The sequence below is a fragment of the Klebsiella sp. BIGb0407 genome, from assembly GCF_024807845.1.
Taxonomy (GTDB): Bacteria; Pseudomonadota; Gammaproteobacteria; order Enterobacterales; family Enterobacteriaceae; genus JGM124.
Map to the genome: position 1 here is coordinate 1 of NZ_JANUEQ010000015.1, position 41,155 is coordinate 41,155.

39 protein-coding genes are annotated in these 41,155 nt (G+C 49.1%); 10 read left to right on the plus strand and 29 right to left on the minus strand.

What is annotated here, in order from left to right; translation table 11 throughout:
* Nucleotides 1-119: 119 nt before the first annotated feature.
* Genes hemG through pepQ form a run of 4 tightly spaced genes read right to left on the minus strand, consistent with a single transcriptional unit; the run spans nucleotide 120 to nucleotide 4,111 of the window.
* Nucleotides 120-662 (minus strand): menaquinone-dependent protoporphyrinogen IX dehydrogenase, encoded by a 543-nt coding sequence (gene hemG, locus M2387_RS24980; protein WP_259053458.1) that lies wholly within the window; start codon nucleotides 660-662, stop codon nucleotides 120-122.
* Nucleotides 663-673: 11 nt separating this feature from the next.
* Complete coding sequence (gene trkH / locus M2387_RS24985; RefSeq protein ID WP_259053460.1) at nucleotides 674-2,125, minus strand: Trk system potassium transporter TrkH; 1,452 nt, start codon at nucleotides 2,123-2,125, stop codon at nucleotides 674-676.
* A 46-nt stretch (nucleotides 2,126-2,171) separates the two neighbouring features.
* Nucleotides 2,172-2,780, minus strand: coding sequence for an IMPACT family protein (locus tag M2387_RS24990; RefSeq protein ID WP_259053463.1), 609 nt, complete (start codon nucleotides 2,778-2,780; stop codon nucleotides 2,172-2,174).
* Nucleotides 2,780-4,111: a Xaa-Pro dipeptidase gene (pepQ, locus tag M2387_RS24995; RefSeq protein WP_259053465.1), complete on the minus strand. Its 1,332-nt coding sequence runs from the start codon at nucleotides 4,109-4,111 to the stop codon at nucleotides 2,780-2,782. The genes M2387_RS24990 and pepQ overlap by 1 nt, the downstream gene beginning before the upstream one ends.
* A gap of 212 nt (nucleotides 4,112-4,323) precedes the next feature.
* On the opposite strand from pepQ, the gene fadB reads away from it, so the two are divergent.
* Together fadB and fadA are read left to right on the plus strand one after the other, a co-directional pair.
* A complete protein-coding gene (gene fadB / locus M2387_RS25000) occupies nucleotides 4,324-6,519 on the plus strand; it encodes a fatty acid oxidation complex subunit alpha FadB (protein WP_259053467.1) in 2,196 nt (731 codons plus the stop codon).
* A 2-nt stretch (nucleotides 6,520-6,521) separates the two neighbouring features.
* Nucleotides 6,522-7,685, plus strand: coding sequence for an acetyl-CoA C-acyltransferase FadA (fadA, locus tag M2387_RS25005; protein ID WP_259053469.1), 1,164 nt, complete (start codon nucleotides 6,522-6,524; stop codon nucleotides 7,683-7,685).
* A 63-nt stretch (nucleotides 7,686-7,748) separates the two neighbouring features.
* On the opposite strand, the gene fre is transcribed toward fadA, so the two are convergent.
* A complete protein-coding gene (fre, locus tag M2387_RS25010; RefSeq protein ID WP_259053471.1) occupies nucleotides 7,749-8,450 on the minus strand; it encodes an NAD(P)H-flavin reductase in 702 nt (233 codons plus the stop codon).
* A 47-nt stretch (nucleotides 8,451-8,497) separates the two neighbouring features.
* Entirely contained in the window at nucleotides 8,498-9,991 is a 1,494-nt protein-coding gene (ubiD, locus tag M2387_RS25015) for a 4-hydroxy-3-polyprenylbenzoate decarboxylase (RefSeq protein ID WP_259053535.1), read from the minus strand.
* A gap of 162 nt (nucleotides 9,992-10,153) precedes the next feature.
* On the opposite strand from ubiD, the gene rfaH reads away from it, so the two are divergent.
* Entirely contained in the window at nucleotides 10,154-10,642 is a 489-nt protein-coding gene (gene rfaH / locus M2387_RS25020; protein WP_259053474.1) for a transcription/translation regulatory transformer protein RfaH, read from the plus strand.
* A 56-nt stretch (nucleotides 10,643-10,698) separates the two neighbouring features.
* On the opposite strand, the gene hemB is transcribed toward rfaH, so the two are convergent.
* The 9 genes from hemB to rmuC form a co-directional block, all read right to left on the minus strand.
* Nucleotides 10,699-11,721 (minus strand): porphobilinogen synthase, encoded by a 1,023-nt coding sequence (gene hemB, locus M2387_RS25025; RefSeq protein ID WP_259053476.1) that lies wholly within the window; start codon nucleotides 11,719-11,721, stop codon nucleotides 10,699-10,701.
* 15 nt (nucleotides 11,722-11,736) lie between these two features.
* Nucleotides 11,737-12,519 carry a 3'-5' ssDNA/RNA exonuclease TatD gene (tatD, locus tag M2387_RS25030; protein ID WP_259053478.1) on the minus strand — a complete coding sequence of 261 codons (783 nt, stop codon included), beginning with the start codon at nucleotides 12,517-12,519 and terminating at the stop codon, nucleotides 11,737-11,739.
* Nucleotides 12,520-12,671: 152 nt separating this feature from the next.
* On the minus strand, nucleotides 12,672-13,445 hold the full coding sequence (gene tatC, locus M2387_RS25035; RefSeq protein ID WP_259053480.1) for a Sec-independent protein translocase subunit TatC: 774 nt from the start codon (nucleotides 13,443-13,445) through the stop codon (nucleotides 12,672-12,674).
* A gap of 2 nt (nucleotides 13,446-13,447) precedes the next feature.
* Nucleotides 13,448-13,990, minus strand: coding sequence for a Sec-independent protein translocase protein TatB (gene tatB, locus M2387_RS25040; protein WP_259053482.1), 543 nt, complete (start codon nucleotides 13,988-13,990; stop codon nucleotides 13,448-13,450).
* A 3-nt stretch (nucleotides 13,991-13,993) separates the two neighbouring features.
* Nucleotides 13,994-14,260, minus strand: a complete 267-nt coding sequence (locus M2387_RS25045; protein ID WP_259053484.1) for a Sec-independent protein translocase subunit TatA — start codon at nucleotides 14,258-14,260, stop codon at nucleotides 13,994-13,996.
* A gap of 81 nt (nucleotides 14,261-14,341) precedes the next feature.
* Nucleotides 14,342-15,982, minus strand: coding sequence for a ubiquinone biosynthesis regulatory protein kinase UbiB (ubiB, locus tag M2387_RS25050; RefSeq protein ID WP_259053485.1), 1,641 nt, complete (start codon nucleotides 15,980-15,982; stop codon nucleotides 14,342-14,344).
* The gene (gene ubiJ, locus M2387_RS25055; protein WP_259053487.1) at nucleotides 15,979-16,584 is read right to left on the minus strand and encodes a ubiquinone biosynthesis protein UbiJ; all 606 of its coding nucleotides are present in this window, start codon (nucleotides 16,582-16,584) and stop codon (nucleotides 15,979-15,981) included. Before ubiJ ends, ubiB begins: the two co-directional genes overlap by 4 nt.
* Before the next feature lie 14 nt (nucleotides 16,585-16,598).
* Nucleotides 16,599-17,354, minus strand: coding sequence for a bifunctional demethylmenaquinone methyltransferase/2-methoxy-6-polyprenyl-1,4-benzoquinol methylase UbiE (gene ubiE, locus M2387_RS25060; RefSeq protein ID WP_259053489.1), 756 nt, complete (start codon nucleotides 17,352-17,354; stop codon nucleotides 16,599-16,601).
* A gap of 133 nt (nucleotides 17,355-17,487) precedes the next feature.
* The gene (gene rmuC, locus M2387_RS25065; protein ID WP_259053491.1) at nucleotides 17,488-18,879 is read right to left on the minus strand and encodes a DNA recombination protein RmuC; all 1,392 of its coding nucleotides are present in this window, start codon (nucleotides 18,877-18,879) and stop codon (nucleotides 17,488-17,490) included.
* A 111-nt stretch (nucleotides 18,880-18,990) separates the two neighbouring features.
* On the opposite strand from rmuC, the gene M2387_RS25070 reads away from it, so the two are divergent.
* The gene (locus tag M2387_RS25070; RefSeq protein WP_259053493.1) at nucleotides 18,991-19,539 is read left to right on the plus strand and encodes a helix-turn-helix domain-containing protein; all 549 of its coding nucleotides are present in this window, start codon (nucleotides 18,991-18,993) and stop codon (nucleotides 19,537-19,539) included.
* Between the two features lie 13 nt (nucleotides 19,540-19,552).
* Entirely contained in the window at nucleotides 19,553-20,077 is a 525-nt protein-coding gene (locus M2387_RS25075; protein WP_259053495.1) for a GNAT family N-acetyltransferase, read from the plus strand.
* Between the two features lie 47 nt (nucleotides 20,078-20,124).
* Here the strand turns inward: M2387_RS25075 and udp are convergent, their stop codons facing one another.
* Nucleotides 20,125-20,886 (minus strand): uridine phosphorylase, encoded by a 762-nt coding sequence (gene udp / locus M2387_RS25080; protein WP_259053497.1) that lies wholly within the window; start codon nucleotides 20,884-20,886, stop codon nucleotides 20,125-20,127.
* A 250-nt stretch (nucleotides 20,887-21,136) separates the two neighbouring features.
* Here udp and M2387_RS25085 point away from each other — a divergent pair, with 250 nt between their 5' ends.
* The gene (locus tag M2387_RS25085) at nucleotides 21,137-21,958 is read left to right on the plus strand and encodes a dienelactone hydrolase family protein (protein ID WP_259053499.1); all 822 of its coding nucleotides are present in this window, start codon (nucleotides 21,137-21,139) and stop codon (nucleotides 21,956-21,958) included.
* A gap of 55 nt (nucleotides 21,959-22,013) precedes the next feature.
* On the opposite strand, the gene metE is transcribed toward M2387_RS25085, so the two are convergent.
* The gene (metE, locus tag M2387_RS25090) at nucleotides 22,014-24,278 is read right to left on the minus strand and encodes a 5-methyltetrahydropteroyltriglutamate--homocysteine S-methyltransferase (RefSeq protein WP_259053502.1); all 2,265 of its coding nucleotides are present in this window, start codon (nucleotides 24,276-24,278) and stop codon (nucleotides 22,014-22,016) included.
* 228 nt (nucleotides 24,279-24,506) lie between these two features.
* Here metE and metR point away from each other — a divergent pair, with 228 nt between their 5' ends.
* The gene (gene metR / locus M2387_RS25095; protein ID WP_259053505.1) at nucleotides 24,507-25,460 is read left to right on the plus strand and encodes an HTH-type transcriptional regulator MetR; all 954 of its coding nucleotides are present in this window, start codon (nucleotides 24,507-24,509) and stop codon (nucleotides 25,458-25,460) included.
* Here the strand turns inward: metR and M2387_RS25100 are convergent.
* The 3 genes from M2387_RS25100 to pldB form a co-directional block, all read right to left on the minus strand.
* The gene (locus M2387_RS25100) at nucleotides 25,348-26,247 is read right to left on the minus strand and encodes a carboxylate/amino acid/amine transporter (protein ID WP_259053507.1); all 900 of its coding nucleotides are present in this window, start codon (nucleotides 26,245-26,247) and stop codon (nucleotides 25,348-25,350) included. The two genes, metR and M2387_RS25100, sit on opposite strands and share 113 nt — an antisense overlap.
* Nucleotides 26,248-26,351: 104 nt before the next feature.
* Entirely contained in the window at nucleotides 26,352-27,161 is an 810-nt protein-coding gene (gene yigL, locus M2387_RS25105) for a sugar/pyridoxal phosphate phosphatase YigL (RefSeq protein ID WP_259053509.1), read from the minus strand.
* A gap of 32 nt (nucleotides 27,162-27,193) precedes the next feature.
* On the minus strand, nucleotides 27,194-28,186 hold the full coding sequence (pldB, locus tag M2387_RS25110) for a lysophospholipase L2 (protein WP_259053511.1): 993 nt from the start codon (nucleotides 28,184-28,186) through the stop codon (nucleotides 27,194-27,196).
* A gap of 99 nt (nucleotides 28,187-28,285) precedes the next feature.
* On the opposite strand from pldB, the gene rhtB reads away from it, so the two are divergent.
* Nucleotides 28,286-28,906: a homoserine/homoserine lactone efflux protein gene (gene rhtB, locus M2387_RS25115; RefSeq protein WP_259053513.1), complete on the plus strand. Its 621-nt coding sequence runs from the start codon at nucleotides 28,286-28,288 to the stop codon at nucleotides 28,904-28,906.
* A 58-nt stretch (nucleotides 28,907-28,964) separates the two neighbouring features.
* On the opposite strand, the gene recQ is transcribed toward rhtB, so the two are convergent.
* Nucleotides 28,965-30,794 carry an ATP-dependent DNA helicase RecQ gene (recQ, locus tag M2387_RS25120; RefSeq protein ID WP_259053515.1) on the minus strand — a complete coding sequence of 610 codons (1,830 nt, stop codon included), beginning with the start codon at nucleotides 30,792-30,794 and terminating at the stop codon, nucleotides 28,965-28,967.
* A gap of 291 nt (nucleotides 30,795-31,085) precedes the next feature.
* On the opposite strand from recQ, the gene yigI reads away from it, so the two are divergent.
* On the plus strand, nucleotides 31,086-31,556 hold the full coding sequence (yigI, locus tag M2387_RS25125) for an acyl-CoA thioesterase YigI (RefSeq protein WP_259053517.1): 471 nt from the start codon (nucleotides 31,086-31,088) through the stop codon (nucleotides 31,554-31,556).
* 93 nt (nucleotides 31,557-31,649) lie between these two features.
* Nucleotides 31,650-32,561 carry an EamA family transporter RarD gene (rarD, locus tag M2387_RS25130; protein WP_259053519.1) on the plus strand — a complete coding sequence of 304 codons (912 nt, stop codon included), beginning with the start codon at nucleotides 31,650-31,652 and terminating at the stop codon, nucleotides 32,559-32,561.
* A gap of 361 nt (nucleotides 32,562-32,922) precedes the next feature.
* On the opposite strand, the gene M2387_RS25135 is transcribed toward rarD, so the two are convergent.
* The 8 genes from M2387_RS25135 to dapF form a co-directional block, all read right to left on the minus strand.
* The gene (locus tag M2387_RS25135) at nucleotides 32,923-33,861 is read right to left on the minus strand and encodes an Rpn family recombination-promoting nuclease/putative transposase (RefSeq protein WP_259053522.1); all 939 of its coding nucleotides are present in this window, start codon (nucleotides 33,859-33,861) and stop codon (nucleotides 32,923-32,925) included.
* Nucleotides 33,862-34,206: 345 nt separating this feature from the next.
* The gene (gene corA, locus M2387_RS25140) at nucleotides 34,207-35,157 is read right to left on the minus strand and encodes a magnesium/cobalt transporter CorA (RefSeq protein WP_259053524.1); all 951 of its coding nucleotides are present in this window, start codon (nucleotides 35,155-35,157) and stop codon (nucleotides 34,207-34,209) included.
* 149 nt (nucleotides 35,158-35,306) lie between these two features.
* A complete protein-coding gene (ysgD, locus tag M2387_RS25995) occupies nucleotides 35,307-35,363 on the minus strand; it encodes a YsgD/CorL family protein (protein ID WP_367275773.1) in 57 nt (18 codons plus the stop codon).
* Nucleotides 35,364-35,511: 148 nt separating this feature from the next.
* On the minus strand, nucleotides 35,512-37,674 hold the full coding sequence (gene uvrD, locus M2387_RS25145) for a DNA helicase II (RefSeq protein WP_259053527.1): 2,163 nt from the start codon (nucleotides 37,672-37,674) through the stop codon (nucleotides 35,512-35,514).
* A gap of 125 nt (nucleotides 37,675-37,799) precedes the next feature.
* Nucleotides 37,800-38,516, minus strand: a complete 717-nt coding sequence (gene yigB, locus M2387_RS25150; protein ID WP_259053528.1) for a 5-amino-6-(5-phospho-D-ribitylamino)uracil phosphatase YigB — start codon at nucleotides 38,514-38,516, stop codon at nucleotides 37,800-37,802.
* Entirely contained in the window at nucleotides 38,516-39,424 is a 909-nt protein-coding gene (gene xerC, locus M2387_RS25155) for a tyrosine recombinase XerC (protein ID WP_259053530.1), read from the minus strand. Before xerC ends, yigB begins: the two co-directional genes overlap by 1 nt.
* Nucleotides 39,421-40,119, minus strand: a complete 699-nt coding sequence (locus M2387_RS25160) for a DUF484 domain-containing protein (protein WP_259053532.1) — start codon at nucleotides 40,117-40,119, stop codon at nucleotides 39,421-39,423. Before M2387_RS25160 ends, xerC begins: the two co-directional genes overlap by 4 nt.
* Nucleotides 40,116-40,940 (minus strand): diaminopimelate epimerase, encoded by an 825-nt coding sequence (gene dapF, locus M2387_RS25165; protein WP_259053533.1) that lies wholly within the window; start codon nucleotides 40,938-40,940, stop codon nucleotides 40,116-40,118. Before dapF ends, M2387_RS25160 begins: the two co-directional genes overlap by 4 nt.
* Nucleotides 40,941-41,155: the final 215 nt, after the last annotated feature.

A 41,155-nucleotide genomic window follows, 5' to 3' on the forward strand; every position in this document is an offset into this window, starting at 1 on the left:
CGGTGGTTTGTAACCGTTGTTCCGTGTCAGTGGATGCGCATTATAGGGATTTCTTCGGGCCTGACAACCCCTAATTTCAATTAATTTGCTGACTGGGGTATTTTTCAGCGATCTGCTTATTAACCCTGCTGTTTGACGCTTAATTGTGCAATTTCAGCGGCAAAACGTGAAACTTGCTGCCAGTCGGTATAAACCACTTCCTTACTGGTATCCGTTTCACCGTCAGTCATCTTCATAATCAGGCGGATCATAAACTTGTCCAGCCAGCCATAACGCGGATAACACAAGGCGCCAGCGAAGACAGCACAGCAATCCGGGCTCCAGGGGGAGTTCAACAGGAACTTACGCGTATATGAATTGGTTTCCGGCGTATTCTTCTCCGCTTTACGTGCCACCAGGTTTACTGAAAAGAAAGCGCTCGGCAGATTATTCAGCTGCTGCAAATGTTGTTGTATAAACAGATTCACTGAACGATGAAAATGCCCGTAACGAATAGAAGCCCCGATCACCACCCTGTCATACTCAGCCCAGGCAATACTGACGTTATCATGGAGATTCAGGATATCGCTCTGCTGGCCTGATACTTGTAGCTCAGAAGCGAGACGCGTTGCTATTTCACGAGTCTGTCCATCACGAGTCGAATAAAGAATTAAGGTTTTCACATACACTCCATTTATTCCCGCCAGAAGGTCGGCGTGAACAGCACTAATAAAGTAAAGACTTCAAGGCGTCCAAATAACATGTTTACGATAAGTATCCACTTTGCCGTCGGATTCATACTGGCAAAGTTATCCGCCACTACGCCAAGACCCGGTCCCAGGTTATTCAGTGTCGCAACCACTGAGGCAAAAGCCGAGAAGTTATCTACGCCCGTGGCAATAATCGCCAGCATACTGATAATAAAGACCAGCGCATAAGCTGAAAAGAACCCCCACACCGCTTCAAGAATACGTTCCGGCAGCGCGCGGTTACCCAGCTTAATGCTATACACCGCATTCGGGTGAACCAGCCTCTTCAGTTCACGGTTTCCCTGTTTGAAAAGCAACAGGATACGAATAACCTTCAATCCACCACCGGTAGAACCCGCACAGCCGCCAATAAAGGCAGAGCACAGTAACAGCATCGGCAGGAATAATGGCCATCGTGAAAAGCTGTCAGTGGTAAAGCCCGCGGTAGTCGCCATCGATACCACTTGGAAAAATGCCTGATTAACGGTTTGTACCGCTGACTGATAAGTACTGTGGAACCACAACACTAATGTACAAACAGCAACTAAGGTCAGCTGGACACCGATAAACATACGGAACTCAGGGTCACGCCAGTACACCTTCAGACTACGACCACTTAATAAAGAGAAGTGCAGACCGTAGTTACAGCCAGAGATCAGCAGGAAGATAGCAATAATGGTGTTAATCGTCGGACTGTCAAAATACCCGACACTGGCATCATGTGTGGAGAAGCCGCCGATAGAAATAGTCGCAAAGCTATGCCCGATAGCATCAAATACCGACATTCCGGCAAACCATAATGCAACGGCACAAGCGATGGTTAGCAGGACATAGATAAACCAGAGCGTTTTCGCCGTTTCGGCAATGCGCGGACGCATTTTATTGTCTTTCAACGGACCCGGCATCTCTGCCCGGTACAGCTGCATCCCCCCGACGCCCAGGATAGGCAGGATAGCGACCGCCAGCACAATGATCCCCATCCCGCCAAACCACTGCAGCATCTGTCGATAGAACAAGATGGCATGAGGTAAAGAGTCAAGACCCACGAGGGTTGTCGCTCCCGTGGTGGTTAAACCAGAGAAAGACTCAAAAAAGGCGTCAGTAACCGTCAGGTTCGGTTTTTCCGCGAAGATAAAAGGTAAGGCACCGACACTCCCCAGTACCGTCCAGAACAGAACGACTATCAGAAACCCTTCACGTGGTTTGAGTTCGCTTTTATCTCGTCGGTTAGGCCACCACAGCAAAGTCCCGATAACAACTGCGACCATGAAGGTTTGGGTAAAAGCACGACCGGCACCATCGCGATAAATCAGCGCCACTAAGCCGGGTAAAATCATAGTGCCGGAAAAGAGGATAATGAGCAGGCCGACGATTCGGGTTATGGCACGAAAATGCATTTTCAGCCGCTTCCTTAAGTATCAATAAATATAAGAAGAGAAATGATTATCGCGGTAGTAAATGCAGTGAACCACGGCTCAGGTCGCCAAGCCTGGCATTAAATATGGCCAGTTGGGTCTGCGGTAACGCAATCTTCAGAATAATAAATGCCTGGAAATCACTGTCGACAATAAGGCCGCCAAACTGTTTAAGCAAGGCCTCGATACCCGCCAACTGCGAGTAGTCACACTGCAAAGTATATTCTGTTAATGCTACTTTGCGCACTTTAGATAACTGAGCCAGCGCCTGCTGTACTCCGCCACCATAAGCTTTCACCAGACCACCGGTTCCCAGTTTGATGCCACCGTAATAACGTACGACGACAGCAGTGATTTCGCCGACCTGACTTCCCAGTAACTGAGCCAGAATCGGTTTCCCTGCCGTACCCGCGGGTTCACCGTCATCAGAGAATCCCAGTAACTGTGAATTATCCGGGGCACCTGCGATCCATGCCCAGCAATAATGCCGGGCGTCAGGATAATCGATTCGCGCTTGCTCAAGAAAGGCTTTGCACGCTGCTACCCCATCAGTATGGGCAAGCAACGTGATAAAACGGCTTTTCTTGATTTCCTCACTCACCGTTACCGGCTCAGCAGGTATCAGCCAGCTTTCCATTACGCCAGTTTCAGGTCACGGGTCATATTTTCGATTCCGTTTTCATGGATAATCACGTTATCTTCAATACGGATACCACCAAAAGGTTTCATCGCCTCAATGCGATCCCAGTTGAAATGCTGGCGATATTGTCCTTCACGCCATGGTGCAAGCAGTGACTCAATAAAATAGAGACCCGGCTCAATAGTCAGCACCATATTGGGTTCAAGGATACGGGTACAGCGCAGATAAGGATGCTGACCAGGCGCCGCCAGGTGTGTCCCGCTATCATCCTGCATAAAACCGCCGACATCATGAACTTGCAGACCCAGCATATGGCCAATACCATGCGGCATAAACGGACTAGTAATCCCCGTTTCGACCATTGCTTCTTCACTGATATCCGTCACCAGTTGATGGCGTTTAAGCAGTTTAGCAATACGCTGATGGAACTGAAGGTGATACTCGGTATAACGCACACCGGCTTTCATGGTCGCTATCAGCGCCAGTTCCTCAGTGTTCATATCTTTAATCAGCTCGGCAAAATCACAGTCTTCCTGAGCAGCCCAGGTACGCGTCAAATCAGCAGCATATCCCTGATATTCCGCCCCCGCATCCAGTAAGAAGCTGCGTCTTTGTTCCGGCGGCTGATTATCCAGACGCGTGTAATGCAACACCGCGGCATGCTCATTCAACGCCACAATATTGCCGTAAGGAACATCGATATCGCGATGCCCTGTCGCCGTCAGATAGGCCAGATTAATATCGAATTCACTCATCCCGGACAGGAAGGCTTCATGTGCTGCACGATGTCCAATGACGGCCGTCTTTTGCGCTGCACGCATACAGGCCAGCTCATAGTCAGTTTTATAAGCACGGTAGTAATGTAAGAAGTCGATAGTCGCTTGCGGATTGATATTCGCCGCATTAATACCAAGCTGTATAGCACGCTCCGGAGTCGGGCCAATATAACCGAGGTTACCGCGAGCAGCGGGTAACAGACTACCAATGCCGTCAGCCTTGGGTAAGGCGATGACTTCAATTTCATCAGTCCAGAAAGTCGTTGGCAGGGGTTCAACACAATGCCAGTAATCAACCGGCAGATAGAACCAGAGCTTAGGTTTATTTACTCCGTCCACCAGCAGCCAGCAGTTCGGCACCTCGGTTACAGGTACCCACGCTTTAAATTGCGGGTTCACTTTAAACGGATAAGGATGATCATCGAGAAATACGTTGAATAACTCCCCTGAGTGGATCAGCAGAGCATCAAGATTAGAGCGCGCAAGTGCATCGCGAGTACGTTGTTGTAAGGTTTCGATATGACGATGATACAGCGTAGCCAGTGATTCCATAATTTATGTCCAAAATTATTTGAGTTGCCTGTAGGCACTGATTGAAGCTTGCGAGTCGCATCTTAGCACACCATGCCCGACGTCGAGTTATTTCCACCGCATGTGACCTGACTGGCAAATATTTAAATATAAATTTGCATTTTATTAACATAAATTCCACACTCCCTCTCATCTGGTATGACCAGATCCATTGCCGGAATCAGGAGACTGACATGCTCTATCAAGGTGAAACCTTACATCTCGACTGGCTGGAAGAGGGTATTGCAGAACTGGTGTTCGATGCCCCCGGTTCAGTTAACACATTAAATACCGCCACTCTCGCCAGCCTTAGCGAAGCACTAACCGTTATTGAAAATTTACCCGAACTTAAAGGGTTGCTACTGAGCTCCACTAAGTCTGCCTTTATCGTCGGTGCCGATATCACTGAATTCTTATCTTTATTTCTGGTTCCGGCCCCGCAACTCAGTGCATGGCTGCACTCAGCTAATCATATTTTTAACCGCCTGGAAGATTTGCCGGTTCCGACCCTGGCGGCAATAAAAGGTTATACGCTGGGCGGCGGCTGTGAGTGTGTGCTGGCGACAGATTTCCGTCTTGCCACACCGGATACCCGTATTGGTTTACCTGAAACGAAGCTCGGTATTATGCCCGGCTTTGGTGGCTCGGTTCGCCTTCCCCGCCTGCTTGGCGCCGATAGCGCACTGGAAATCATTACTGCCGGTAAAGATGTCAGCGCTGAAGAGGCCCTGAAACTGGGCTTAGTGGATGGCATCGTCAGCCACGAAAAATTGCGCGATGGTGCAGTATCGATGCTACGCCAGGCGATTAAAGGTGACCTCGACTGGCGAGCACACCGGGCCCCCAAATTAAACCCGCTTAAACTCAATAAAATTGAAGCGGCGATGAGTTTTAGCATCGCCAAAGCGATGGTTTCCAGGATAGCCGGAAAACATTATCCCGCACCTGTAGTCGCAGTAAAAACCATTGAGGCAGCAGCAGGCCTGGGTCGTGATGCCGCTCTGCAACTTGAAACGCAAAATTTTGTTCCGCTGGCTCAATCCAATGAAGCCCGGGCATTAGTCGGCATATTCCTTAACGAGCAATATGTTAAGAGTAAAGCAAGAAAGCTGACGCAGCATATTGATACACCAAAACAGGCCGCTATTCTCGGCGCCGGGATTATGGGTGGGGGTATCGCCTACCAGTCAGCCTGGAAAGGCGTCCCGGTCTTAATGAAAGATATTAATGAAAAATCCTTAGCTCTCGGTATTAGCGAAGCTAGCAAATTGCTGAACAAGCAGCTGGAACGTGGGAAAATTGACGGAAGCAAACTGGCTCAGGTCATTTCAACTATTCAGCCGGTGCTGGAATACCGGGGTTTCTCTCGCGTCGATATCGTCGTCGAAGCAGTGGTTGAAAACCCCAAGGTAAAAAAAGCGGTTCTGGCAGAAACAGAACAGCAGGTACGAGCAGACACTATCCTGGCATCAAATACCTCAACCATCCCTATTAGTGAGCTGGCTGATGCTCTGCAACGGCCTGAAAATTTCTGCGGGATGCACTTTTTCAACCCAGTCCACCGTATGCCACTGGTCGAAGTGATTCGGGGTAAAAAAACCAGCGATACCACCGTCGCCACCGTCGTGGCCTGGGCGAGTAAAATGGGCAAGACGCCGATTGTGGTTAACGACTGTCCGGGTTTTTTTGTTAATCGGGTACTGTTCCCTTATCTCGCCGGTTTTAGTCAGCTATTACGCGATGGCGCTGACTTCCAGCAGATTGATAGCGTGATGGAAAAACAGTTTGGCTGGCCGATGGGCCCGGCTTATCTGCTTGATGTGGTGGGGATTGATACCGCTCATCATGCTCAGGCCGTTATGGCCACTGGCTTCCCGGAACGTATGGCTAAAGATTATCGCGATGCGATAGATGTCCTCTTTGATGCCGGGCGATTTGGTCAGAAAACACAACTTGGCTTCTATCGTTATCAGCCTGACAGCAAAGGAAAACCGAAAAAATTACCGGATAGTCAGGTCGCTGATTTGCTTCAAGCGGTCACTCAGCCACAACAGCAGTTTGAGCAGCACGAGATTATTGCGCGCATGATGATCCCGATGGTCAACGAAGTAGTACGTTGCCTGGAAGAAGGGATTATTGCCAGCCCGGCAGAAGCGGATATAGCTCTGGTTTACGGTCTTGGCTTCCCTCCTTTCCACGGTGGAGTCTTCCGCTGGCTGGATACTCAAGGTAGCCAGGCGTACGTCAAGATGGCAGAACAGTATCGGCATCTTGGCCCGCTCTATCAGGTTCCTGCGGGCCTGAAAGCCAAAGCGCTGCACAATGAACCTTACTATCCCCCGGTCAAGCCAATTCATCTGGCTCATGACTTGAAAGCGTCTGAGGAATGATTATGGAAAAGGTGGTTATTGTTGATGCCATTCGTACCCCAATGGGACGTTCCAAAGGCGGGGCGTTCCGTCACGTACGGGCTGAAGACCTGTCAGCCCATTTAATGCGTACAATCCTGGCGCGTAACCCGGCACTCTCTGCCTCTGAGCTGGACGATATTTATTGGGGCTGTGTTCAGCAAACCCTGGAGCAGGGTTTTAATATCGCCCGTAATGCGGCGTTGCTGGCGGATATTCCTCATACCGTGCCTGCCGTCACCGTGAACCGGCTATGCGGTTCATCAATGCAGGCATTACATGATGCCGCCCGTATGATTCAGACCGGTGAAGCCCATGCTTGTCTGGTCGGTGGCGTGGAACATATGGGCCATGTGCCGATGAGTCATGGGGTTGATTTCCATCCGGGGCTCAGCCGTGAGATGGCTAAGGCTGCCGGTATGATGGGCTTAACGGCAGAAATGCTGGCCCGCATGCACAATATTAGCCGTGAAATGCAAGACCAGTTCGCCGCCCGTTCCCATCAGCGCGCCTGGGCTGCCACTGAGGCGGGTTATTTTGATAATGAAATCGTCCCTACACAGGGCCATGATGCCAGTGGTGCTCTGACAGCGGTTAGTTTTGACGAAGTGATCCGTCCGGATACCACGGTGGAAGGGTTAGCTGCATTGAAACCGGCTTTCGATCCGCAGCACGGTACTGTCACCGCAGGCAGCTCCTCCGCACTTTCCGACGGAGCTTCAGCCATGCTGGTTATGAGTGAGACGCGGGCCAAATCACTGGGGCTGCCTGTCCGGGCCTATATTCGCTCGATGGCAGTCGTCGGCTGTAGTCCATCGGTGATGGGCTATGGCCCGGTTCCAGCAACACAGCTGGCATTAAAGAAAGCCGGTCTGACGGTTGGCGATATCGGGTTATTTGAGATGAACGAAGCTTTTTCTGCGCAGATCCTGCCCTGTATCAAAGATCTGGGGCTGATGGAGCAGATAGATGAGCGGATTAACCTTAACGGCGGGGCAATTGCCCTGGGGCATCCATTAGGTTGCTCCGGGACACGCATCAGCACCACCTTATTAAACCTGATGGAGCGCCGTGATACGCAGTTTGGCCTCGCGACCATGTGTATCGGTTTAGGTCAGGGGATTGCGACCGTGCTGGAACGTGCCTGATACTGGCGAAGAAAGACTTCCGGAGTGTAAACAGAACGTTTAACACTCCGGTAAAACGCTGCCTTAAATAAAGGCAAAGGCGTCGCTGAACATACGATCGGCCTGAGCTGAACGTTCATTACAGAACAGGTCGCGGGCGATTTTTGCCATTTCAAAGCGACCGGCGATGTAAATATCATGCTCTGCCAGGGTCTCGTAGTCCTGCATGACTGCCGTTAACACCGTACCCGTGCGTCCCTTCCAGTCAGCTTCTGGTTGCTCAACCACAGCTTCAACACGCAGGTTCTTGTGTTTTAAGGCAAGCTCTTCGAGTTCTGACATATCATAGAGATGCTTATCTTCACGTCCGCCCCAGTAAATAGCAATTTCACGCTCAGGGTTACGCTCAAGTACCGACAACAGAATAGAACGGGCATACGAGAATCCTGTTCCACCGGCAATCAGTATTAAAGGTCTGTCTTCGTCATCGCGCAGCCAGGCTTCACCATGAGGAATATCAATAACAACCTCTTTCGTTGCCAGGATACGTTCCATAACCGCCATGGCATAGAGATTAATTTCAGAGGCACCAATGTGCAGCTCAATAAACTCTTTTTCACTCGGGGTGGATGCTATCGAAAACGGACGCTTATCTCGTTCATCCATCACTACCATCAAATACTGCCCGGCTTGAAATGAAAAGGCCGATTCCGGCAGTAAACGAACACGGTAAACCGTATCCGTTATCGCTTCTACTGAGGTCACTTTACAGCTTAAGGTTGTCATGCGTCCCCTCTGTCGGGTCAATAATACTAAAGCGTAAAGGGTATCTCTCAGCTGCCTTTACGGTTATCGAAGATAGCCAGTTCATCCCAAATCGCATCTATATGCGCACAAACTTGAGGGTCTTTCTGAATAGGACGCCCCCATTCTCGTTGGGTCTCACCAGGCCATTTATTGGTGGCATCCATTCCCATTTTTGAACCCAAACCGGAAACCGGTGAGGCAAAATCCAGATAATCAATTGGCGTATTATCAATTAATACCGTATCTCGCGATGGGTCCATGCGCGTGGTTATCGCCCAGATAACATCGTTCCAGTCCCGGGCATTGATATCGTCATCACAGACAATAACAAATTTGGTGTACATAAACTGCCGCAGGAACGACCAGACACCCATCATGACGCGTTTTGCATGACCAGCGTATTGTTTTTTGATAGTAACAACAGCCAGACGGTAAGAACAACCTTCCGGAGGAAGATAAAAATCGATAATTTCCGGAAATTGCTTCTGCAGAATAGGTACCAGTACTTCATTCAGAGCCACACCCAGAACCGCAGGTTCATCTGGCGGACGCCCGGTATAGGTGGAGTGATAAATGGCATCATGTCGCTTGGTAATATGCGTTACGGTAAACACTGGGAAATTATCGATTTCATTATAATAACCGGTGTGATCGCCATAAGGCCCTTCCGGCGCCAGTTCACCCGGTTCAATATAACCTTCAAGAATAATTTCAGCGCTGGCCGGGACTTCCAAATCATTGGTAATACATTTAACCACTTCAGTTTTGGTACCGCGGAGGAGTCCGGCAAACGCATATTCTGACAGGGTATCAGGAACCGGAGTCACAGCGCCGAGAATCGTCGCCGGGTCAGCACCCAGAGCCACAGCAACCGGGAAGCGCTCGCCCGGATGAGCTGCACACCACTCCTGGAAATCCAGCGCGCCACCACGGTGAGAAAGCCAGCGCATAATCAGTTTATTTTTACCAATCAGCTGCTGACGATAAATGCCTAAGTTCTGTCTTTCTTTATGCGGACCACGAGTTACCGTCAGACCCCAGGTAATGAGAGGGGCTGCATCATCGGGCCAGCATTTCATAATCGGCAGGCGGGTTAAATCAACCTCATCGCCTTCTTGTATCACCTCCTGACAAGGCGCATCCCGCAGACGCTTGGTCGGCATGTTAAGCACTTGTTTAAACTGAGGAAGTTTATCAAACAGGTCACGGAATCCTTTCGGTGGCTCCGGCTCTTTTAAAAATGCGAGGAGTTTGCCCACTTCGCGTAACGCGGAGACATCTTCCTGCCCCATACCCATGGCTACCCGCTTTGGCGTACCAAACAGGTTACACAGTACGGGCATATCAAAGCCTTTAGGATTTTCAAACAGCAGTGCAGGCCCACCGGCACGTAAAGTACGATCGGCAATTTCAGTCATTTCCAGGTTTGGATCGACAGGCAATTTGATGCGTTTCAGTTCACCTTGTTGCTCAAGCAACTCCAGGAAGTCGCGCAGGTCATCGTATTTCATGTGATTTATTAAGATATGAGTGTTACAGCTATTATACGGACTTCACTGTCACCCTGCTGTATTTTTGTTAAATTTGTATAAATACGCATCTTGAAGGTAACTCATACCGTCAATTGAATGAATTATTCTGTATTATTCGTTCGTTGACCTGATGAGTCGAAAAGAGAACTTATGGAATCCTGGTATCTTCTGTACTGCAAACGCGGTCAGCTATTACGCGCGAAGGAACATCTTGAACGGCAAACGGTGGAATGCCTCACGCCCTTTATTTCTATCGAGAAAGTGGTACAAGGCAAAAGAACGGTGGTTAGCGAGCCACTCTTCCCCAATTACATGTTTGTCGCATTTAACCCTGAGTCGATTCATACGACGACGATAAGCGCGACCCGGGGCGTCAGCCACTTCGTCCGCTTCGGCTCGCTACCGGCTATTGTGCCGGAGAGCGTGATTGACGAATTACGACTGACAGAAAGCGATACGCATATCGATCCGGAGACTCCCTATCCGGGAGATACGGTATTGATTACTGAAGGGACATTTGAGGGCATGCAGGCTATTTTTGCTGAAACAGACGGTGAAACACGCTCGATGCTACTGCTCAACCTGCTGAATAAACAAATACGTCAGAGCGTTAAAAACGCCAATTTCCAGAAGTTATAGTCAAAAAAAAAGCCTGAGGTCACTCTCAGGCTCTGTACATGTTTTCAGATTAGCGGCTAACGCTGCATCTGTTCGTCATGCAGCCACTGCGCTACACGTTTTGAAAAATACGTCAGTACACCATCGGCTCCGGCACGTTTAAAGCATAGCAGTGACTCCATTACCGCAGGTTTTTCTGCCAGCCAGCCATTCTGAATCGCCGCCATATGCATCGCATACTCACCGGAAACCTGATAGGCAAAGGTCGGAACACCAAAGGTATCTTTAACCTGACGAACCACGTCCAGGTAAGGCATACCGGGTTTAACCATTACCATATCCGCGCCTTCCTGAAGATCCTGAGCCACTTCTTGCAGGGCCTCATCACTATTAGCCGGATCCATCTGGTAGTTCTTTTTATTGCCGCCTTTCAGATTACCAGCAGAGCCAATCGCATCGCGGAACGGGCCGTAATAACAGGAGGCATATTTAGCCGCATAAGACATGATCTGCGTATTAACTAAACCTTCAGCTTCTAACTGCTGACGAATAGCACCAATTCGTCCGTCCATCATGTCACTCGGGGCAACAATTTCTGCACCGGCCTCAGCATGCGAAAGCGCCTGGCGAACCAGAATATCCCGGGTCACATCATTAATAACATAGCCGGTTTCATCAATGATGCCGTCCTGACCATGAGTCGTGTACGGGTCGAGCGCCACATCCGTTAACAGCCCCAGTTCAGGGACCGCATCTTTTAGCGCACGAACCGCACGCTGCACCAGTCCATTCGGATTATAGGCTTCTTCCGCATGTAACGATTTGCCGTCACTTTCAATCACAGGAAACAGGGAGAGAACCGGAACGCCCAGTTTTGCCACGGCTTCTGCTTCTTTGATTAACAAATCCAGGGTTAAGCGATAAACCCCCGGCATCGACGCTATCTCCTGCTGTCGATTATGTCCTTCCATGACGAACACCGGATAGATGAGATCGTTAACCGTCAGCTGATTCTCAGCAACAAGACGACGACTAAAATCATGACGGCGTACCCGGCGCATACGGCGGCCGGGGAAAGTACCGGGAAATGCATAACTCATGTAACTCTCTCCTGGTTAAAAGCCCAGTCTGAATAAACGACGGGCATTCTCTTCTGTTACTTGCCCAAGCCAGGCGGGGTCTTCACCGCGCCACTGTGCAACTTTATTGACAATATGGGGCAAATAGCAGGGTTCGTTGCGGTGGGATGCCGGTTTAGGGTCCAGATCCCGAGGCAACAAGAAGGGGGCGTCGGTTTCCAGTAGCAGCTGCTGGGCTGGAATTTGTGGCAACAGTTCACGCAGTTCTAAACCACGGCGTTCGTCACACACCCATCCGGTGATCCCTATCAGTAAACCACGACGCAGATAATCATGTAATTCAGATTCCGTACCGGTAAAGCAATGCACCACTACGCCGGGAAGCCATTCCAGCCACGGATCCAGCAAGGCCAGAAATCGGTCATGGGCATCACGGCAGTGCAAAAACACCGGCATCATTAAATCAGTCGCGAGTGCCAGTTGTTCGGTAAAGGCATGTTCTTGCTCAGCAGGCGTTGAGAAATTACGGTTGAAATCAAGACCACATTCACCCACGGCCACCACCTGGGGCGCATTCGCCATATTGCGAATAGCCTCAGCAGTGCTTTCATTCCAGCTACTCGCTTCATGAGGATGAATACCTGCGGTAGACCAGCAGCTCTCGAACTGTTGCGCTAACGCTAACGATTGAGCGCTGTCTTGCAGGCTGGTTCCCGTTAATATCATACCGTTGACACCGGCCTGCTGTGCACGCGCGATGACTTCTGCAGTGTCTTTCTCAAACTGGGAGTTAGTAAGATTGATACCGATATCAAACATGGAGTTCTCCAAACGATAACCATCCCGGTGGGCGGTTTCGGTCTGTTGACAACGTATTGAACGATAGACTGTCTCTTTCAATACGAATAAAGCGGATTAACCGCAACGGGGCTGGATAGTAAACCTGACCCCGTTGCCGTCCTTTAACAGGGTTATTTTGCGTCTTCTTCGTGACTTTCTGCTGTCTCTTCCTCGGTTTTAATACGCCCTTTGCCGACATAAAAACGCGAGAACAGTATGCCCACCTCAAACAGGCAGTACATAGGGATAGCCAATAGTGTTTGAGAGAACACATCCGGTGGTGTGAGCAGCATCCCGACAACAAATGCGCCAACCAGCATATAGGGACGTTTTCGTCTCAGTGACTCCGGGGTTGTCACACCCATCCAGCATAATAAAATAATCGCTATTGGCACCTCAAATGCTACGCCAAACGCCATAAATAACGTCATAACGAAATCGAGGTATTTGGCAATATCAGTGGACACCACCACACCAATAGGAGCTGTCTTGGTTAAAAAGCCAAAAGCCAGTGGGAAAACGACAAAATAGGCAAACGCAATGCCGATATAGAACAGCATTGTGCTTGAGAAAAGCAATGGCATTAATAGCTTACGTTCGTGCCGGTATAAGGCAGGTGCCACAAAAGCCCAGACCTGATACAGAATAACCGGCGCTGCCAGAAAGACTGACACATAGATAGTAAGCTTTATTGGCGTAAAGAACGGTGATGCCACATCGGTGGCTATCATCGTTGAACCCAGAGGCATTTGTTCAATCAGCGGTGCTGCCACTAACTGGTAGATATCATTGGCAAAATAGACCAGCGCCAAAAAAATAACCAGAACGGCAATAATACTGTTTAACAGGCGTTTGCGTAGCTCTATCAGATGGCTGATAAGCGGCTGAGTATCTTCGACGGCCATGGTTAGGGTTTTTCACTCGGTGGTTGCGTTGGTTCAGGGCTTTTCGCTGTCTCAGACACAGAGGTTTCCACCGCTGCTTTCTTCAGTATCGACGGAGCATCACCGGCAGAAGGCTCTGCGGGTTCATGAGCAACAGGCTGCGAAGCACCCTGGCTGTCAGTTACCTCAGACGTGATATCTTCAGGCTTCTTCTGTGTCTTTGCGGGATCATGAATGGTATGCGCTTCATCGCTTTCCTGTTCAGGATCGCGCGGTGAATAACCACGCTTCATCGACTCGGCCGCCTCACGCAACTCATCCATTGATGCTTTTAATTCCGGCGTCAGGCTATCCATGCTGGCCTTCTCAACCTTTTTCAGGCTGTCTTGTAGCTCCTGAAGTTTCAGTTCATGGGCAAGCTCGCTTTGCACGCTACTCGCCAGAGAGCGCAAGGCACGGATCCAGCCAACCACTGTTTTCACAGCGATAGGAAGTCTTTGTGGCCCCAGAACAATCAGGCCCAGCACAAAGACAACTAAGAGTTCACCAAAACTAATATCGAACACAGCTTATACCTGTTCTTTACTGTTCTTAGCGTCGTCTTTTTTTACGTCGCCTGGTTTTTCAGAGATGGATTTCGCAGCAAAATCGGCATCAACTGCAGATTTATCTTTTGCGTCATCTTTATCTTTCGCATCGTCTTCGCTCATTGCTTTTTTGAAGCCCTTGATCGATGCCCCTAAGTCAGAACCAATAGATCCCAGTCTCTTGGTACCAAACAACAGAACTACAATAACGGCAATGATAACTAGCTGCCAAATACCGATACCACCCATAGTGTTGCCTCAAATTGATATATTAGGAGAGAGAGCTGATGCAGCTACTATACGGTAATACTGCATCAGCATGCTTAAAATTCAGACAGTTCGCTTCCAGCCCAGCAACCACATACCGACCCCGGCGACCACTAACCATACCGGCATCATATTCCATTCAGGTTTATTAATAAGCAATAATGTTCCACTGAGAATCAATGTTGCGCCCATTCCTAAGAGGTAACGTGACTGCCCTTCCCGGACATGGTGACGCTGTAGATCCTGCTGAATTTTATCAATACTGTGTTTTAAATGTTTGCTCTGACTCAAGCTGTTATAAACCAGCTCTGGTAATTCAGGCATTTTTTCTACCCAGAACGGTGCTTTTTCTTTAAAAGCACGTATCAGAGAAGGAATACCCACCTGATCTTTGATCCAATTTTCCAGGAAAGGTTTCGCTGTTTTCCACAAATCGAGCTGTGGATACAGCTGTCTGCCGACACCTTCAACATATAACAAAGTCTTTTGCAGCAGCACTAACTGAGGCTGAACCTCCATATTGAAACGACGGGCAGTATTAAACAAGTTTAATAACACATGGCCGAACGAAATTTCTGCCAGCGGCTTTTCAAAAATAGGTTCACAGACGGTACGAATAGCAAATTCAAACTCTTCGACATTGGTATCCGGTGGCACCCAGCCAGAGTCAACGTGCAGTTCAGCGACTTTACGGTAGTCGCGATTAAAAAAGGCAATGAAGTTTTCTGCCAGGTAGCGTTTATCTTCCCGATTCAGTGAACCGACAATTCCGCAGTCGATACCGATATATTGTGGATCTTCAGGATGATCGTAGCTGACGAAGATATTGCCCGGGTGCATATCGGCATGGAAAAAGCTATCCCGGAATACCTGAGTAAAGAAGACCTGAACGCCACGTTCTGCCAGTAGCTTCATATTGGTCCCCTGCGCTTCCAGAGCGACAGTATCAGATACCGGAATACCGTAGATTCGCTCCAGCACCATCATATTCTCACTACAATAGTCAGAATAGACTTCAGGAATATATAACAGCGGGCTGTTCTCGAAATTACGACGCAACTGAATGGCATTCGCTGCTTCACGCAGTAAATTCAGTTCATCTATCAGCGTTTTTTCATATTCGCGAACCACTTCCACGGGACGTAGGCGACGGCCATCAGGCAGCAAACGCGGTACCCAGCGTGCCAGGCGATAAATCAGTTTCATATCCGCTTTAATCACCGGGAGAATATCCGGACGGATAACCTTGATTACCACCTCTTTACCATTTTTCTTAAGGCGCGCGGTGTGTACCTGGGCAATCGAAGCAGAAGCTAAGGGCTCAATATCAAAATCATCAAACCAGGTTTCAACAGGAATATCACCCATTGAGTGCTCTATCTGCTTTTTCGCAAGCGCGCCGTCAAATGGCGCGACTCTGTCCTGCAGCATAGCCAGCTGATCGGCAATCATGGGGGGGAATAAATCACGACGGGTAGAAAGCATCTGGCCAAATTTTATCCAGACCGGTCCCAGTTCCTGTAAAGCCAGACGTAAACGTTCACCCAGGGGTTTTTCACGATGACGATTCGGGATCCAGAACAGGCAGCGTAACCACAGACGTAATGGTAATGTCAGGCGAATTTTAGGGATCAGCTCTTCAAGACCATAATTCAGGAAGATACGGATGATAAAATACAGTCGACGAAATTCTCCTGGCGTCATTTGCCCTCCAGTTTATCCAGTCTTGCATCAAGTGCTGCTGTCGCACGGGCTAATGCTGTCGTTTCCTCAGTAAACCAAGCCGCCTCCAGCGAACCTGGCGCCAGCCGCCACTCCTCGACTACCGCCTCAGAGAGGTAACGCTGGTTTCTGCCAAAAGCATTTTTTAGCAATTGAGTCCCGTTCCGCACCGCCTTATTCAGGCTTTCAGCCACCAGATCGCCGACGTAAGGTGCCAGCAAGTCAGCAGGAGAAAACTCCGCCAGAGCCGTTAGCGACACCAGATTTTGTACCAGCTGTAAATCCCCCTGGACTTCCAGTTCACCTTTACGGATCAATGCCATCAGTTGCTGACGGTCGCGTAGTTCGGGTATCACGCCGAGACGTGTGGTAACGCAACAATCTGCCTCGCCTTCCCACTGGCTTAAAACATCAATTTGCTGTTCGCTAAAAACGAGCACCAGGGGCGTGGAGAACTCTTTTATCTCAATGCGTAATACTTTTCCGTATAACCGCTGACGAGCAGACTTCAGGGCGCTATCCTGCCAGAGAACAGTGTTAAGCGCCCCTTCAAGACTGGCGCTAATAAGCGATATAAATGGCATGGTGACTTCCCGGGTTAGAATTTATAACCACGATGGAGTGCAACAATACCCCCCGTCAGATTGTAATAGTTAGTGTTTTCAAACCCGGCATCTTCCATCATCGCTTTCAGCGTTTCCTGGTCCGGATGCATACGAATAGACTCCGCCAGATAGCGATAGCTTTCTGCATCACCGGCAATCATTTGCCCCATGCGTGGCAGGATATGGAAGGAGTAGGCATCGTAGACTTTATTCAGCGGCTCCAGTACGGGTTTAGAAAATTCCAGTACCAGCAGACGTCCACCGGGCTTAAGCACACGGTACATGGAACGCAGCGCTTTATCTTTATCGGTGACGTTACGTAAACCAAAAGCAATGGTAATACAGTCAAAGCTGTTATCCGGGAACGGCAGTGCTTCCGCATTCGCCTGGACATAACTGACGTTACCGATGATGCCGATATTACGCAGCTTTTCACGCCCCATTTTCAACATGGAGTCATTGATATCCGCCAGTACCACTTCACCCGAGTCACCGACCAGACGTGAGAACTTGGCTGTTAAATCGCCGGTTCCACCTGCTAAATCAAGTACCCGCTGTCCACGACGCACGCCGCTACAGTTAATAGTGAAGCGTTTCCATAACCGATGAATACCCAATGACATGACGTCATTCATCACATCATATTTTGCCGCAACCGAGTGGAATACACCGGCAACCATATCGGCCTTTTGATCTTTCTCTACCGTGCTATAACCAAAATGCGTTGTATCTCTGGATTTATCAACCATCTCAGTGCCTGTTTAATCAAAAAATGTCGGTAAAGTGTAACAGAATCGACGCTAATGCCCTATTTTTCAGCAGCAACATAACTGGCTGCCGTTGAATGCTCTGTTACCCGTAGGGAAGAAATACTTACTGGGATTACTTTACCACATCTTCGTTTTCAGGCTGGCTTAACAAGGCATTTTCCAGAGCATCTGATTGAGCTTGCTCCATCAACTCAGGGTTTATTTCCCGTTTTACCTCGACGCCCAGATTGCGCAGCGACTCGGCCTGCACCAGGACATTTCCCCGGCCTGAAGCCAGTTTTTTCATTGCCTGTCGATAGTTATCCTGGGCTTTATCCAGGCTCTGGCCTAGCGCTGACATCTCATCAACAAATAATCTGACTTTGTCATATAAGCGCCCGGCACGTTCCGCAATATGCTGGGCATTTCGGCTTTGGTTCTCGTAGCGCCAGAGATTAGCGATGGTACGCAGGGCCACCAGCAAGGTCGTAGGACTGACCAGCATAATATTACTTTTCAGCGCCTCGCTAATTAATTCGGGTTGCCTGTCTATAGCCAGTAAAAAGGCCGGTTCAACCGGAATAAACATCAGCACATAATCCAGGGAACGCAGGCCAGGCAGTTGCTGATAGTCTTTACGGCTTAGCAGACGAATATGGTTACGGATAGCGACAATATGTTCATTGAGCGCATGCTCTCGAATCACATCATCCTCGGCATTAAAGTAGCGCTCATAGGCCACCAGGGTCATTTTGGCGTCAATGACCACATCCTTACCCTGCGGCAGGCGAATAATGACATCTGGCTGCATACGGCTACTGTTTTCCAGCTGAATATTCACTTGGGTTTGATATTCATGCCCTTCGCGTAAACCGGAGGCCTCAAGCACACGCGTGAGGATCACTTCTCCCCAGTTACCCTGGGTTTTATTATCCCCTTTCAAGGCTTTCGTCAGGTTCAGTGCTTCTTGTGCCATTTGCGCATTGAGCTGCTGAAGGTTGCGGATTTCATGGGTCAGCGTATGACGCTCACGGGCTTCCTGGCCAAAACTCTCCTGCACCTGGCGACGAAAACCATCCAGTTGTTCACGCAGGGGTGATAGCAGAACATTAAGGCTTTGCCGGTTCTGTTCTTCGACTTTGCGCCCACTGTGCTCGAAAATACGGTTGGCCAGATTTTCAAATTGCTCGCCAAGGCGCTGTTCACTATTAAGCATCTGCCGCTGCTTTTCATCGGCATTCAGGCGCGTCTGTTCCAGCAAGGTGGTCAGTTCACGAATATCCGCTTCCTGGCCACTGTTAATTTCAAGCTGGGTGCGCAGCTCACGATTCAGTTGCTCACACTCATCACGCCAGTGCTGATTTAGCTGTAACTCTTGTCTCGCCGCCGTCAGCTCACCGTAGAGTTCGCGTTGCTCTTCTTGCAGTAAAGCCTGACGTTGCGTGGCACGTAAACTGGCAACCAGCCAGCCCATTAACGCCGCCAGCAGAGCAATACCCACTCCCGATAACACCCATAACTCCATGCAACCTCCTGTTATCTCTGACTCACAACTGTAAGTTAAAATTCATTGATATTTCTCATATATGGGATATTATCTCAAAAAAGAGAAATCATCCCATATATGAGAAATGAAATGATAAATCAAAACCAGGCTCTTGCCTGCCATCTGCGTAAGTTACGCACGGATCGTGGGCTGAGATTACAGGATCTCGCTGATAACAGTGGTGTTAGCCGGGCGACCCTTTCGCGCATTGAAAATGGGGATGTCAGTCCAACGGCGGAAACATTAGGTCGTCTGGCGTCCGCGCTGGCGCTACCGCTTTCACAGCTACTGGCACCGCTTGACCCTGACTTTCCTCCTCTGATTCGTCGTACAGATCAGAATATCTGGACCGATACCACTCATGGTTTCACCCGACGGGCACTTTCCCCTCCTGGCGGGCAGCTAAAACTTGAAATGATTGAATGCATCATCGAGCCTGGCCAGCATATTGCTTATGACAACCCAGCCCTACCGAACCATGAACATCATTTAACGCTCCTCTCAGGAGCACTCACCATCACCGTTGATGGCGTTACGTATTCTCTGAATGCAGGTGACTGCCTGCGCTATCGACTACGCGGAGCATCGTCCTTTGAAACAGGCGTGCTGCCCGCACACTACATCATCGCAATGGCCTGAGGTATAACACACCATGGAAATACGTATTCTTGAACTTGATGCCCGCGCTTTAGAACAGCATCTGGAGGCGCTGTCACAGATTCTGGCTGATAGTGTAACCGCGGGGGCATCGATAAGCTTTATGTCACCGCTTTCCTATAACGAAGCAAGTCTGTTCTGGTCGCAAAACGTTCGCCCCGAGGTCATAGCCGGGAACAGGTTATTGTTTGGAGCACTGCGTGGTGATGAATTGCTGGGAACCGTTCAGTTAATAACGGATATGCCGCCTAATCAGCCTCATCGCTGTGAAGTAGCAAAAATGATCGTACATCCGGGAGCACGCAGACTGGGAATTGGTCGCTCGCTGATGAGTCATGCCCTGGAACAGGCACGTTTGCTGGGTAAAACGCTTGTCACTCTCGATACCAAAACGGGCGATGTGGCTGAACCGCTTTATGCTTCTTTAGGATTTGAAGTCGCAGGAATCATCCCGGACTATGCGTGGGATTCAAATGGCGAGGCAAAGCACTCGACCACTTATATGTTTCAAAAAATCTAAAGTATCAAGAGGGAAAAAACCCTGTTTCTCCCTCTGATATCTGCTTTCTACAGCAGGCGACGAGCAGCTTCGACCACGATTTTTACTGCATGGCTTTCAGTTTTTTTCATCGTTTCGGCATTAGGGATCTCTTGCTGGGTGCGGTTAACAATAACCCCGGCAACCATACCGGCACGTAAGCCCTGGCTTGCACACATGGTCAGCAGCGTTGCTGATTCCATTTCGTAGTTCATCACGCCCATTTGCTGCCATTCTTCCATAGAGTGTTTAAAGCGGCTCACAACGCGGCCAGAGAAGGTGTCATAACGCTCCTGGCCCGGGTAGAAGGTATCAGAAGAAGCGGTAACACCAATATGAGTCGTGGCTCCCATTTCCTTCGCTGCTTCTACCAGCGCGGTGGTACAAGCGAAGTCAGCAACCGCCGGGTATTCCATTGGTGCAAAGTGCAGGCTGGCACCATCCAGACGAACAGATGCAGTGGTAACCAGTACATCACCGACATTGATATTTGGCTGAATAGCACCGGTAGTGCCTATACGTAAGAAGGTACGAATACCTAATTGTGCCAGCTCTTCAACAGCAATAGAGGTAGAAGGGCCGCCAATCCCGGTTGAACAAACGATAACCGCTTTGCCATCCAGTTCAGCACGCCAGGTAGTAAATTCACGGTGAGAGGCCAGTTTGACTGGATTATCCATCAGCGATGCAATTCTCTCCACTCGCTCCGGGTCTCCCGGAACAATGGCAACGGTAGCGCCCTGGAGATCGCTTTTAATCAGACCGAGATGGAAAACATCAGACTTAGACATAACAGACTCCTCTGTAGAGTAAGCTTCAGGAGAAGCAAAGTAGTACTTTACCTAACCCCTGCAGATAATTACGTGACGGGCGTCACTTTGAATGAAACGGATTACATTATTCATGTCAAAAATAGTGATATTGATCACAATTCAAAGCTATTCGGCTTAATAATTAAACATCGATAGCGCTTTTCATTCGTTAAATTTGCTACTAATCCTGATTCGGGTTTTCAAACTGCATCCAAGCTTTGGAGAAACCATGGCACAAACAAAAGCCACACAGGAAATATTAGCAGCAGATCCACTTTCCCTGTCTTCAACTGTGGTACATACCACAAGAGATGTCATCTTATCGGGTGAAAAAACTATCCCGACGCAGGGTGAGGATATGCCGGCTTATTATGCCAGGCCCCAAAAAGCATCAGGTGCACTCCCGATTGTGATAGTCATTCAGGAAATATTTGGCGTAAACGAGCATATCCGTAGCCTCTGTCACCGTCTTGCCGAACAGGGATATCTGGCTATCGCGCCAGAGCTCTATTTTCGCCACGGTGACCCACAAAGTTATTCTGATATAGAAACGTTACTGAATGAAGTCGTCGCTAAAGTTCCTGATGCCGAGGTACTGGCCGATCTTGATCATGTTGCAAGCTGGGCATCACGCCATGGAGGGGATGCCCATCGCCTTATGGTTACCGGTTTTTGCTGGGGTGGTCGGATTGCCTGGCTCTATGCTGCGCATAATCCACAGTTAAAAGCTGCTGTCGCCTGGTATGGGAAATTGATAGCCAGAAAGACGCTCAACTCTCCACATCAGCCGGTTGATATAGCCACCCGGCTTAATGCACCGGTACTCGGGCTCTACGGCGAACAGGACGCGAGTATTCCTCTGGAAAGTATTGAGACCATGCGTCAGGCGTTGCGTGCAGCGAATACCACAGCAGAAATCATTGTTTATCCTGAGGCGGGCCATGCGTTTAATGCAGATTACCGATCGAGTTATCACGCGGAGTCGGCACAAGATGGCTGGCAGCGAATGCTGGAATGGTTTACCCGCTTCGGAGCGAGCAACAGAAGTTAATTTTAAGGATTATCAGGCAATATCGGGCAGCCAAACTGGCTGCCCGATATTATTTCTACTGTGCGTTACGCAGGTTTTGCGCGGCTTGCACCATATTTGCCAGAGCCTGACGCGTCTCTGTCCAGCCGCGGGTTTTCAGACCGCAGTCAGGGTTAACCCATAACCGTTCTGTCGGGACGCGGTCAGCCGCTTTTTTCAACAATGCTTCAATCCACTCAACATCAGGTACATTCGGTGAGTGAATGTCATACACGCCCGGCCCTATTTCGTTGGGATATTCAAATGCTTCAAATGATTCCAGCAGTTCCATATCAGAACGGGATGTTTCAATGGTAATCACATCCGCATCCAACGCGGCAATAGACGCCATAATATCGTTGAACTCGCAATAACACATATGCGTATGGATCTGGGTATCATCGCGAACCACCGCTGCATTAAGCCGGAAGGCTTCTACCCCCCAGTCCAGATAGGCCTGCCAGTCTGATTTACGCAGCGGTAATCCTTCACGCAGGGCGGGCTCATCAATCTGAATAATACCAATACCTGCTGCCTCTAGATCCGCCACCTCATCCCGTAACGCCAGGGCAATTTGTTTTGCGATGGTCTCACGGGAGATATCTTCGCGCGGGAAAGACCAGCACAGGATGGTCACCGGGCCTGTCAGCATGCCTTTGACCGGCTTATCAGTCAGGGACTGAGCATATTTAGCCCACTCAACGGTGATAGGCTCTGGGCGGCTGATATCACCGATAACAATCGGCGGTTTAACACAGCGCGAACCGTAACTCTGTACCCAGCCATTCTGAGTAAACACAAAGCCATCCAAGTGCTCACCGAAATATTCCACCATATCGTTACGCTCGGCTTCACCGTGGACTAAGACATCGAGGCCGAGGCGCTCCTGTTCAGCAATAGCTTGCTTAATATGTTCAGCGATACCGGTACGGTAGCGGTTACTGTCTAGATTGCCTTTCTTAAAGTCCAGACGCAGACCACGAATTTCGGTGGTTTGTGGGAAAGAGCCAATGGTAGTAGTCGGCCATGCTGGCAGATTAAAGCGCTGGCGCTGGGCTGCGGCACGAAGGATATAGGCACTCTCACGCTGGCTATCTTTGGCCGTAATATCTGCCAGCCGCTGTGCAACCGCAGCGTTATGTACCCGAGTAGAGTGACGTCGAGCCTGAATCGGTGCGCTCCACTCAGTGATTTCTGCTGTCTCACTACTGTTCAATGCCCGGGTCAGCAGTGTCAGTTCAGTACATTTTTGCAGCGCAAAAGCAAACCAGCTCTTCACTTCGCTATCGAGACGCGTTTCCACACTGAGATCGATAGGGCTGTGTAGCAGTGAACAGGAGGAAGCTACCCATAACGGCCGCTTATCTACAATCTCTTTCAGCTGCTGATATTTTGCACTCAGGTCAGTTCGCCATACATTACGGCCATTGATAACACCGGCAGAGAGCAACCAGTCAGCAGGCAGTTGCTGGTGAATGTGGTTGATATCATCATTACCCTGAACGAAGTCAACGTGCAAGCCCTGCACCGGGAGAGCCTTGATAGTATCGAGATTAGGCGTCACGCCTTCAAAGTAGGTAGTCAGTAGTAATTTTACCTGGCCCGCCAGGGCATCATAAGCTGGCTGATATGCTGCCAGCCACTCTGGCGGTAATTCCAGAACCAGGACAGGCTCATCAATCTGTACCCACTCAATGCCGCGTTCGGCCAGTGCCGCTAACACTTGCTGATACACGGGCAGAATGTCTTTCAGCAGGCTGAGTCTGTCAAACTGTTCACCCTTCACTTTGCCGAGCCACAAATAAGTCACCGGGCCCAGTAACACTGGCTTCACGTTATGGCCCAGTGCCAGTGCTTCGTCTACTTCGTCCAGTAACTGAGTCCAGGTCAGTTTAAACTCCTGTCCGAGGCTGAATTCCGGCACCATATAGTGATAGTTAGTGTTAAACCATTTAGTCATTTCCGCCGCCGCAGCGGGTTCACCCGTTGGTGCACGCCCACGACCAATACGGAACAGAGTATCGATATCAACGCTGCCGTCCTGGTTCTGATGACGGGCGGGAACATTGCCCAGTAACAGGCTGGTAGTCAGAACATGGTCATACCAGGCAAAATCGCCTGCGGGGACTAATTCCACACCCGCTTGTTTTTGCTGTTCCCAGTGACGAGCACGAAGTTCACGGCCTGTAGCCAAAAGTTCTTCGCGAGAGAGGTTACCTGCCCAGTAACTTTCCTGTGCTTTTTTCAGTTCACGTCGAAGACCGATGCGTGGGAATCCGAGAGTATGATTATGGATAGTCATGCTATTGCCTCATTTAAATTAGGTATCCGGCTGAATCTCTACTTCGGGCAAGGGCATAGCCGCTTGTTTCCCCTGAGCTTACTCAAGTTAGTAATCAGTCGGTGAATACAGCCTGTCGTTTTCTCTGCTCAGAATTATTTTAGCCGTCCAGATGTTTACACATCTATAATCCGCAGGTACTGTATATTCCTCAAGCGCAATTTGTTCATGGCGAAATGAAGGATTTTCATGATAGAAATAAAACATCTGCGAACACTGCAAGCTTTGCGCAGTAGCGGCTCTCTTGCCGCAGCTGCAGCCGCTTTGCATCAGACCCAGTCAGCCCTTTCTCACCAGTTCAGTGACTTGGAACAGCGGCTTGGGTTTCGCTTGTTTGTCCGGAAAAGCCAGCCATTGCGCTTCACGCCACAAGGTGAAATTCTGCTGCAACTTGCCCACCAGGTGCTGCCACAAATCGCTCATGCCCTACAGACCTGTAATGAGCCGCATCAAAGCAGACTGCGTATTGCTATTGAATGTCATAGTTGTATTCAGTGGCTTACACCGGCCCTGGAAAGCTTTCACCAGGACTGGCCTCAGGTGGAGATGGACTTTAAATCTGGGGTGACCTTTGATCCGCAACCCGGGTTGCAGCAAGGTGAGCTGGATATTGTTCTGACATCTGAAATTTTACCGCGCAGTGAACTGCACTATTCGCCGATGTTTGATTTTGAAGTACGCCTGGTACTGGCACCTCAACACCCGCTGGTTAGTAAAGCACGGATAGAACCAGAAGATTTAAGCGATGAAACGATACTGATTTATCCCGTTCAGCGTCAGCGCCTTGATATATGGCGTAACTTCTTGCAACCCGCAGGGATCAGTCCGGCATTAAAAAGTGTCGATAATACTTTGCTACTGATTCAGATGATATCAGCCAATATGGGAATTGCTGCCCTGCCGCACTGGGTGGTGGAAAGCTTTGAACGTCAGGGGCTGCTAGTCACCAAGCCACTGGGGGATGGATTATGGAGCCGGCTGTACGCTGCAGTCCGTGATGGAGAACAGCGCCAGCCGGTGACCGAGGCGTTTATTCGTTCAACGCGTCAGCACGCTTGCGATCGTCTGCCTTTTGTTCGCAGCGCGGAACGACCCAACGCTGATTTACCCACAGCGAGGCCACTATCACCGAGCCCCCAATAATAAAACTCGGCCAGTGGGGCTGCGTCTGCCAGATTGCCAGGTTGACCAGCAGCCCGGCGGGGATCAGGGCATTATTCATAATCCCCAAGGTACCCGCATCCACTTGAGTGGCACCGTAGTTCCAAAGGAAATATCCCAGCCCGGAAGCGCCAACACCCAGCCAGATGAGAATGCCCCACTGCAGCGTTGTCGCTGGCAGTTTCTCAGGGTTACCCAGCATAAACCATGCAATAGTGACAGTGATAAACGCCCCAAGGTAGAACCAGGAGAATGCGCTATGCTGTGGCATCGGATGAATCTCCATCAGCCGTTTATACCCCACCATACCGACGGCGAAACAGATATTCGCCCCCTGTATTAATAGCAGCCCGGTCCAGAAATTCTCGCTCACCTGAGAGTAGCGGATAATCGCCGCGCCGATGACCGCCAGCAGAGTACTAAACGCATAGCCCCAGCGAAGTTTTGTTCCCCTCAGCAGGTCATAAGTCAGCGTGATATATAACGGTGTCATTACGGTAAACAGTAAAAATTCAGGTACCGTCAGATAGAGATAGGCGCGGAAACTGAGCAGATACATAACTCCTAGCTGGAGTGCACCCAGTACCATGTACAGCAGGAGTACTTTTGGGCGATAGCCTTTGAAACGCAGAAATGGCAGGAATACCAGGGCGGCCAGCCCGACACGAACCAGTACTGAAAAATAACTGTCGACTTGTCCGGCAAGATATTCACCGATAAGACTAAACGAAAAAGCCCAGAGCAGGGTCGCAATAATGAGTAATGGCACAGTCAATTATCCGTCAGGAGAAAACTGTGCCATTGTAACCACAATAAAAACTCTTGGTTTCATTATGTCGTTTACCAGTGGTTATAATATGACCACTGGTTTGATTAATCTGCCTGTAAATACAGTTTACGTAAGTAACGCGGAACAGCATTATCAGCATTATTACCTATCACTTCCAGGTGCGGGAACTGGTCCTTCAGACGCTGATGTGCATTCATCATAATACAGCCTTTCCCGGCCATACTGAGCATTTCGGCATCATTCATTCCATCACCAAACGCAATACAGTCTGATAGTTCATAACCCAGAGCTTTGGCTACTGCCTCAAGCGCCTGCCCTTTTGAGACGCCGCCTTCCATCACTTCAAGGCAAGTCAGGGTAGAAAAACTGACGTTAACTCTGTCGCCCCAGAGTTCATTGATTTCTTGCTCAAGCACCAGTAACTCTTCGTGAGTTGCTCCGGTGAAATACACCTTACTGACATTATCGTCAGGCAGCGTGGCAGGATCGTTAAACAGGGTGTAGATAAATTTAGCTTCTTTAAAATATTCGAGATCTTCCGGGCTATGGCGATTGGTAAACCAGTCATCACCGCGATAAACGTTGGTTATCATTCTCGGGTGATTAGCCACTATCTTAAACAGGCTACGCGCGATATCGGGAGCCAGATTATGAGAGAAGATCAGGTTGTTATCGGGATCGTGAACCCGTGCTCCGTTAGAGGTGATCATATAAGACCGTATCCCCAGATTGTCACGGATCTGTCCTACGTCAATATAGTGCCGTCCAGTGGCAAAAACGAAGTGGATATCTTCATTTGTAAGCAATTTTAAGGTTTCTTTTGCGTACTCAGAGAGGAAATGATCGGGTGACAGCAACGTGCCGTCTAAGTCGGAAGCAACTACATGATACATAGAATTGGTGAACCTCAGTCTGTAAACAGGAATTAGTGATGTCGCTCGAAAAAAGCAAGAATGGCATTTAATGCCCTGGCACGCATATCGTCCTTTTCAAACAGGATCTCATGATACGCACCCTCAATGACGTAAGGTATTTCCCCCTCACATGGGTAGCCCGCCGCAGCTCTAAGCTGACAGAAACGAAGATGCGCCCGGTTATCCACCACACGTTCCTCTTCTGCCTGTAATAAAAAAATCGGCGTCGTGATAGCAGTTGCCCCTGCCAGCACCTTCTCTCCCGCGATTATCCCTTCGCGCACCCAATGGAGGGTAGGTCCTCCCATCCGCAATGCTGGCTCGTCAGCATAAAAACGTAAATTTCGTCGATAACGAGCTTCGCTATGAGTCAGCACATTCATATGGAAAGGCAGCGCGCGCCAGCGCCCGGTTCCTAGCGCATATTTTTCCCGCACCCGGGGGTGACCTTCAGCCCAGTCAAGGATATGACGTACGATCCATTCCGGCCAGCGCACAATAATGCCAAACATCGGCGCACACAGGGCGACAGCATCAAACGCATCCGAGTTTTTCTCAAGCCAGAGAGCCGCAATAGCTCCGCCCATTGAATGGGCCAGTAAATAGCGTTTCTGCCATTTTCCAGGCACCAGCTCATGCTGGTAGAACCGATTAAAATCTTCAACATAATCGGTAAAGTTAACGACGTGACCACGATGTGAATCTGAGAGTAAACGTCCTGAACGCCCTTGGCCACGGTGATCGATGATTAAGACATCATAGCCACTATGAAATAAGTCATAGGCGAGTTCGGCATATTTTACATAACTTTCGATTCTGCCCGGACACACCACCACCACTCGCTGATGCTGCGGCGAACAAAAACGCACATAACGAACCCGAACCTGATCAACCCCGGTAAACTCACATTCCTCGCGCATTCGCCAGAATGCGGTCAGTGGACCGGTAGCGAAAGAGGTAAATTTTTGCTCACGTTGTAACCAATCATTTTTCTGCGAAGACATAAGAACTCACACCGCCTGGCAGCTGTTTTTGAAGTAGATAGCGTCCATTTCTACAATAGCGTATTGTGGCATAAAAGTCCGTTTTCAGGGAACATCGGTATGACGTTTGAGTGGTGGTTAACCTATCTCATAACCACAATAATATTAAGCCTTTCACCCGGCTCTGGTGCGATTAACACCATGACCACTGCTATTAACCACGGGTACCGTAAGACTTTTTCGTCAATTGCCGGGCTACAGGCAGGTCTGACTATTCATATCATTTTGGTCGGTGTCGGGCTGGGAACCCTGTTTTCACGTTCAGTGCTAGCCTTCGAAATACTTAAGTGGGCGGGTGCCGCCTACCTGATTTGGTTAGGTATTCAGCAATGGCGTGCTGCCGGGTCAATCGATCTTAAAACCCAGGGTAAAAGCCAGCCTGGCCGCAAATTATTTAAGCGTGCGGTACTGGTGAATCTGACCAACCCTAAAAGTATTGTGTTTCTTGCAGCACTGTTTCCACAGTTTATCAATCCGGAACAGCCTCAGGTAATGCAGTATCTGGTGCTCGGCATCACCACCGTGGTAGTCGATATTATCGTGATGATAGGTTATGCCACACTGGCAACACGTATTGCCATCTGGATAAAAGAGCCCCATCAAGTGAAAGCGTTGAATCGGGTGTTTGGCTCATTGTTTGTGCTGGTTGCGGCTTTACTGGCCAGTGCGCGTCATGCTTGATAGGTGAGATGCGTGGAAATTGGGGTAAGATCTGAGTATTGATATCTTCCCCCTCCTCTTAATCCTCTTCCACCCCATCAAGATGCCGGCGAATTAGCGCCATAAAGGGTTGCCCGAAACGCTCCAGTTTCCGACTACCTATGCCATTAATACCCAGCATTGAAGAGGCTGATATCGGCATCTGTTCGGACATTTCAACCAGGGTAGCGTCGTTAAAGACGACATAAGGTGGAATGTTTTCCTCGTCGGCAATCGACTTACGCAGTTTACGCAATTTGGCAAACAGCTTACGATCGTAGTTGCCCCCTAAGGTCTTCTGACTGGAGCGAGCTTTCAGAACCACTAAACGTGGAACAGCGAGCATCAGCGGAATTTCGCCGCGTAAATAGGGCCTGGCGGCTTCTGTCAGTTGCAGCGCGGAGTGCTGGGCAATATTTTGTGTCACCACGCCGAGGTGAATCAGCTGGCGAATCACACTAACCCAGTGTTCCGTGGTCTGAGCACGTCCTTCACCATAGATTTTCAGTTTGTCATGACCAAACTCGCGAATACGCTGGTTATTAGAGCCACGTAGCACTTCAACGATATAACCCATACCAAAGCGCTGGCCGACACGATAAATGCAGGACAAGGCTTTTTGCGCTTCGACAAGTCCGTCATAGCGTCTTGGTGGATCCAGACAAATATCACAGTTTCCACAGGCTTGCTGCCGCCCTTCACCGAAGTAATTCAGTAATACCAGACGGCGACAGGTTTGTGCTTCGGCAAAGGCTCCCATGGCATTGAGTTTATGACGCTCAATATCCTGTAACTGACCAACAGGTTTCTCATCCAGACACTTTCTCAGCCAGGCCATATCCGCCGGGTCGTAAAACAGCATGGCTTCTGCTGGCAGGCCGTCTCGCCCTGCTCGCCCGGTTTCCTGGTAATAAGACTCGATATTGCGTGGAATATCGAAGTGGGCGACAAAACGAACGTTAGGCTTATTTATGCCCATACCAAATGCCACAGTCGCCACCACGATTTGTAGATCGTCACGCTGAAACTTTTCCTGCACTTCACTACGCAGTTGATGTTCAAGCCCTGCATGATAGGCACCAGCGCTAATACCTTTACTTTGCAAACGCGCAGCGATGTCTTCTACTTTAGCCCGGCTGTTACAGTAGATAATGCCCGGCTTACCACTTTGCTGCTGGATATAGCGCATCAGCTGATCGAGAGGTTTAAATTTCTCCATCAGCATGTAACGGATATTCGGCCTGTCAAAACTACTGATTTGAATTAACGGGTCTTGCAGCCCCAGCAAACGCACAATATCAAGCCGGGTTGTATCATCTGCTGTAGCCGTTAAGGCAATAAAAGGAACATTAGGAAGATGCTGGCGTAACTGCCCCAGCGCTGCGTATTCCGGGCGGAAGTCATGCCCCCACTGAGAGATACAGTGTGCTTCATCAACCGCCACCATCGCGAGCTGCCAGCGACTAAGGTGGTCGATGAAGTTATCCATCATCAGGCGTTCCGGGGCGATATACAGTAACCGGATACTGCCGGTACGACAGCCGGTCATCACCTCAAGCTGTTGCTCACGCGTTTGGGTCGAGTTCAGGCAAGCCGCAGACACGCCATTCGCCAGCAACTGGTCAACCTGATCTTTCATCAAGGAAATTAACGGGGAGACGACAACGGTCAAACCATCAAAAACCAATGCCGGTATTTGATAACACAGTGATTTACCGCCACCGGTAGGCATGACAACTAAGCAATCGCGTCCTTCCAGCACCGTATCAATGATTGTGTCCTGGCCCGGGCGGAATTGTTGATAGCCGAAGGTTTCCTGCAAAACCTGTTTCGCCAGCGATGCCTGATCGATTACATCCGCCTGTGTCACAATATCCTCGTGTACAAAAAACTGGCACGGTTTTCAGCGATGCTGATAAAACGGCAATGCCTTAAAAAAAGGAGGGTAAGCATAACGCTTACAAGAATCAGTGTCTGGTTAAAATTTTCATTGCCAGGTCATTCCTCGCAAAATGGTAACGCTTCTCTTCTCGCCAGGACACGAGTTATTGGCTCATTTTTTGAGAATCAAAAGCAAAAACAGCGACAAAATTGTCAGCAATAATTGACAAACCAAAAGCAAACAATTATTTAACAATGGTTTTTGTTAAAGGAATAAATCATGTCGCAGATAATCTTAACCAACGAGGATGTCCTTAAGTTGGTAGGTGATATTTTTGTTTACCAGATGCCGTTTAACCGCGCTTTGGGTCTTGAGCTTGAGTGCTACGAAAAAGATTTTGCTCAGTTGGGTTTTAATAATCAACCCATGATGGTCGGAAACTGGGCACAAAGTATTTTACACGGCGGGGTTATTGCCTCTGCCCTTGATGTTGCCGCTGGATTAGTTTGTGTCGGCAGCACTCTCACTCGCCATGAAACCATCACTGAAGATGAGCTACGCCAGCGGCTGTCTAAAATGGGAACCATTGATTTACGCGTCGATTATTTGCGTCCAGGTCGGGGAGAGCGCTTTACCGCAACCAGCAGATTGTTACGTGCAGGCAATAAAGTTGCGGTTGCCCGGGTCGAACTCCATAACCAGGATCAGGTTTATATCGCCAGCGCCACTGCAACCTATATGGTGGGTTAACAGACCAGAGATGTAGTAACCTGTTAGTCCATTTCACAGAGATAAAGCATGTTACTATTACCAGCCTATTTTATAGTTCGTTAACGAGTTTCCATGAATCCTACAGAGACCCGTAAGGGTGTATTGCTGGCTCTTTCTGCTTGCCTTATCTGGGGGCTTGCCCCGGTTTACTTTAAATTTCTTCAGCAGGTTCCAGCTTTGGAGATCCTTACCCATCGCGTGGTCTGGTCGTTCTTTTTTATGGTAATACTCCTGAGTCTTTACCGTTTATGGCCGAAGGTGAGGCTGGCTGCTCAGCATCCCAAAAAGATCCTCGCCCTGGCACTGACCGCGGTGTTAATTGGCTGTAACTGGCTGCTTTATATCTGGGCAGTCAATAACAATCACCTACTTGAAGCAAGCCTGGGATATTTTATTAACCCGCTCGTCAGCGTACTGCTGGGGATAATTTTTCTAGGTGAACGTTTCAGGGCTATGCAGTGGACTGCACTCTTACTGGCGATGACCGGAGTGCTGGTTCAGCTCTGGACCTTTGGTTCACTGCCGGTTATTGCGCTCGGACTCGCATTTAGCTTCTCTTTTTACAGCCTGCTACGTAAAAAAATTGGCGTCGATGCCCAGGTCGGTATGCTGGTAGAAACCTTATGGCTGCTCCCTGTCGCGGCGATTTATCTGTTTGCTATTGCTGATAGTCCCACCAGCAATATGACCGAAAATGGCTGGTTGCTGAATCTGTTGCTGATATTTGCAGGCGTGATTACCACCGTACCGTTACTCTGTTTTACGGCTGCGGCAAACCGCTTACGCCTCTCGACGCTCGGTTTCTTTCTCTATAGCGGCCCGATTCTGATATTTTTGCTGGCGACGCTGTTATATGGCGAAGTGGTTACCCAAGATAAAATGGTGACATTTGGCTTTATCTGGGCTGCACTGATCCTGTTTATTACCGATGCTATCTATACCCAGCGTCGCGCCAGGAAAGCGTTTAAAGCTCAAACCAGCTAACTGCTCGGATAGCAAAAAGGAGCCAAATGGCTCCTTTCAAAGTGATGACGAGCATGAGTTTTAGTAGGGGCCTTTTTTATTAAAACATACCTAATCATTAGTTCAATAATATATAACTCGCTTCTTTACTTCCAATTAAGCACTCTCATTAGCCATCATGTTCACGATAAAAATATAGAAGACCCACATCGATATTAAATACTGAAGAGTGAAGAAAATAAATATTACGATGCCATTCAGGGATTTTATACTTAATGATATCAACAATCGATTTATTGTTCGCTCATCTAAACAGGAAATATTAATCAATGAAGTAATTGTACGAACTATAAATGAATTTACTGAGTACCTGAAACGCTAATTAATGGCCGATCCGCACCATGTCATTTTCAGTCAAACCGGTCAGTTTCATAATGGTTTTGCGGTCAATGCCATTCTGCAGCATGGTACGGACAATTTTAAGGGCAGTTTCACGACCGCCTTTTTCCATGCCTTTTTCCATGCCTTTTTCCATGCCCTTCTGTTCAAGCTGTTGTGCGATGGTCATCAATTCGTCCCCATGTTGTGGTACCCGTTGTGCCAGTTCACGTATAAATGCCTTTGCGTTTGAAGTTTCACCAGCCTGTATTAGGTAGTGTATCAGTGAAGCCAACTGCTGTCCTGTCATGTTTTCTGCCAGCAACAAAGTGGTCAGATTGCCCAGTAGACCTGACAATTCCCTGCGATGAATATGTTTCTGCAGCAGCGTCAGGGCTGCCATACGGCGGTGATCCATAATCTCTTCGTCGGGTATGACCGTAATATCAACCAGGGGGAAATTACCGCTGTATAGCTTTTCGGCCAGTCCGGGATCGTTAAACTCATCCAGCCAACGGGTTGAATACGGGTAGGGGCTACGCTTTCCGGTATAGAACAATACGGGTATCACTAACGGCAGCTTTTTATGCCCTGCATCCAGGTGGCGTTGCATGGCGGCAACCGAGTAACGAAGAAGCCTGAACGCCATATGCTTGTCAGGGGTGGACTGGTGTTCGATAAGTACGTGAATATAACCCTCATCACCATTTGTAGTACTTAGACTATAAAGCACATCGCTAAAATAAGGACGCAGGCTATCCTCAACAAAACTTCCTGACTCCAGTCTGAGGGTAGTGAAGTCACAGACCGCCTGCAATTCTGCTGGCAGATGTAGTTGCATAAAATCCCGTGCCGTTTCGGGATGTGTCAGAAACTGTTTAAATACCAGGTCATGTGGCGTCGTAGTCCCCTTCGCTCTTCCCTTAGCTTTACTTTCAGCCATGTATTTCTCCATTGTTATGGCAATTACCTGAATTAATTCTGAATGTCAGCCCGTCGGCTCAGCGTACTGTTATAAGAATAGAAACAAGGTTGAATTAAAGTATCACCTCAACTACTTAAGGCCGTTATTATTTAAAGTAAATAGCCTAATTAATGAGTGAGGAAAAACTAAAGTTTATTACATAGAATATTGTGCATTAAGAAAGAATGGCGTCAATAAATAAACACTGTGAGGATAAAATATCAATAATATAACTTTTTCTATTTTAGTAGATGATAATAAATTTCAATTATTTCATCATTAAATTAAAGTTCTGACCGCCAGGCCAGAACTTTGTCATGATTTTTATAACCAGTTACGCCGCTTAAAGTAAAGATAAGGCGCAAGCCCCGCCAGCATCATCAGGACGATAGCGGAAGGGTAACCAAAGCTCCATGTCAGTTCCGGCATAAATTCAAAGTTCATCCCGTAGCTGGACGCCACCAGAGTCGGCGGCAGGAATACAACTGAAACCACGGAGAAGATCTTAATGATTCGGTTTTGCTCAATACTGATAAAGCCCATTGCCGCCTGCATCAGGAAGTTAACCTTTTGGAACAGGGACTCGTTATGTGGAAGCAGAGACTCGATATCGCGTAAGATCTCCCGCGCCTGTTCCAGCTGACTAACCGGTAAGCGTGCTTTGCGTAACAGGAAATTCAGCGCTCGCTGAGTATCCATCAAACATAAACGTACTTTCCAGCCGATATCTTCTTGCTCAGCCAAAGTCGAGAGCGCCGCATCATACTCAGCGCCCTGCCGTCCTTCCATGATGACACGACTCAGCTTCTCTAAGTCGCTATAGATATTTTCTATTTCATCGGCCAGCTGTTCAATTTTGGTTTCAAACAGATCAAGTAACAGCTCAAAAGGATTTCCATCCACCATCAACTGTTTGCGGGCGCGCATACGATAGAGACGAAAAGCGGGCAACTCACGCTCACGTAAGGTATACAGCCGACCTTCACGAATAGTAAAAGCGACAGTACTGTTACCTGCGTGATCATCAGCATCTTCAAAAAAGAAAAATGAGTGAATATGCAGCCCGTCTTCATCTTCAAAAAAACGAGCTGAGGATTCAATATCTTCAAGTTCTGGTCGAGTCGCCAGACTCTGTCCAAGCTCTAGCTGAACGCGATCTCGCTCGCTCTCTTCCGGTTCAACCAAATCAACCCAGAGTGAATCGGACAGGTTTTCATCTTCATCCAGTTCAATACGACACAGGCGATTTTCTTCCAGTTGAAATGCGCTTAGCATGACCGTGACTCCCAATGCAAAAAATATCAGGGACTGTTCACTTGGTACACATTTAGAAACCACAGATGGTTCAGACCATTCAACAATCTGACTCAAGCGGAAAAGACATCACTGACAACCACGAAGGTTATCAGTATCAGAGGATAGCCTTAGAAGTTGAACCTTGATGGCAGGTCATTGAGCCAGTATCTACTGGGTGTGTCCAAGGCGAGTATCCCGTTAGCGTAATAATGCCCGCATGTTACGCGAGCAAAAATAAGGCGTCAACATACAGTATGATACTGCTCCAGAGCGGTATCATACTGCTGTCACACAGATATGATATCAATAATAATGGTATTATTTATCTGATAGTTAGACCGTTTCTAGCCTGGCATAAGCGGCTACCAGCCACTTGATACCCTGCCCTTGAAAGGCAATTTGTACGCGGCTATGTTCACCGCTGCCTTCAAGATTAACGACCGTACCCTCACCAAACTTAGGGTGGCGCACTCGCTGGCCAAGGCTAAAACCGGAATCATTGCTGGAAATCGGTGTTCCCATACGCTGATGGCTGACAGGACGGCTGACACTCGCGCGTAACCGTACTTCTTCAACGCAATTTTCTGGCAGCTCACCGACAAAACGCGATGGTCGATGATAGACTTCTTTGCCGTATAAGCGTCGTGTTTCAGCATAGGTAAGCGTCAGCTTTTGCATTGCCCGGGTCACGCCGACATAGGCCAGACGGCGTTCTTCTTCCAGCCGGTTCCCTTCATCCAGTGACATCTGGCTCGGGAACATGCCCTCTTCCATACCGACAATAAACACCTGTGGGAATTCGAGGCCTTTTGCTGAGTGCAGGGTCATCAACTGGACCGCATCCTGCCAGGTATCCGCCTGGCCTTCCCCGGCTTCCAGTGCCGCATGGGAAAGAAACGCCTGCAATGGCATCAGGTCCTGATCTTCATCCTGATAACTAAATTGTCGCGTTGCGGTGACCAGCTCTTCTAAGTTTTCGACTCGCGTCTGGCCTTTTTCACCTTTCTCCTGCTCATACATCGTAAACAGGCCGGAATCTTTAATCACTCTGTCAGTCTGAACATGCAACGGCATTTCAGCGGTTTCATGCGCTAAGGCATCGATCAGCTCTACAAAACGCTGCAGGGCGGAAGCTGCGCGGCCCGCAAGGGCTTTTTCCTGGAGTAACGCCCTTGAGGCTTGCCACATCGTGAGCTGACGGTCACGGGCGGTTTGCCGCACCACATCAAGCGTACGATCGCCAATGCCACGAGGCGGCGTATTCACGACACGCTCAAACCCGGCATCATCATTACGATTCGCCATTAAACGCAGATAAGAGAGCGCATCTTTAATTTCCTGACGTTCAAAGAAGCGCATTCCACCGTAAATACGGTAGGGCATTGCGGCCTGGAGCAATGCCTCTTCAAGTACACGAGACTGGGCATTACTGCGATAGAGAATGGCACACTTTTCAAGCGCACCACCTTGCTCTTGCCAGGTCTTAATGCGGTTAACCACAAAGCGCGCTTCATCCAGTTCGTTAAACGCACAGTACAACGAAATAGGCTCGCCTTCACCGCCTTCGGTCCAGAGCTCTTTACCCAGGCGACCAGCATTGTTAGCAATCAGCGCATTTGCCGCACTTAGGATGGTATTAGTGGAGCGATAGTTTTGTTCCAGGCGAATAGTCTGGGCACCTGGAAAGTCATTCAAGAATCGCTGAATATTTTCAACCTGCGCACCACGCCAGCCATAAATCGACTGATCGTCATCGCCGACAATCATCACTTTTCCGCTGTCACCCGCCAGCATGCGGATCCACGCATACTGGATATTGTTGGTATCCTGGAATTCATCGACCAGGATATTGGTGAAGCGTTCGCGGTAGTGATTGAGAATATGCGGTTTATTGAGCCATAACTCATGGGCGCGTAATAACAGCTCGGCAAAATCCACCAGCCCGGCGCGATCGCAGGCTTCCTGATAACCCTGATAGATTTGCAGCCAGGTTTGTTCAACCGGGTTACCGTAACTTTCAATGTGAGAAGGCCGTAAACCTTCATCTTTTTTGCCGTTGATGTACCACATAGCCTGGCGCGCAGGCCATTGCTTTTCATCAAGGTTCATCGCTTTAATCAGACGTTTAAGCAAACGAAGCTGATCTTCACTATCAAGGATCTGGAAATCCTGCGGCAGTCGGGCATCCATATGATGGGCGCGTAACAGACGATGAGCCAGACCATGGAAGGTTCCGACCCACATCCCACCCTGACTGGTACCCATCAACTGGCCAATACGGTGACGCATCTCCGCTGCCGCTTTATTGGTAAAAGTCACCGCCATAATCGAATAAGGCGAGCTCTGCTCAACCGTAATCAGCCAGGCAATACGATGCACCAGCACCCGAGTCTTACCACTGCCTGCCCCGGCCAGGACCAGCATATTACTGCGCGTCGCGGCAACCGCATCGCGCTGTTTATCATTGAGGCCATCAAGCAGGTAAGAAACGTCCATGGGCACCGCCATTAAAGGGATTGTAAAAATTCAGCCGAGTCTGGCTGGTCGTGTCGACAACAGGTATGCATCAGCTCACTGTTATTGAGTCTCAACCCCTGGTATTTTATACAGAGTTACGGTGATTATATCAGCGCAGTCAAGGATGCCAACTGTGAAATTTCGAGATGAGGTAACAAACGGCTATCCTTTATCTGCATCAGGTCGCCATCACGGAGATTAATCCAGCACGCCTGCATGCCGCTCTTTATCGCGCCACCGACATCTGTCGTCAAATCGTCGCCCACGTGCAGGATTTGATCCAGCGGGAGATTAAGTTTTTCGGCAGCCAAATGGTACATATCCGCGAAGGGTTTAGAGCGCCCGTCAGGGCCGGCCCGCAGAATAAAGGTAAAGTATTGATCCAGGCCGAACAGATGAGGCTCGGCATTACCATTGGTAATCGCAGCCAGCGGCCATTTTTCAGCAAGTTTTGCCAGGGTATCATGCGTTTCCTGGGTAATATCTATTCGGCTACGCCATTGCGCAAAGCTTGCCATTGCACCTGACGCACCTTCGCTGGCTTGTGACTCAGTTAGCCCGATATCCCGCATCGCCAGTTCAATTGAGCGCCGCCGCCATTCAGTCACATCGTGGTAAATTTCAGGCTCATCTTGTAATAATGCCTGACGATAGCGTTCAAAATCGGACAAGGTAAAATCATTCAGGCGACTGTGATAGCCCTGAACAAAGGCCATCAGCTCTTCGGAGGTTCGTCTGATCACGGGACGGTTATCATAAAGAGTATCGTCCAGGTCAAAAGTCAGAGCAGAGATCTGCCCCAGTGGGCGGTAAAAATGCATTATGATTTCCCCCGTTTAGCACGTGGATGTGCGGCATCATAGATGGACGCCAGATGTTGAAAGTCGAGGTGGGTATAGATTTGTGTGGTCGAGAGATTCGCATGACCAAGCAGTTCCTGGACTGCGCGCAGGTCACCGCTGGACTCCAGCATATGGGTCGCAAAAGAGTGGCGTAACTTATGGGGATGCACATGGCTATTAAGTCCCTGTTTAACCCCCCACTCGGCAAAACGTTTTTGAACATTACGAGCAGAAATTCGCTTACCGGTTTTTGCCAGAAATAAAGCGTCATCATCAGGCCCGAAGAGCTCACGCAGTAATAACCAGTGTTCAACCCAGCTCACCGCACTGCGACCAACAGGTATGCGACGCTCTTTACTGCCTTTACCTGTCACCCAGGCATCACCGGTCGCAAGATCTAAATGCCGACAATCCATATTAACCAGTTCTGATAAACGTAACCCGGCACCGTACATTATTTCAAGCATCGCACGATCGCGTACCGCCAGGGGATCGTTAATATCAATATTCAGTAACTGATTAACATCATCCACATCAATGTTCTTCGGCAGCAATCGGCTGGTTTTCGGGGTAGAGATCCCTTTTGCCGGGTTGGCCATCAGCAGACCCTGCCCTATTTGCCAGTCGAAGAAACTACGCAAAGCAGACAGGCGTAATGCCAGACTTGAAGCCTGTAAACCGGCTTTTCGGCTTCGTACCGCAATGGAGCGTACCATCGCTGCATCGCACTGGGCCCAGCCCTTGAGTTTCATCTCATCGGCCAGCTGTACAATTGCCGTCAACTGGCGCTGATAATTCAGGCGAGTCAGTGGACTGAGCTGCCGCTCCACCTTCAGATAACGTAGAAAGTCTTCGACACTCTGTAACAGTGGAGAAACGTCAGTCATGGCCGCTCAACCCAGCGCTCAAGTAACTCAGGTAGCATCAGCGCTAACTCATCCAGCAGCCGGGTTCCCTGTCCTTGATAATAGTGCTGAGGGTCCCGACTACTAAAAATGATCACGCCCGCATCACCCCCCATCAGTGATAGCGCCACGGAGCCCACAGCTTTAGCCTCGGGTAAGAGCAGCAGTAATTCAGGGCCATTTAACGAACCCAGATAGTGCTGCTTCTCCCCTAACCTCTGAATGCGTAAATGCTCAAAGGACTGACGGCTGAGTGCTAAGTGAGTAAAACCAGAGGGAGCACCAATACGCCAGCTATCAGTAAACAGGCGAATACTGGCACCTGCAAGACCGATTTTTCGTGCCCAGCGTTGCAGTCTGTCCAGCATCTCTTGCAGACTCGAAGCAGATGCCAGACTCCCCTGTAATTGGAGTAAACGACAAAAGAGTGCTTCGTTTGTCTGCGCCTGACTCAACAGCTGACCAATATTTTCTTCAAGCGTATTGATATGGTTACGCTGACGCGCGAGATGCCATTCCACCAGAGAAACCGTGCCACGAATCGGATGCGGCACTTGCAACATTTCAACTTGCTGAGCATTACGAATAAAGAAATCGGGGTTACGCTGTAGATAGTCAACGATAGTGCTGTCGTCTAATTCTGGCTGTACGCCTTGCTGTTCCCCAATCTGTTTCATAGATGTATAAACCCGTCATAGACATGTGTTGCAGGGCCAGTCATAAACAACGGTGACCCAGGCCCTTTCCAGGCAATATCAAGACGCCCACCCGGCAGTTCTACAAACACTTCCTCTGCCAGGATGCCTTGAAGAATACCCACTGCTACCGCGCCACATGCGCCGCTACCACAGGCTTGAGTTTCTCCTGCCCCGCGCTCGTAAACACGTAAGCGAATATGCTCCCGCGTCATCACTTGCATAAAACCAATGTTGGCGCGCTCCGGGAAACGCTCATGGCTTTCCATCACAGGTCCCAGAGTTTCAACCGCAGCAGTCTCGGTGTTATCAACCTGAATCACGCAATGTGGATTACCCATAGAAACCACACCACACATCACAGTTTGTTCAGCCGCACGCATGATATAGGTCTTTTCAGCTTTAATCGCTCTGAAGGGAACCTGAGCAGGTTCGAAGTTTGGTTCGCCCATATTCACCCGTACCTGCTCGTCTTCTGTGACGCTCAGAACCATACGCCCATTCGCGGTACTGACATGGATTTCTCTTTTATTCGTCAGCCCTTTCAAGCGAACAAAACGAGCAAAACAGCGGGCGCCATTGCCACACTGGGAGACTTCACTGCCATCGGCATTAAAGATCCGATAGTGGAAATCAAGATCCGGATCGTAAGGCGGTTCAACCACCAATAGCTGATCAAAACCGACACCCAAATGACGATCCGCTAAACGTCGGATCAATTCTGGTGAGAAATAAATATTCTGCGTTACCGCATCAACGACCATAAAGTCATTACCAAGGCCATGCATTTTAGAGAACTGCATTTTTTGCTCCATTATCGCAGTTACAAAGCACGATACATCCAAAACTATTCGGGTTACAGGTGAGCAATCCCGATGAGCTTACACTAGTAAGTGATTCGGGTGAGCGAACGCAGCCAACGTACCTGTAGCTTGAAGTATGACAAGTTATATACCCAAAATAATTCAAGTTACAGGAAGGCGGCAAGAGAACGAATCCCGATGAGCTTACACAAGTA

Bases quoted from the DNA above. Each gene is read 5' to 3' on its own strand.
- yigB (WP_259053528.1), bottom strand. From the start codon at position 38,516: ATGCATTTTTACCGCCCACTGGGGCAGATCTCTGCTCTGACTTTTGAC.
- tatC (WP_259053480.1), bottom strand. From the start codon at position 13,445: ATGGCCGTCGAAGATACTCAGCCGCTTATCAGCCATCTGATAGAGCTA.
- metR (WP_259053505.1), top strand. From the start codon at position 24,507: ATGATAGAAATAAAACATCTGCGAACACTGCAAGCTTTGCGCAGTAGC.
- hemB (WP_259053476.1), bottom strand. From the start codon at position 11,721: ATGAGTTATGCATTTCCCGGTACTTTCCCCGGCCGCCGTATGCGCCGG.
- ubiB (WP_259053485.1), bottom strand. From the start codon at position 15,982: ATGACGCCAGGAGAATTTCGTCGACTGTATTTTATCATCCGTATCTTC.
- M2387_RS25070 (WP_259053493.1), top strand. From the start codon at position 18,991: ATGATAAATCAAAACCAGGCTCTTGCCTGCCATCTGCGTAAGTTACGC.
- corA (WP_259053524.1), bottom strand. From the start codon at position 35,157: ATGCTAAGCGCATTTCAACTGGAAGAAAATCGCCTGTGTCGTATTGAA.
- metE (WP_259053502.1), bottom strand. From the start codon at position 24,278: ATGACTATCCATAATCATACTCTCGGATTCCCACGCATCGGTCTTCGA.
- fadB (WP_259053467.1), top strand. From the start codon at position 4,324: ATGCTCTATCAAGGTGAAACCTTACATCTCGACTGGCTGGAAGAGGGT.
- uvrD (WP_259053527.1), bottom strand. From the start codon at position 37,674: ATGGACGTTTCTTACCTGCTTGATGGCCTCAATGATAAACAGCGCGAT.
- rfaH (WP_259053474.1), top strand. From the start codon at position 10,154: ATGGAATCCTGGTATCTTCTGTACTGCAAACGCGGTCAGCTATTACGC.
- ubiE (WP_259053489.1), bottom strand. From the start codon at position 17,354: ATGGTTGATAAATCCAGAGATACAACGCATTTTGGTTATAGCACGGTA.
- M2387_RS25160 (WP_259053532.1), bottom strand. From the start codon at position 40,119: ATGAAACAGATTGGGGAACAGCAAGGCGTACAGCCAGAATTAGACGAC.
- fre (WP_259053471.1), bottom strand. From the start codon at position 8,450: ATGACAACCTTAAGCTGTAAAGTGACCTCAGTAGAAGCGATAACGGAT.
- yigI (WP_259053517.1), top strand. From the start codon at position 31,086: ATGTCGCAGATAATCTTAACCAACGAGGATGTCCTTAAGTTGGTAGGT.
- M2387_RS24990 (WP_259053463.1), bottom strand. From the start codon at position 2,780: ATGGAAAGCTGGCTGATACCTGCTGAGCCGGTAACGGTGAGTGAGGAA.
- rarD (WP_259053519.1), top strand. From the start codon at position 31,650: ATGAATCCTACAGAGACCCGTAAGGGTGTATTGCTGGCTCTTTCTGCT.
- pldB (WP_259053511.1), bottom strand. From the start codon at position 28,186: ATGTCTTCGCAGAAAAATGATTGGTTACAACGTGAGCAAAAATTTACC.
- udp (WP_259053497.1), bottom strand. From the start codon at position 20,886: ATGTCTAAGTCTGATGTTTTCCATCTCGGTCTGATTAAAAGCGATCTC.
- M2387_RS25045 (WP_259053484.1), bottom strand. From the start codon at position 14,260: ATGGGTGGTATCGGTATTTGGCAGCTAGTTATCATTGCCGTTATTGTA.
- M2387_RS25085 (WP_259053499.1), top strand. From the start codon at position 21,137: ATGGCACAAACAAAAGCCACACAGGAAATATTAGCAGCAGATCCACTT.
- fadA (WP_259053469.1), top strand. From the start codon at position 6,522: ATGGAAAAGGTGGTTATTGTTGATGCCATTCGTACCCCAATGGGACGT.
- dapF (WP_259053533.1), bottom strand. From the start codon at position 40,940: ATGCAGTTCTCTAAAATGCATGGCCTTGGTAATGACTTTATGGTCGTT.
- xerC (WP_259053530.1), bottom strand. From the start codon at position 39,424: ATGACTGACGTTTCTCCACTGTTACAGAGTGTCGAAGACTTTCTACGT.
- rmuC (WP_259053491.1), bottom strand. From the start codon at position 18,879: ATGGAGTTATGGGTGTTATCGGGAGTGGGTATTGCTCTGCTGGCGGCG.
- pepQ (WP_259053465.1), bottom strand. From the start codon at position 4,111: ATGGAATCACTGGCTACGCTGTATCATCGTCATATCGAAACCTTACAA.
- trkH (WP_259053460.1), bottom strand. From the start codon at position 2,125: ATGCATTTTCGTGCCATAACCCGAATCGTCGGCCTGCTCATTATCCTC.
- yigL (WP_259053509.1), bottom strand. From the start codon at position 27,161: ATGTATCATGTAGTTGCTTCCGACTTAGACGGCACGTTGCTGTCACCC.
- ubiJ (WP_259053487.1), bottom strand. From the start codon at position 16,584: ATGCCATTTATATCGCTTATTAGCGCCAGTCTTGAAGGGGCGCTTAAC.
- rhtB (WP_259053513.1), top strand. From the start codon at position 28,286: ATGACGTTTGAGTGGTGGTTAACCTATCTCATAACCACAATAATATTA.
- M2387_RS25135 (WP_259053522.1), bottom strand. From the start codon at position 33,861: ATGGCTGAAAGTAAAGCTAAGGGAAGAGCGAAGGGGACTACGACGCCA.
- M2387_RS25075 (WP_259053495.1), top strand. From the start codon at position 19,553: ATGGAAATACGTATTCTTGAACTTGATGCCCGCGCTTTAGAACAGCAT.
- tatD (WP_259053478.1), bottom strand. From the start codon at position 12,519: ATGTTTGATATCGGTATCAATCTTACTAACTCCCAGTTTGAGAAAGAC.